Raw genomic sequence first — 57671 nt, 5'->3', positions numbered from 1 at the left:
TCGTGTTAAAGTGAATGCCATCGCACCTGCGATGATTATGTTTAATGATGACGATGATGATGCATATCGCGCCAAAACACTTAAGAAATCACTCATGGAAATAGCACCCGGTACAGATGAGATTCTTGAGGCTGTCGATTACCTTTTAAAAAGTCGCTATGTCACAGGAAGAACACTCCATGTTGATGGAGGCCGCCATCTTAAGTAGTAACCAACACCATTTTTGATGCCTTAACCCTCTGTAATTACTGGATTGAGGCGTCAATTATCCATTCTTTACCGACTGTTTAGATTTACTCATCTATGCCCTCTGACTCTTCAAAATAAATCGTGCATTATTTATACAATGTATATTGCGCACCTACCAAAGCGACACTACAATTCGCTTTAATAATTAACGACCTCACAGCACCTTATCCTAGGTGTCTGACCCTGAAGTTTTTAGACAATTAACGTACGATCCGACTGAAGCTCGGGGAGTCTTTTGTGCCACGCACAATAGAGGTATTCACATGGAACAAACAACACTGATCGGCCTGATTGCAGCTTGCTGCACCACCGCAGCATTCATCCCTCAAGTGATTCAAATCATTCGTACGGGTAATGTCGATGGTATTTCTTTACACATGTATTCAATCTTTACTTTTGGTGTATCGATGTGGCTGGTCTATGGCTTGATTGTTCAGGATCTTCCAATGATCCTAGCTAACTTGATTACGTTAATACTCGCGGCATCCGTTTTAGGCCTAACCATTTACAAACGCCTGAAAAAGCCAACTCAGGTCACCACAATGGATCTTGCACCTAACGCTTAATTCATGTGCACTGCTCCCAACGCTCATAAAAAAAGCCCTGATATCAGGGCTTTTTTTTAGCTGTTATTCGAGCGCTCAACTGGCAGCTTTTTCTTTGTCCGCTTCAATAATCCATTCGTGATCAGGGTCGTTATGAAAGATCCAATTACGAGAAGGTCCTGCCATGACATTTAAGTAATAAGAATCATAACCATGTGGTGCACCAACAGGATGGTAACCTCTAGGTACCATGACTACGCCATGATTTTCCACACTCATTGTTTCATCAATGCTGCGATCATCGGTATACACCCGCTGAAAAACAAAACCACTTTCAGGGTTTATGCGGTGATAATAGGTTTCCTCTAGATGCGTTTCATGCGGCGCATTATCGGTATCATGCTTATGTGGCGGGTAACTCGACCAATTGCCATCCGGCGTAATGACCTCACATACAAGCAAACTATCCGCTGGCAGATTACCAAACAGAATATTGCAGACATGCCGCTGATTTGTACCGATACCACGTGTTTCATAGCTACACATATCAGGTGTAATCAGACGCGTTGGATAATTACCAAAACCCGGAGCCTTGCAGACGGCCAACTCTAGGTCAGTTGTAGCTGTTACACTGAACTGATCGTCGTTAGGCACATAAACGGCGTAAGGCGCTTGTTGCTGAAAGACACTCATACGTTCGCCGATATCTAAAAACTCATCAGTTTTTGTTTTTACGTTCGCCTTTCCTGTTACCAACACTAGACACACTTCTTTATCTAGCGTGGGTAAACTTAGCGTCTCGCCTTTAGATAATTGGTACGCTTCAAAGGTAACATACTGCCATCCAGCTTTTTCCGGTGTAACACGCTGGATACAACCATCGGCATCAGGCTGGGTGGCTTTTGAGAGAAGTCGTGACATAAATACCTCGCTTATAAGATAACCGCTTTGCCGGTTTCTAATGACGCCAGCGCCGCATCCGCAAGCACGATAGATTGAACACCATCATGTGTATTCGCCACTGGTTGAGCCTTGCCGTTAATGCAGTCCACAAAATTATTAAGCTCGATACGATAAGCCGCTTCGTAGCGCTCTAAAAAGAAATGTTGTGGTTTTTGAGCAACCACACCGTTATCCCCTGACAAAATCAAATTTGACTCAAGCTGGTTAGTGATCTGCGCCATACCTTTAGAACCATGTGCCTCGACTCGCTGATCGTATCCATAAGCAGCGCGACGGCTACAACTAATTTGGCACAACTTACCGCTGGCGGTTTTTAAAGTAACCAGCGCACTATCTACATCACCTGCTTTCCCAATTTCGGGATCGACTAAACAACTGGCGGTTGCAAATACTTCTACGGGTTCTTCATCAAGCAACCAACGTGCGACATCCAAATCATGGATCATCATGTCACGGAATAAACCACCCGAAACTTTTATATACTCTACCGGTGGCGGTGATGGATCGCGGCTCGTTAGTGACAGCATTTCAAGCTCACCAATACTGCCATTCTTGATAGCTTCTTTAATGGCTGCAAACTGTGGATCACTACGGCGATTAAAACCAATACAACAAATTACACCGGCTTTCTCCACGGTTTCGAGACACTCACGAACACGCTTAATGTCCAAATCAATGGGCTTTTCACAAAAAATAGCTTTGCCCGCACGTGCCGACGCTTCGATTAAATCGGCATGGGTATTAGTAGAGCTGGCAATGATCACACCGTGCAGCTCAGGGTCAGCTAGCGCCTCTTCTGTACTAACAACCTTAGCACCGTATTTATCCGCTAACTTTTTAGCCGTTTCAGGAAAAGCATCCACAACATAACGAATACTTACATCAGGATTTAATGCCACATTATCGGTATGAATAGAGCCAATTCGGCCTGCACCAAATACACAAAGGTTTATCATTTTTTTATTCTCCTTTACGCAGGCGCTTGGAAAAACCGTTACGCCTGCTGCTTATCAAGCTTATATGCCAACCCTATTGATAAGGTTTGCGCTAAACATAAAGATGACGATAGCGAACGGAATGAATGCACATTGGCTTCTTTCACGACAAAACACACCGACGCCTCTGAGGCTAACGGGCTGATTTCACTATCGGTAATTACAATTAAGGGAACACCTTTCTCGACAGCTGCTTTTGCTACATCCTGAGTTTCAGCCGCATAGGGGTGAAAACTAATAGCGATCAAAGCATCTTCGTGCGACAGCGTTCCCGCTTGTTCCCGATACATGCCACCTACGCCATCGATCAAGTAGGCTTTACGATCAATATGACGCAATGCATACGAGATATAACTGGCCACAACAAAAGCGCGCCTCACACCAACGATATGCGTTGATTGTGCGTTGGCTAATATATCAATGGCGCGATCAAGGTCTTCTGAAGGTGTGATATCCGCTAAATGTTGTAATGCACGTGCATTGGCATCAACAAAATGCCCCAACAATTGAACCGGAGTATCATCTCCCTCGTCCCCCAGCTCCTCACGAGCAATTCTTACCCGCTCTTGATAGCTCGGAGCCTCTTCTATTAATTGTTGCTGAAACAAGCGTTGCATCTCGCTAAAGCCGCTGTAACCAAAGGCATTAGCAAAGCGCACTAATGTTGATGGATGAACACCTGCATTCTTTGAAATAACCGCTACGGTTCCAAATGCAATTTCATTCGGGTGTTCCAGCAAGTACTCTGCAACTTGACGTAAACGCTTGCTCAGTTTCGGATGCTGTTCAGTGATCGCTGTTTTAAGATCAGACAACGATCCTGGGGCCTTATCTAGCATAGTTCGCTCGCTTTTCTACTAATTTTATTTATTACTTATAGTAGACATATCATACTCTAATAGAACAAATTTTCTAAAAATAAGAGCAACAACTGTATAAGCTTATGGGGTAAACAGCCTTGAAGCTCTCTTCCCGACGCTTCACTTATGCCCGAGCAATCTAACTAACATAGCCACAACAGCAACACTTACCTGTTATTTTTTAAACCTAGTCATCACATAAAAAATAAATTCTATTTTTAATTTTTTGGAATATTTTTTCCAGAATCTTATTTTTAAAACCTAATGTCAAGATTAATTTAATCCATAAAAACTAAGCTAATCGTAAGCGATGCCCATGCAGGCTTACCTAACCTATCTACTAGCCCCCAACAAACAAGAGAGAAGACTCTCCAATTAATAAAATTTATTTTCCAAAGATTGCAAACAAAGAATAAAAATTCTAAATTAGACTGGCTTGCCCTCGAGAGCAGCCCCAAAAAAATAACAACAAGCACAATCGGATTTGCTCCATGACTCTCATTAAAAAACTCAATATAGGTTTCCTTAACTCTAGTTACAGAGCAAAAGCTACGTGGGCACAGCTCATGTTAAAGCCTGTAAAAATGCATCTACTGCTTTTCCGCTTGGTACGGAAGGCCCAATGAGCACACTACAACCATTACGTATTGTATGAGACCGTAAAAAACGGAGCCGGGTAACTTTACGCTGAGGAGAACCCGCGCCGTTATTAAAACCAAGGAGAAGAATATGAATAACTGGTTTAAAAAAGGACTCGCTGTAACAGCAATCAGCTTATCCTGCAGCACGATGGCTGACACCCAAATCGGCATTACCATGACATCGTTCGACAATCCGTTTCTTACCATTTTGCTTAATGGGATGAAAAGCAAGGCAGCGCAATTACCTGACATCGATTTGCAGATTGAAGATGCGAATTTAGATATCGGCCGACAGCTGAATCAAGTTCAAAGTTTTATAGCCAGCGGTGTTGATGTCATTATAGTAAATGCCGTCGATGGAGATTCCACCAGCGCGATTACCAATATGGCTGCTGAGTCTAATGTTCCACTGATATATATTAACCATCCACCGGCAGACCTTAACAGCCTCCCAGATGGGATGACATTTGTAGGCTCTAATGAACTGGACTCAGGCACTATGCAAACCGAGGAAGTCTGCCGCTTACTTAACGGCAAAGGCCAAGCGGTTGTCATCATGGGGCCATTGTCCAACCATGCGGCTCACACTCGAACTGAAGATATCATGCAAGTACTTCAAAGACCTGAGTGCAATGGCATTACGATCACCGAAAAACAGGTAGCCAACTGGTCGCGTACTGATGCACACGATTTAATGACTAACTGGCTAACAGCGGGTATCGAATTTGATGCGGTTATTTCCAACAATGATGAAATGGCTATTGGTGCTATTCAAGCTTTAAAAGCAAGCGGCCGTGACATGGATGATATTGTTATTGCCGGCATAGATGCCACGCCGGATGGCCTAGCTGCAATGAAAGCCGGTGACCTAGACATAACCGTGTTTCAGAATGCAACTCGACAAGGTGAAGTCGCTATCGAAAAAGCGGTTAATTTAGCAGCGAGTGAGCCTGTTGAAAAACAAATTTGGATCCCTTTTGAGCTGGTCGTACCCAGCAACCTGGCAAACTATCAACCATAGTTCAACCATAGTTCAACCGCAGCCTACGGTGCGATCGTGCACCTAGGCTGTTACACTTATGGTGGCTACCCAAGCTTATGTGCGTACGAGCTTTCAATATGTTCCGATCAAACCGAGAGGCAATATGCGAGATAACGATCTAATTTTTTTTCGGCCTATGTGGCGTCGTGTTGCAGTTACTCTCTTCTGTGTTGCATGGGCGGCGGTCGAGTGGTTAACAGGGCAACCTTTTTGGGGAATTATAGCCTCAGGAGTCACAGCCTACTGTGTGTGGGTACTTTTCTATAATTACAAAGACCCAGAAGCTGAAAATACTTCTGATTCATAAACATGTCCAAACGCCCAACCATTCATGATTTAGCAAAAGCGGCAGGCGTTAGCGCTGCCACTGTAGACCGTGTACTCAACAGCCGTTCGCGCGTAAGAGAAGCGACCGCGCAACGCGTGTTAATGGCGGCAGAAGACATTGGCTACCACGCCGCCGGTTTGCTAAAACAACGCTATCAAGCTACCCGCCCTCATAAACGACTAGCTATTTTATTGCAGCGAAGCAATGATTTCTTTTATCAAGCGTTCGGACAAGCTTTCAAACAAGCGATCAGCGAAGAACGACTTTTTCACTGGGAAGCTGACATAATCTTTATGGATGAAGTTAGCCCTTCATTTATCAATGAACAGCTCTCATTGGCCAATCAAACCGCTGATGCAATTGCGATTGTCACCATAGACCACTCGATTATTAATCAGAAAATTGATGAGATCAGAGCCTCGGGCAAGCCCGTCATTACACTTTTATCTGAATTATCTAACCACAACTGCACAAGCCACATTGGATTAGATAACCGTAAAGCTGGTCGCAGTGCAGCCTGGGCCTTATCGCGGCTAACCAAACAGCCGGGCGAGATTGGCATATTATTAGGCACTCATCGTTACCATAATCAGGAAATCGCAGAAATTAGCTTTATTAGCTATTTTAGAGAAATAAACCAAGGCTTTACTGTTTTACCCTCTATTATCAATCTAGATGATGAACGCTTAGCCGCAGAAGCCACAGCTCAATTGCTGGCCGATCATCCAAATTTAGTGGGCATATATAGTGCTGGCGGTGGTGTTAAGGGGATGCTGCGAAGCTTGCGCGCGGAGCCTCGCGGAAAAGGCTTAGTGGTGGTCTGTAACGAGCTCATGCCTGAAACACGCCAAGCCCTCACCGATGGCTATGTCGATCTTGTGCTTTCGACGCCAATCGACAAATTAGCACACCAAACAATCCAGATGTTTAGTAAAGCAATGAGCAATCGATCTGAGCCTAGATTTGCACCGGTGCTAGTGCCCGCTGAAATCTACATGCAAGAAAATATCTAGCGCCGGGCACAGCCGTATTTAAAATACATTGTTCTGGTAATTATTGCTTTTGCTCCATAATAGGTGCGACATAAGCGACGCCTCCTAGCTGGCGCATTTGACGCTCGATCCAGCGCACACGCTGCAAAACATAACTGGAAGGGTTGCTTACGCTATAACGCTTAGGGCTAGGCAGAACGGCTGCCAATCGCGCAGCCTGAGCTTGGTTAAGTCGTTTAGCTGGTATTCCAAAATAGTGCTGGCTAGCAGCCTCTACACCATAAATGCCTTTCCCAAACTCAGCTATGTTTAAATACACTTCCATAATCCGCCATTTAGGCCAAACCGCCTCAAGCCCTAAGGTCAGACCAGCCTCAAATACCTTTCTGATGAGCTGGCGCCCATTCCATAAAAACAAGTTTTTAGCCGTTTGCTGCGATATCGTGCTCGCACCGCGTAAGCCATCACCTTGGCGGTAATCACTAATCGCTTCTGCTATGGCATGTGTATCTAAGCCCCAGTGTTGTAGAAACTTCTGATCTTCGCTAGCGATAACAGCTAAAGGCATCCAAGAGGATATGTCATCCAGATCAACCCACGTCTGCTGAGTGTTAACCCCTTCCAGTGTCACTTTTTCACTGAGTATAAATGCACTGGTAGGCGGATCTAGATAACGAAATAAGCCAATCATTAAGGCAAAAAAAAGTAAAACCGCCGCAACAGTGAAGCACACGTAACGAACTAATTTACGTATTATGCGGCCTAAAATCCGTTTAATTCCCTTCACTCATATCACCTGTGTGAAATACTGGCATTAGCGTATTGAATGATCACGCGCCTCTTCCGGTGTTTCTAACTTATGCCCAGCCATTACAAATTTTGGCAAACTCAGATCACCAAAGATTGCCGCTAAACGTAACACAAAGATAATCAACATAGCACTCAAGGCTAATAAGTTATGCTCAAGGTGATCAGCTAGTAACACATAATAACTTGCACCAATAATGGCGCATGTTGCATAAAGCTCTGCATGTAATATGAGTGGAATCTCGCGCGTTAAAATATCGCGAATCAAGCCTCCAGCACAGCCGGTAATACAACCCATCACAACGATAATCAACGGAGACATACCAAGAGAATGCGCTTTCTCGGCTCCAAGCACGACAAACAAGGCCAAGCCAGCGGCATCTAAAATCAGCATTAGACGTCGTGGATAACTCAAATAGCGGCAAGCGATAAAGGCTACGATTGCCGAAACTATCGCGACATATAAAGAGGTATTATTGGCTACCCAAAATACGGGAGAAGCATCCAAAATGACATCCCGCACTGTCCCACCTCCTACAGCGGCCACAATAGCTAAGACAACTACACCAAAAATATCTAAACGTTTACCCTGTGCGGCAATAGCGCCGGTAATGGCAAACACAGCCGTTCCCACTATTTCTGCAATGCCTATCAGTAAATTGTAATCCACAGTATTTATCATAATCATATATTCATATTTAAGCAGGTTGCTTTAGAGGGTAGCGGATAGCAGACGTTAGCGGTAACGCCCTTGGCGGTGACCTTTGGCCCCCGCCATTTTAACAAGGCCAACACGCGTATGAGCATGACATAAAGCGATTGCCAAACCATCAGCCGCATCGGCTTGCGGTAAACCTGGAAGTTTTAAAATTTGCATGACCATGTGCTGGACTTGAGTTTTATCAGCTGAGCCCTTCCCTACCACAGCTTGCTTTACTAACCGAGCCGCATACTCATAAACGGGAAGTTGATTTTGTGTTCCAGCAACAATGGCTACGCCGCGAGCTTGACCAAGCTTTAACGCCGAATCAGCATTCTTTGCCATGAAAACTTGCTCAATTGCCATTTCTTGAGGGCAATACGTTCGTATAATTTCATTTACGCCGTCAAACACTTGATTCAACCTATCTGGCAGCTCGTCACCCGAGATTTTTATACAGCCGCTGGCAACATATTCATTACGCGAACCAACAGAGTTAATCACACCAAAGCCTGTTATGCGGGAGCCAGGATCGATACCTAAAATGATCATACAATAGCCTTGATGATAAACCGTGTTATGAGTGCCGTTAACAAAAAAAGCCGAGAACTACTCGGCTTAAACTATCAGGAAGGAAACAAGCACTATCAACCTATCCCGTGATGGGTAAAGGCTGCTTAGGCCTCATCTTCCATAGAGGCTTCGGGAATCGATGCATTATGATAAACATTTTGCACGTCATCTAAATCTTCGAGCACATCCAGTAAGCGCAAAATCTTACGACCACCTTCCACATCAAGATCAGCTGTTGTCGATGGGATCATCGCTATTTCTGCATGCACAGGTTCTAAGCCCGCTTTACTTAACCCTTCTTTTACATCCATAAAGTCGGCTGTAGACGTAAACACATCAATACTAGTGTCCTCGTTAGTCACAACATCATCTGCACCTAACTCTAAAGCCGCCTCCATGATAGCGTCTTCATCGGCGCCTTCATCAAAACTAATCTGCCCTTTTTTCTCGAAAAGATACGAAACAGATCCGTTCGTCCCCAAGTTACCACCATGCTTGGAAAACGCAGCTCTAACCTGTGAAACCGTGCGGTTCACATTATCGGTCATGGTTTCAACTAGAATAGCGACACCACCAGATCCATAACCTTCATAGGTCAGCTCATCGTAATTTTCACCTTCCGCACCACCAGCACCACGAAGGATAGCTTTATCAATAGTGTCGCGCTTCATGTTAGCGCCGAGAGATTTGTCGATAGCAGCCCTCAAACGAGGATTATCAGCAGGGTTACCGCCGCCCTCTTTAGCTGCAACAACAAGTTCACGGATGAGTTTGGTAAAAATTTTGCCTCGCTTAGCGTCTTGACCAGCTTTGCGATGCTTGATGTTTGCCCACTTAGAATGGCCTGCCATAGGATGACCTCTAACTTAGTTTTATCGAGTAACTGTACGTTTACAATAGATAGTACATAAAGGGAAAGGAACCCACTTCACAGGTTATGCTGCGCACAAGCTATAAAGCGGGTTTAGTCTAAAGCTTAAGGGAAATTTAAACTTCGTCTTTTTTACGTAACTTGATATTCAACTCACGCAACTGAGTATTGCCTACTACTCCCGGAGCATCAGTCAACAAACAAGCCGCTGATTGCGTTTTAGGGAACGCAATTACTTCGCGGATTGACTCTGTGCCTGTCATCAACATAATCAAGCGGTCTAAACCAAATGCTAAACCACCATGTGGAGGCGCACCGTATTTAAGAGCGTTGAGTAAGAAGCCAAACTTCTCTTCCGCTTCTTCGTCAGTAATGCCCAATACACGGAAAACGGTCTTCTGCATCTCTTGATCATGGATACGCACAGAACCACCCCCTAACTCAGTACCGTTGAGCACCATGTCGTATGCTCGTGATAATGCAGTTAGCGGATTAGCTTCTAGCTCTTCTGGTGAACAGCTTGGTGCAGTAAATGGGTGGTGTAATGCTGAAACGGAACCATCTTTGTTAGTTTCAAACATTGGGAAATCAACAACCCACAATGGAGCCCACTCTTTTTCAAGCAAGTTCATATCGATGCCCACTTTGATACGTAGCGCACCTAATGCTTCGCTGACGATCTTCGCAGAATCGGCACCAAAGAAAATGATATCACCATTTTGGGCACCAACGCGCTCAACAACTTGCATTGCAATGTCGTCACCCAAGAACTTAACGATAGGTGATTGCAGGCCATTCGCGCCGTTTTCAAGCTCGTTAACTTTAATCCACGCCAAGCCTTTCGCTCCGTAGATACTCACGTATTTAGTGTATTCATCGATGATTTTACGCGTGAGGGAAGCACCACCGGGTACTTTTAGCGCCGTCACTCGACCGTTTGGATCTTTAGCCGGTCCAGCAAACACTTTAAATTCTATATTCTGTAGCAAGTCTGCTACATCAACTAATTCAAGCGGGATACGCAAATCTGGCTTATCAGAACCGAAGCGGCGCATTGCCTCTTCATAGCTCATCCGTGGAAACTCACCTAGATCGACGCCTTTAAGCTCACTGAACAGTTTACGAATCATTGATTCGGTCATGCCCATGATCTGCTCTTCATCCATGAAGGATGTTTCAATATCGATCTGAGTAAATTCTGGCTGACGGTCAGCACGCAGATCTTCATCACGGAAGCATTTAGCCACTTGATAGTAGCGATCAAACCCTGACACCATCAGCAATTGCTTAAACAATTGAGGCGACTGAGGCAAAGCAAAGAAATGCCCTTCATGCGTACGGCTAGGTACTAAGTAATCGCGAGCACCCTCTGGAGTAGCGCGGGTCAGGATAGGTGTTTCGATATCTAGGAAACCATTATCGTCCAAAAAGCGACGTATTTCAGACGTAACTTTTGAGCGGAAACGCAGTTTGTTTTGCATATCCGGGCGACGCAAATCGATAAAGCGGTTACGCAAGCGAACATCTTCACTGACATTCTGGTGGTCATCCAGTTGGAAAGGCGGAGTTTCTGCTTTATTCAGGATCACTAATTCTTTGCCCAGCACTTCGATCTCGCCTGTTGGCATATCCGAATTAGTTGTACCTTCTGGGCGATTACGCACCAAACCTTTAACTTCGATAACATATTCATTACGAACACTATCAGCCAGAGCAAAGCTTTCTTCACGATCGGGATCAAATACCACCTGAGCAATCCCCTGACGATCGCGTACGTCTAGGAAGATAACTCCACCGTGGTCTCGACGACGGTGAACCCACCCAGATAGGGTAATTTCTTCACCAATGTGTTCTTTTCTCAGGTCGCCGCAATAATGGCTGCGCATAATCAATGGTTCCTATTCTTCTGTACCGGATACTCTGCTAACGACACCAAAAACATGCAATTGCGGTAATAAGCAGAGCATCTATGAAATCGAGGCTCAATAAAGCCGCGAATTATACCTGAATTACACTAACGATACAGCGGCTGCACAACCTAATTTTACGGGGTTGTGAAAGCAACTTCCCCGCTCAGCATAGACTTAACTTTCTCGCCTACCTCTTCAAGCTGCTCCGCTGTATAAGGAATAGCAGGCACCTTGCCCCATACAGGTCCCGGCCAAGCCGGATCAGACTCTTGGCGTACAATATGATGAACGTGCAATTGCGATACAATGTTGCCCAACATACCCATATTAATTTTTCGTGCACCGAAAGCATCCGCCAGTGTTTCCGACACCTCAGAAGATTCAATCATCAGTTGCTGCTGATCTTCTTTTGACAGATGATAGATCTCAGTTGCTCCGGCACGACGTGGCACTAAAATTAACCATGGATACTGGCTATCGTTCATCAGCAATAGACGACATAAAGGGAAATCACCCAACGTAATACAATCATTGTCTAGACGAACATCGAGCGAAAAATCAAGTTCAAGGGAATCCATTTTAGATCTCCATCAGTATATTACTGAGACACAATACTTAGATATACCGTACGGGCAAGCAAACTAAGTAGGCTAAAGAACATATTACATCAGTCACTAATCGTTTATTAGATGCGTTAACTCTCATCAACTTACACGACTAACTATCTGTATTAATTATATTTTACGAGATTATACCACCAAGCCATGAGTTACCGAGTTGAATTATCCCACAACATAGCATCAATCGGAGAGGCACAATGGGATGCGCTTGCCGGTGATGATCACCCGTTTACCCGTTATGCTTTTTTAGCCGCTCTTGAGAGTAGCGGCGTGGTATCAGCCAAAACCGGCTGGCTCCCTATGCATTTAAGCATCTTTGATGGTGATCAACGTATCGCGGTGATGCCCATGTACCAGAAAAGCCACTCTTACGGAGAGTATGTTTTTGACTGGGGCTGGGCTGATGCCTATCATCAAAACGGAATCGATTATTATCCAAAGCTATTAACAGCCATCCCTTTTTCACCGGTAACAGGCCCTCGCATACTAAGCCAACTTGCTACCGAGACACTCATGGCACTGGCGGGGCCTTTGCTTAGCGAGATTATTCCTCACATTTGTAACGAGCAGGGTTTATCGTCGTGGCATGGACTTTTCTTTACGCAAGCAAGCCACACAGCACTGCCCACCGATACCTTTATTAGTCGTTTAGGCACTCAGTATCATTGGTTTAATCGTGATTTTAAGACGTTTGATGACTTTTTAGCGACATTTAGCTCTCGCAAACGAAAAAACGTTAAGCGCGAGCGCCGCAAAGTAACCGAACAGGGGATCCGCCTAAGTACATACGAAGGCGAAGCAATTACCCCTGAGCTTTTACGCACCTTCTTTCACTGCTACCAACTCACTTACCTTAAGCGCGGGCAACAAGGTTATCTCAACCTTGAATTCTTTGAAAAAATCATCAACTCCATGCCCGAGAGCCTCGTATTGTTTATCGCGTCGCTTGACCAACAACACGTGGCGTGCGCCCTGTGTTTTAAAGACAGCCATACGCTGTATGGGCGCTACTGGGGTAGTTTGGACGACTTTGACAGCTTACATTTTGAAACCTGCTATTACACGGGTATCGACTATTGTATTGAACATGGCTTGCAACGGTTTGACCCGGGCGCCCAAGGAGAACATAAAATACAGCGGGGTTTTGAGCCTATCAAAACATGGTCAGCTCATTACATTGCTCACCCAGGCTTTAAAGAAGCAGTACACAGATTTACGACGGAGGAAGCTGAACTCATGGAGGAACGAATGTCTGACTTAGCAACCCTACTTCCTTTTAAAGCCGATGAGCAGCTTGGGTAAAGCTGCTCAGAAGAGTAAAGGGCTTATTACTTAGGACGAGGAATATCGATAACCTCCCCCAAAGTACTGTACTCTCCTCCTCCCATGCGGCCCAGCGGGTCAATGGCTTTTGCGCCAATATTGATGCGCCCTGAATCGCTGACTTCAACAACCTGATCATCAACCCAAACACGCTCTACTTGTCCAAAAATCAAATTCTGATTACCGGGCCCAATTGTGTCGATCTTATAACACGTGCAAGCCATAGCGACGCTAGGACCAAGCACTCGTGGCAAACTAAAGCCTTCAAAGTCAGTGGTTTCAAGGCCACTTTTTGATACTTCCGACTCACCCGCCGGCAAAACAGCCGATGTTTGCGTCATCACACCAGCTAGGTCTGAACTCGCAATATGAACGACAAAATGTCCGCGCTCTTGGATGTTGACACATGTATCCTTCGGCGTACCGTCAGGTTTATACCCTACAGAGATCATAATTAACGGTGGCTCACTGCACACAGGCGCGAAATAAGAAAACGGGGCTAAATTTAATTCTCCATTTTCATGCTCAGACAACACCCAAGCTACAGGCCGAGGAATGACGACCTGTGTTAATGTGTGGTAGACCGCACTTTTACTCAGCGTCGAAAAATCTAATAACATGCACCATTCCCCTATACTTAATCATAAACGTTGTAGTGAAACCGAATAATACCGATAAAAATACACCAACCACACCGCGCAATAGTCATTTTCAATAAAGATGCTTTACCATGGGTTTATAAAATACGTGAGTCTCAGCAGGATGCATCAGTGATGATTGATTTTGATACAGCGGTTTGGACAGCAGTTGGTAGTATTCCTCCCGGAAAAGTAGCGACTTACGGCAGTATTGCAAAACTAGCGGGGCACCCCAAACGAGCCCGCGCGGTCGGGCGTATACTATCTAAACTCCCCGAAGACTCCACACTTCCATGGCATCGGGTTATTAATGCACAAGGAAAGTTATCATTTGAGGTAGCTTCCCCTCGCTACCTAACGCAAAAAGCTCGACTACAAGAAGAAGGTGTATACTTTACTGGCAAACGCATCAACCTAACGACCTATTTAATTGAAACCTAGCCCTGATAAGCTACTGTTCAACCTTTTAGGGAGCCAGGGTGAAACACACTTAAAAATTAAGTCTATATAAAGCGACAGCTTAGCCATATAGCACTTAAGCTATTTATGCGTGAGCCGATAATAAAGTCATCCACATGACCGTAAACGAACGAGTGTAATGGAAAGAAAGACGCTTCAGAAACAAAACGAAGAGCTGCAGCGAACTATTCGCATGACAGTCCGTCGTATCGAGCATAATGAGACTATTCTCAAGCGCTTCTTTGATGTTGAGCTCAAGTTACTTGCTTGTAATAAGTTATCAGACCTCATTGCACTACTACTGACCGATTTTAAACACACATTTAAGCTATCCGCTGTCACACTCTATCTTTTTGACCCCGACGAACTAGCCAAAGATTTACTAATCGGTATTCCCGCCGCTCATTCCAAAGCACTGACTTTATTTAAGCACCAAGACGAACTTAACGAGCTTTACCCCAATAGTGAACTACAAGCTGGCGAATTAAGTACGGGGTTGAGGAAGCTACTCTTCCCTGACAATCCGTTTGTTCTTAGTGCCGCCATGTTACCTTTGATTCGTCAGGATTGTTTAATAGGCAGTTTACATTTAGGCGCACAGGATTCTGACCGCTACAGTATTGACTATCGGTATGACTACTTATCGCACCTGTGCTCGGTTATTTCGGTTTGTATAGAGAACTGCATTAACCAAGAAAGCCTACAGCGCCTGAGCACTATTGATCCTTTGACCGGTGTCCACAACCGCCGCGCTTTTAGTCATGACATAGCACGTGAAATCAATCGTGCGCATCGCACACAAGAACAACTAAGCTGCCTATTCGTCGATATAGATCATTTTAAAACCATCAATGACAACTATGGGCATCAAACAGGTGACAGAGCCTTGCGTACGTTAGGAAACTTGCTGAAAGAGCAATTCCGCAAAACCGACCTAATCTCTCGCTATGGTGGAGAGGAGTTTGCCGTACTCCTGCCATCATGTTCTGAAAAAGAAGCAGTCTGCGTTGCCGAAAACCTAAGACAAGCCGTTGAAGCTCTTATTATAAGAGATATAGAAGGCTCTCCCTTCCGTCTCACGGCGTCAATTGGCACATCCACCTTTGCTCCGGCGCTAGTCATTGAGAAGCGTGATGATAAAGCGCTGCGGTACCAATCTGAGTTATTACTTAAACAAGCAGACTTCGCATTATATGAAGCGAAAAGAAGCGGTCGCAACAGAGTCTATAGCCACGCGTTGAAGGCAGTGCGGCGCGAAAACGAATCAATCGATCAATCAGTGAACGGTTAGCAACTCGCTATTCACTGGCGTAAATAGTCATGTATATCAACCAACGTTTTAGCCCGATAATCTGTCAAGTCAGGCCACTGTAGCTGATCATCCTCATGTACATGTATCGTTAGACATTGCGCACTTTTACCCGCCGCTAAATCAAAGCGATAGTCTCCCACCATTACAACCGGCGTATGAGAGTCAGCGTTAACTCTCCAGTGCTCTTTAATACAATGAATACCTGCTGGGTCTGGTTTTGGAGGAGCTTCATCACGACCTAAAACACACGCCTCATCAAAAAAAGATAGCAGCCCGATTGATTCTAAAGACATCAATGCAAAAGGCCGAGTATTGCGCGTTAAAATAGCCAGGTGACACGATCGTTTGTGCAAATGTCGAATCAACAATTCAACACCTTCTGCAGGCTGTGCTTGTTGAGCATAGAAGTGCTCTAATTCATTCAAACGCTCTGTTTTTTGATGTTTTTCATCGGCAGTTAATCGATGAATATGCGTTAAAATATCTTCTGCTGGTGGGATATCAAGCTCTCGCCTAATATGGTCGAAATCGTGAACCGCTTTAGTGAGCGTGCCATCTAAATCAAACACCCAGTGACGACTAGCCTTAAACAACTCAATCACGCAACGGTACCTCTAATCGATCCAACAAGACATCTAGCTTACTTTCTAGGCTCGCCAAACGCTTCTGTTGGTCTCTTTGGTAATTTTCGGCCACTAAATGACGTTCTGCTAATAAATGCTGCTCCAGCTTTTCTATTGAATCGTGACTATCTTTAAGCGTCTGCAATAAATTGCGCGAGCGTTTTTTGGAGCTGTCAGTCAGCCGTCCAACATGACCTAACGTCTTTTGTAGCTGACTATCAAGGTCGTGGATATGCTGGGCAACGGTGCCCATATCGTGACTCAACGATTGGTTGATATGGCCGACCTTATCCTCTAATTGGGACACCGCGGTTTTAAAGCGTGTCAAAAATTTATCGCCTTCTCTATCCATAAAGATAAGCAATAACTCTTCCGGATAGAGTGCACGATTGCGCCCCTCGGTTCGCACGGTGTACTCGCCACGAGATGAACAATAAGGCCGCATATGACCACTAGGCACCTCGACACGCATAAGCGGAGGGCCATTTAAGTTTTCAATAAATATTTGAATCTCAACATTTGGGTAACAATCAGTTGCCTTGTTGATCATCATTAACCTGGCATTATCATCTACGTCACAACCAACGATTTTGCCACGTTGCAATCCATCTTCTGATGTATATTCGTCGACCCCAATTAGCAAAGTCCCACCTGTAGGGGAATTTGCAAAGGCCACCAGATCACTACTTTTAATACCTGTAGCTTCACGTTTGAAATCTACATTGGTATTTTCGGGAGCGTCCAGCATCATACGTGTCCGCTTTGTCAGCGTTTGATACTCTCGCTTAACGGGCATGATTTAGTTAGTTACCCACATACATCAGAAGAGATCGGCTTATTGATATAATGCGTCATCAAATGGATCTAACGGTGTATCTAACATTTGGTCATCGCGAAAGTACAATACACGACCTTCAAAACGTAGACCTTTAGAAGCAAACCAACGCTCGGTGTCTTCACGCCCTTCTTGTGCACTACCAACCTTCATGGATGCACTCATCACACGATAAAAGTAAAGACCAAACAATGCGGCCGAGGCACCCATGAAAAAATCTGACGCCAATGCAAATAGCAGAGCTATGAGAGCCGCGATCCAAACACGGCTGGCACGCGCGGTTTTTGCCGCCTCGTTTGCTTCCTCGTATTGATCTTGAAATTTCAAATAACGACGAAAGTTTTGCTGTAGGTTAAATTTATCGTTAGACGATAATTTGCGATCCATTACTACACCTTTAGTATTTAACGATTAATCCCAAGTATGAGAGTAGCACAAGCTAGCGCTCATCAAACCAAACTTTTACTAACAACTTCATAGACATCAGTCGACAAGCTACCGCTGTCCATGATGCGTTGCAACTCATTCTTCATTAGCGCCTGACGCTGCTCACTGTATCGCTTCCAGCGTGTTAACGGTGTTACAAGCCGCGAAGCTATTTGCGGGTTAAGTGCATTAAGCTCAATAATACGGTCAGCCAAGAAGGCATACCCCGATCCATCCAGCTGGTGGAAGTTAACTGGGTTTTGCATAGCGAAAGCCGAAATAAGCGCCCTAACTTTATTAGGATTGCGCATGGTAAATGCTGGGTGATCCATTAACGCAAGCACTTTATTGAGCGTCCCCAGTTTTGGGTCACTCGCTTGCACAGACAACCACTGATTAACGACTAACGACTCTTCTGACCAGCGTTCATAAAATATCGCAAGCACTTCGCTAGCGGCCACTTCATCATTTGAATGTACTAACAACCCTAGAGCTGCCTGGCTGTCAGTCATGTTATCGGCATTATCAAACTGCGTACGCACTAACGATAAGTGCTGCGGCTTCTCAGTTTCTACCAGGTAAGCAAGGCTCAAATTACGCAACGCTCGCTTTGCAATACTATCAGCGTCTGGTGAATAGGGCTCGCTGGAGCTGCAACGCTCGTAAGCAGCGATAAACTCAGCTTCAAGCGCATTGGCAATATGTTGGCGCGCGAAAGTTCTTGCGGCATGAATCGCATCGACATCAATTTCATCCACTAATTCGGACAAATATGCTTCGCTAGGCAACGTCAAAATTTTAGCCACCATAGCAGGATCAAGCGTTTCATCCAGCAGCACGCTTCTGTAGGCCTCGCTCAATCGTGCATCAAATGCCAGTGGCTCGCCCTGTTGATAAGCCGCGGTAAGCGACTGCAGCACATCAACACCCAGCTTTTGAGATGCTTCCCAGCGGTTGAAGCCATCACTATCGTGCTGCATTAAGAAAACTAGTTCATCCCTAGAATAAGGGTAACGCAGCTTCACCGGCGCCGAAAAACCGCGCAACAAGGAAGGCACCGGCTTATCGCCATGAATACCTGTAAACTCAAAACGCTGCTCCGCTTCTGTTAACTCTAAAACCTGAGTTGTCTGACCATTCGTTAAGGGCAGATCTGCACCTTGATCATCAATCAGGCCGACAGCAACCGGCAAGTGGAAGGGTAGCTTTTCATTCTGCCCCGGTGTAGCCGGACATGATTGCTGGATGATCAGCGTATAAACACCAGCGGCGGGATCGTACTCATCACTAACGGTTAGCTCTGGTGTTCCTGCCTGCTCATACCAGCGCTTGAACTGTGTAAAGTCACGGCCTGATGCATCAGACATGGCGGCAACAAAATCATCGGTTGTTACGGCTTGTCCATCATGACGATCAAAATACAGATCACTCCCCTTGCGGAATAAATCCGGCCCGAGCAATGTATGAATCATACGCACAACTTCGGCGCCTTTCTCATAGATCGTCATCGTGTAGAAGTTTGAAATTTCAATAAAGGAGGATGGGCGAATAGGATGCGCCATCGGGCCAGCATCTTCTGCAAACTGGGCCGTTCTTAATACAGAAACGTCTTCGATACGCTTTACGGTGCGGGAGTTAAAGTCGGCACTAAACTCAGAGTCTCGAAAGACGGTAAAGCCTTCCTTTAGGCTCAGTTGGAACCAGTCTCGGCATGTTACTCGATTACCCGACCAGTTATGAAAATACTCATGTGCTACAACCCCTTCAACTCGCTGAAAGCCAAGATCTGTAGTCGTCTGCGGGCTGGCTAATACACAGGAGGTGTTAAAGATGTTTAACCCTTTATTCTCCATAGCCCCCATATTGAAGAAGTCGACAGCCACGATCATAAAAATATCAAGATCATATTCCCGACCATACACCTCTTCATCCCAACGCATGGAATTTTTCAACGATGTCATGGCATGATCGAGCTTATTTAAATCTTTTTTATCCGCAAAAATCTGTAAAGCTACTTTACGGCCACTCATGGTCGTATAGCTATCTTCAACATGCGATAAATCTCCAGCCACCAGCGCAAACAAATAGGCAGGCTTACGGAATGGATCTTCCCACGTTACCCAGTGACGACCACCCTCAGAGTCCCCGCTATCGATAGCGTTACCATTCGAAAGCAAGACTGGGCACGTTGTTTTATCTGCTTCAATGGTGGTGGTGAATACCGACATAACATCAGGGCGATCAAGGTAGAAGGTAATGCGGCGAAAGCCTTCAGCCTCACATTGAGTGCAATAGAAACCATCCGAACGATACAAGCCTTCTAACGCCGTATTTTCCTGCGGATTAATTTCTGTAACTGTTTCTAAAACAAAACTGTCGGGGACATCATGTATGGTTAAACCATCATCAGTGCGGCTGTAATCTTTATCACTCAACACCTGGTCATTAATTGCAACTCGATGCAAAACCAATGATTTATCGCCATCCAAAAACAACGCACGCTGTTGCGAGTGGCTCTCGGGGTTTTTTCTCATGGTCAAGCGAGCTTTAACTAATGTTTTAGTTGCTTCAAGCTCAAATCGTAAATCAGTTTGGTCAATTAAAAACGCTGGTACCTGATAATCCTTTAAATAGATGACTTGCGGTTGAGACATTGACTTTAACCCCTACTCTGAACTCAGCTCAATTTGATAAGCCGTGTATTTACGCATATTAATAACACCGGTATCTAAAATGAGATACTGCCCTTTGATACCTAGCAGCACCCCTTCAACTTCCGGTGTTTTATCTAAATTATGTGTGACTACCTTAGTCGGATATTCAATAACGGGATAGTTAATATTAATCGCCTCACCGTTATCGATGGCTTGTAACGCCTGTACGCCATGCTGCTCAAGCAAACCTTCAATACCTTGAGCACATTTCGCCATTAGTTCATCCCGGACCACCGCTAGATCAAGCTTATCTACTTGCCCTTTGAGCATTGCACGCCAATTGGTTTTATCTGCTACGTACTCACCTAACAAGCGTTCGATTAAACCCGATTGTAAGCGAGTTTGTACCCGAAAAATCGGCAAAGCCTGTACGGCTCCTTGATCAATCCAGCGGGTAGGTACTTGAGTACCACGCGTTATACCAACTTTCACTCCTGAAGAGTTTGCTAAATAAACAATGTGGGGTGTAAAGCAGTTCGCCTCACCCCATGCAGCATCACGACATGTTCCTTCCTGAAAGTGGCACTTTTCAGGACTCATAATACAGGTGTCGCATTGCGGTAATTTTTTAAAACAAGGGTAACAGTACCCCTGACTAAAGCTTTTATTAGTTTTTCGACCGCAATGCGTGCAATTGATGGCACCCAAATAGCGGATATGAATTTTTTTAGACAGCAACGGGTTCATTGCAACTTCGCTATCACCCAGGGGCAAACGGTATTCGACCGGCTCCGCTAGGGTTGTTTTCATTTTACTAACAGAACCTGAACCTAATAACTGCATTAAAACTCGCTTAGTGGGTAAGAATTTTTAAAATTTCTGGCTCGAGCGGATCCGAACCGTGTTGTTTTCCGTCTTGTCGTGTACGGTCGATAAAGCCAATATGCTCTTCTTTTGGCAAATTTGTCTGGTCATATGCGATAACCGCACGCATACAAATAGCTTGCTGCTCATCTGTTAAACGCTGACCATTTGGCCATTTACCCAGCTCAATCGCTTGCTTTAAAGACGCATGCATCTGAGGCGTCATTTTTGAAATCAGCTCTTCGTAAGTCATTTTATACTCCTCAACATACGCCTATCTTAACAGATAATAAGCGAGGTTCTGCTTTCGAAATACGGACTATTATTCCTTAAAGCCCCGCCTGTGAACGAGTTTACTTGGCAACACGAAACAATGCTTTAACCAAAGGAACAGCAAGCAGACCTGCTACAAGTCCTGCCAAATGCGCTGTATTAGCAATAGACCCGAATCCAAGCGACTCTAAAAGTCCGGTATAACCTAGCGCCAACCATACCACCATAAAAACCATCAATGCAGGTGGAAAACCAAACAGCGGGCGATCAGACATCTTATCCCAGAACCATGTGTAAGCAAGAACCGCATATACAACCCCTGACAGCCCCCCAAACATAGGCCCTGAAATTAAAAATTGACCTATGTTAGAGGTAATCGCAGCCCAAACGACAACCCACAGATAAACCTTTGCACCTTGAATTTGCTCTATTTTTCGACCTACAACCCAAATCCAAAGCGAGTTAAAAACAATATGCTGTAAACTAAAATGCATAAAAATAGGAGTAATAAAACGCCACCATTCAAAGGATGTAACCGTCTCAAGCAAATGCGTGTAAATTAAACTACGACCTGTGAGCTGAAAATCAGTGATTGTCAGCCAATGCATAACCGAATAGTTTTCACCAAAACCAAACAAAAAGGTGACAATCCCACTCATTATCAACAAAACAAAAGTCATTGGAGACTGTGATGGACTCAACCTTTTATGAACAGGCTTCCTCACCCGAATAGTAGTCAAATCCTCGCCCTGCTCCCATTGTTCATAAATATATTGAATTTGATCAGTGGGAATATGAGCCGGCACCCAAAGAGACTGACTAGTCTCATCTTCAGTAATCCGGTGCGGTATCTCTTTTTGCCACAGAAACTCAGCAAAACCAGAGAGATCTTTAGACAAAGGCACATCAAAAACTTTAATCATTTAGCTCTTCTTGAATAAAATGCTATTTGGTCTTGGTTAACACTTCGGTGCGAACATCTACCCATACAAACTTATCGGCACTGAGTGTTTTTTCATAATCGTATCGGTACGCAACAAGCTTGCCATATTTAACAGCACTGTAATCAATACAGGCGATATTGTTAGTGAGCGGAAGAGGGTCGCCTTCACACCAATAATGACCAATAAATAAAGGTTTCTCGGTTGATGCATAATGATATAAATCTTGGCGATTACGATCGGTAAGAGGCATTCGCGCTACATGCTCAGGTAACGGATCAGGCTGAAATACCACATCACTGTAGCGTTGAGGATTATTTGCCCAGAACTTCGTCCTAAAATAGCGCCGCTTAAATCCATCCCGACTCACCATGACCTCGCCATTGGGCAACTTAAGGTGAGTTCCGCGTAACAAGCGATCCATTAAGACCCACTCAAAAGTGTCTGGTTCCGCAGATCGGTATAGGAAGGCGTCATCGATTTGATTCCCTCCCATCATTCCTTTGAACTCATCAATCAACTCTTGATGCCAGCAGGCATGGATAACCCTAAAGGTTTCCATCTCTAAAAAAAGCGGCATAGCCTTTATCCAGGCCATAAAATCCGCTTTGTCCGCTGGATAAGGGTCAAGTTGCTGCAGCGATTCCTGCAAAATACGTCGATGCCGAGGATTATGTTCGCGCAGAAAAGTGCCTGAACCATCAGGCTTAGGCGTACAGTAGCACAGCAAATTATATTCATGATTGCCCATAACAATTTGGGCATGACCCGCATCAACCATATCCTTCACGATATAAAGCGCTTCTCGGATATGAGGTCCACGGTCGACAATATCGCCGATAAAGATTACTTGGCGCTTAGGATGACAATACACGCCATCCTTTTTACTGTAGCCCAAACGAGCCAACAGCATGCGAAGGCTCAAACCACAGCCATGCACATCACCTATTAGATCGTATCCTTCATATCGGCGTGCTGTCATGCTAATTACCCCACTTAGTACCCCAACCTAACTTTTCACGGCAGGTTCGGTAAAAGTCATAATCCAGCGGGTGCAACAGTTTCAGTTTATGCGGTTTTTTGTGGATAGTAATAACATCGCCCGGCGCAAGGCTTATACTAATTTGGCCATCACACGATACGGTAGGGTAAGTTTCGTTCTCTTCACTAATGACCAGCTTCAGCTCACTGTTACCGTCAACAACAATAGGCCTACTTGATAAGGTATGTGGAAACATAGGAACAAGTACGAGCGCATCCAGCTTAGGATGCATGATTGGGCCACCACCCGATAACGCATAGGCCGTGGAGCCTGTCGGCGTTGATACAATCAGACCATCTGATTTTTGCGTATAAACAAATTGACCTTCAATGTATAGCTCAAACTGGATCATACGCGTTGCTTTACCCGGGTGAAGCACGCAGTCATTTAACGCAGTTCCCTCGCCTATAGGCTCGCCGGCGCGCTTAACAATCATATCTAATAAAAAGCGAGTCTCTACCGTGTACTTACCTTCTAGCACCTCGGCTACTTTTTCTTCAATTTCATTAGGTGATATATCGGTTAGGAACCCTAAGTTTCCTCGGTTAACCCCTAAAACAGGGACATGGCATTGCGCTAACGAACGCGCAGCGCCCAACAAGCTGCCATCTCCTCCCACCACAATAACAAGATCACATATTTCACCCATCATTTTTTGCTTGCATACTTGCTGACCATGGCCGGGCATTAAATCAGCGATGCGCTCATCAAGAATGACATGCAAGTCACGATCTTGAAGAAACCGTATAAGATGTCTCATGGTGTCGATGACGGGCTTACTGCCTAAGCGGCCAATCAAGCCGATATTTCGAAAGTGATCCATTTATGCGCCTATTCTCTTGATATACCTACCTACTCACATGATCCTAGTGTTCACAAAAGATTTCAAGCACTTACGTGATTGATCTGCGCCCCTGCAAACCACCCGTATGTACAAGCGCAATACGAGAACCCTCGGGGTAGTCATCATTTTCAACCTTTTCCATAAAGCGCCTAAACAGCTTGGCGGTATAAACCGGATCGAGGGACAACGAAAAATCGTCCTCCAACTGCTTCATAACCGCTATATGGTCTGCATTCATTTTTCCGTAACCACCATAGTGGCCAAACAGATCCAACTCCCACTTCGATGCCGTTCGCTCATGACCTGAGGCTAATAGCAACGCGCTAACATCATCATGCAAAAAACCAGCCCCTTTTAACACAGGAATGCCCTGCACAACCGTTTTGGCCGGCGTACTAACCAAGCCAGCTAAAGTACCTCCGGTACCACACGCGCACACTACATAATCCAAAGCGGGTTCAACGTTATTAATTTGCTGCATTAACTCGCCTACCCCCTTTACCGCTAACGCACTACTCCCACCTTCAGGCAATATAAAACCATCACCTACTAATGATGGAAGCGCATTGAGCCAAGCGGGTTCTGCACGCAGCCGGTAAGTTTCTCTATTGACAAAATGCAAGCGCATACCCCACGCCTTCGCGTCAATTAGCATGGGATTATCAACGGGCTCCCCCCTCACTACTCCAACTGAATGCAAACCTAAACAATGGCAAGCATAAGCCAGTGCATGTAAATGATTAGAATACGCACCGCCAAAACTGATAATACAGCTAGCCCCCTGCTCGATAGCAGCTTTTAAGTTGTACTTTAACTTAAACCACTTGTTACCACTGATTTGTGGATGCACCTGATCAACACGCACAACACAAACGCTAAGCCGCTTTTTTAAAAACAAAGCATGCTCCAATCTTTCCACATTCAATGGTAGATCAGTTTCTTCATATAAACGGCGGTAAGCATCGAGCGGCTCGCTCGGCAAAACATTAAAAGTAGAATTTGTCATAGCACGCAACTGAAAAACAAATAAAACACCTGAACATAGGCATTAATTGACAATAAGGGAAGCTATTTAACAATACAGGGAAAATAATAGATAAGATTTGGTAACGCATTATGGTGGGCGTGGAGAGGTTCGAACTCCCGACATTCGCCTTGTAAGGGCGACGCTCTCCCAGCTGAGCTACACGCCCATAATGCTGAAGCAGAAACAGTACATTTATCGCAAAAACAAAAAGATTTGTAAATGCTAATAATCATCTGTTAAGAGCTTTCCTTCAAGAAAAAAGGAAAGTGGCGGAATGGACGGGACTCGAACCCGCGACCCCCTGCGTGACAGGCAGGTATTCTAACCAACTGAACTACCACTCCGCATCTGTGTTTATACTCGCTTTCGAGTGCCAGCTTATTGTTAGTGGTGGGCGTGGAGAGGTTCGAACTCCCGACATTCGCCTTGTAAGGGCGACGCTCTCCCAGCTGAGCTACACGCCCGCTAACAAGTGCCTTTTGTTTAGACTGAACCAACAAGCATTTAGTTGACTCAGTTGCCGCTTACCAGAACATTGCTGTTTTAGTAAGTGGCGGAATGGACGGGACTCGAACCCGCGACCCCCTGCGTGACAGGCAGGTATTCTAACCAACTGAACTACCACTCCGTTTTTCGTTTTGGGACACGTCCCTGAACGAGGTGCGCATTTTAAATACTTTCGTAACGATGTCAAACATTTGCGCTAAATATTTTGCATTTTTTAACTATCGATTAACAACTTCCTATTTAATAACCAAAGCTGCTGAAACTTTGATCAGATAGCGACTAAAAATAAAAATAGAGCTAAATCAAACAGCTGTTCTCTGCGCATTCCAAAACCCTTAACCTCGCTTACAGCCAAACCCTGCTAATCGTACAAACTTTAATATTTGTAGTATGTGCGTTGGCTCGTTAGAGTGGCCTAGCATCACGAACAACGATAATTTCAAGATTTAGGATATGGTAGGCATGACGGTTTCCAATACCCAACAGCAACTGGATCGCATAATGACGCTTTGGCTTGCACACCACAAAGACAACCTCCCAACAGTTCGTTACGACACTGCATGGCCATCACCTTGCTACGTAAACCAAAGCGCTACACAAGACAGTGAAACCCGCTGGCAGCCCGTACGACAGACAGAGCCAACCGATATGTTTGAACGTTTATCCGCTGCTTTGGAAGTGGACATACACCCAACCATCGTTGATCTATATACGCGCTACTGGTCAGATCCTCTTGCTTTGAAGGCTCCAGACGGAAGCCTTTCCCTCTTGCAAGTGTGGAACACGGACGACTTAGAACGGTTACGCGCCAATCTTATAGGTCATGCCATGGCTAAGGCTCAACAAAAACGCACACTATCTCTATTTTTTGCGCTAACCGAACCCGATGACGGCATGTTAACCGTCAATAATGATAACGGCACGGTATGGCTTGAATACCCGGGCAAAAAACCAGTCAGACAAATCGCCGAAAGTCTTCCTGAGTTTTTAGGGACATTAACACCAGCTACCTAAAGCACTTGATCACAGCAATCAGCATAGCCGCACTGCTATCCCACAGTGAAAGAAAGCATGCGGCTAATATGGCACATAGGCCGGCCTGATTCCTGATGCCATTGATTAAACGCTTGCTGCACAATCAGCAAATCGCGTTTGGCTGTCGGTTTACGATCCACGATACCTTGCGCTTTTAATGCTCCAACAACATCATCTGTTAGTACAAATGTGTCTTTACCTGCCATTCGCAAAAAATACGGGCCCGAATTACCACCTAATTGCTTGCCCTCTTTTTTGAGCACATCCCACAGGCCGACAATGTTTTCGACCGGCCAGTTCGCTAACCACTGAGCAAAGCTGCCGTGTTTTTCAGCCATTTCACAGATAAAAAAAGCATTAGCACGAGCGGCTTTTATTTTTCCCCAATGACGAATGATTTGATCATTCTGCATAAGCCCTTCTAATTGTTCATCACTCATCAACGCCACTTTTTCGGGATCAAAGCCCCAAAATGCTTTTTCAAAGGCCGGCCATTTCGCATCTACAACAGAGTGCTTCAAGCCCGCTCTGAAAATGCGCCTAGACATTAATGAAAAAAGTAGACTATCCGGTACTTGCGCTAATTCGGCATCCGGCAGAAAATCAGGCATCAATGAGTCGAGCGCCTTTCCTTTTTGATTCAACGCATGCTCGTAAAGCCAAAGGTAAGATTTCAAAATGACTCCTTAATTAGAAAAAAGTCATTAAGGCGACTTTATTCGGATAATCTATAGACCCCTTTTGCACTTATTTAGTGCCAAGAAATCACACATAAGTCTATGATCCTAGCGTTTTTATGGTGTTCTTTTCAAATACGAAAAAGCGTATGATGTTTAACCTTTTTACAATTTCTACTTCGCCCGCCTGTATAAAGATGGAAATAGTGGGCTCAGGGAACTAACACAATGTCTGTTATCCGCAAATCAAACAAACTAATCAATGTCTGTTATGACATCCGAGGTCCAGTACTTCAGGAATCCAAGCGACTCGAAGAGGAAGGTAATCGCATCCTCAAACTTAACATTGGCAACCCTGCCCCATGGGGATTTGAAGCGCCAGAAGAGATCGTTCAGGATGTGATTCGCAACCTTCCCGCCTCACAAGGCTATTGCGACTCTAAAGGTTTGTTTGCCGCGCGCAAAGCCATAATGCAAGAGACACAGCGTTGCAACATCCCTAATGTAACCGTTGAAGACATCTACATTGGGAACGGTGTATCTGAGCTTATTGTGATGGCCATGCAAGGCCTCTTAAACGATACCGACGAAATGCTAATCCCTGCTCCAGACTATCCGTTATGGACGGCTGCCGTCAGTTTGGCGGGCGGCACACCTGTTCACTATGTTTGTGATGAATCAGCCGATTGGGCGCCGGACATAGAAGACATGCGCCGCAAAATCACACCCCATACAAAAGGTATTGTGGTTATTAACCCTAATAACCCAACTGGTGCGGTGTACCCAAAAGCAGTATTAGAGCAGATTGTTGAGTTAGCCCGCGAACACAACTTAATTATATTTGCTGATGAAATTTACGATAAAATTCTGTACGACGAAGCACAACATATCTCGCTTGCCTCGCTAGCTGACGATGTATTATTTTTAACCTTCAACGGCCTATCTAAAACTTATCGTGCTGCCGGTTTCCGAGCAGGCTGGGTGATTGTTAGCGGACCAAAGCATCGCGCCAAAGATTACATCGAGGGGCTCGACATGCTGAGCAACATGCGCCTATGCGCCAATGTACCAGCTCAACACGCTATACAAACAGCACTAGGTGGTTACCAGAGCATCAAAGAGCTGATCGTTCCTGAAGGTCGCTTATATGAGCAGCGCACCAAGGCGTGGGAAATGCTAAATGCTATACCTGGCGTATCTTGCGTAAAACCCAAAGGCGCTCTTTATTTGTTCCCTCGTCTCGACCCGGATGTCTACCCTATTAAAAATGACGAGAAGTTTGCGCTTGACTTGCTTCTTCAGCAAAAAGTACTCGTAGTGCAAGGCAGCGGCTTTAACATGCCTGATACTCAGCACTTTCGAATTGTTTTCCTTCCACGACAAGACGACTTGGAAGACGCTGTTAATAGGATTGCCACCTTCTTAAAGACCTATGAACAATAAATAGCAATATTGCTGTGCTACACATATTAAGCGGCGTGAATAATGTCGCTTTTATATTGCCTGCTCGCAAGACTTTTCGTTATTGTTAAGGGAGATGTTAGTTAGCCACATCAACCAACATATAATAAGTCCAGAGGCGCTCCACACACTATAAGGATGGGATCAGTATGTTTATTAAAATTAAAAAAAATTGCGGTATTTATATGGAACACAACGGTTTAGATAGGCAGCACCTAGTTCCGGTGACCTCAAATTTTTTGCTCAACTTAAACCATGCTGCCGAAGTTTCTTTTTACACCATTAAAGAAACTAAAAAGCGCTACGACCTAGAAGATCACGAATTTACCCTTCCGCCTTTCACTCGCGTTATTCACCTTCAGATGTCTTACGCCTACGCCAACTTAAAAGAAAATATCAAAGGCAACAAAGGCCAGCTAAAAGAACGTTGCTACTATAAGCTCTTCTTCTTGCCTGAAGAAATGGGCCAATATGGTGAGCTACGCGAAAAAATTGAATCATACGTGCTAAACCTGTAAATAACGCCGCTATACCCAGAAAGATACCGTTCCTAAAATTAGGCTCTTCGGAGCCTTTTTTACATAATGCCAAGCTCATATCCTTGCTCGTAGTTCTTGCCGCACGCACTCTGAACGGCTATTAAATAACGGCAACATTATTGCTAAATCTCAATCCTGCTCTACGCTTGATATAGTCATTCCTCGGCGGAGAGAGAGCATGGAAATTAAAGAGCTACTAAACCAAACCAATAAACTGCCTAACGTACCCGAAGTGGTTCGTGAACTGATTCAAGCACTGAACAATCCAAACGTTGACTACGACCAGATTGCTCAAAAAGTCAGTGAAGACCAAACCTTATCTTTAAAAATTCTCCGCTTAGTTAATTCTGCTCATTTTGGTCTATCCAGAAAAGTGTCTTCCATTGATGAAGCAACCGTTATGCTTGGCATGGGACAACTTAAAACCCTTGTCATTGCATCCGGCTTCGCAGGCTCTGTTAAAGACGTCGATGGCATTGATATTAAAACTTTCTGGGCAGAGTCGTTCCGTGTTGCGACTTTAGCGCGATGGTTTGCCGACCACACAAAACAAGTGGAGTCTGACATCGCCTTTACCACAGGTATTATCCATAATATTGGGCGATTATTATTGCACTTGGCCCAGCCCAACCGTGCTAAAGCCATCCAAACACTGATTGATGAGCAAAAAGTCAGCCGCACAAAAGCTGAACTCGAACGTCTAGGCTTTACATCACAGGATGCCGGGCAAGCATTACTTGATATGTGGAAATTTCCACCCGATTTAGGCATCGCTGTAAAAAACTACAAAGCTCCTCTTGTGAGTGAATCCCCTCAGCCTCTTAGCGCAGTTCTACACTTGGCAAGCTACATGAACGACTGCATCAGAGAATCCAGAAACCTAGCAGACGTCCAAGAGCATTTTCCACGCGACATAGCGGCTCTGGCTGGCATAAACTCCGACATTATTGACTCATTAGCTGACGCCATGAAACTTGAGTCAGGTTTAGATGGTTTAGCCGCTTAGCTGCGTCATACATAACGCGTAAAAAGCAACGGACACAAAAAAGGAGCGTAAGGCTCCTTTAGGTAAATTAATGCAGATCTACATTAGCGCTCTTAGAGCAAACAGCTTTTAAGACCTAACAGTAGATCATCAACATCGGACATAGCCCGGTGCTCACGAGATGACTCTTTAGATGCTCGCTGATACTTGTCTAATTGCTCAATCGACAACAACGACTCAATACCATCTAGCTGAAACTTCGGCTTAACCATCGCGGCGTCAAAGAGACGACGCATCCAAAAGTAATCAAACTCAAATGCATCACTATAGACTGTGCAGCCGGCTAATTGCGAATTTAAACGCGCACAAGCCACTCTCACATCAATGCCTTGGTTTAATAGATCCTGATAGGCTATGCCATGAACCTGAGCTGCTGACTCATCCCAATCATTCCAGTTATAACCCGTTTCTGGATTAATCAGAAAGCAATCAAAGGATGTTTCATCAAAACGTTTCCATGCAATTTCTATTGGATATGAACGACTTCCTAAGCCACTTGCCTCAATATCCAAGCAAATAATAGACTCCGGCGGGACTACTTTTTTGTGTCTCACTAATTCTGTACCTAACCTAATGCAGCCTCACAAAACGGTTATTATGTGGCTTACTCGTACTTCTACAAGCAGTAAACTTACTACTTCACCTTTACTGATTGATGACCGATTCAGCAGCACAAGGTACAACTGAGCAATGACTTCAACGGGGAAAATTATAGCATAATATTTGCCACCGAATTAAAAACCTAGCCTTAAGCCGTTGCGGTTAACGTAAGATTAATTAACGCAATGCATTCTTGTTTAATAACTGACCAATAACTTGAAACTATTACTCTGAGCCCACATCTAAGGCACATAACTCACAGTTAGGAAGCACAACCTATGCGCATTATCCTTTTTCTTTTAACCAACCTAGCCGTAATAGCGGTTGCTAGTGTTACCCTCAGCCTATTAGGCGTTGGTAGCTACCTTGATCAGAATGGACTCAACTTAAGCAGTCTGCTTATATTCTGTGCTGTGTTTGGCTTTGTCGGATCATTTATATCCCTGTTCTTGTCTAAAACCATGGCCAAAATGTCCACGGGCACCCAAATCATTAAAAAAGCCTCAACCCCACAAGAGCAATGGTTACTGGATACCGTGGCTGAATTGGCTGACAAAGCGGGCATCGGCATGCCCGATGTCGGTATTTTTAATGCACAACAAGCTAACGCTTTTGCTACTGGATGGAACAAAAACAGTGCCCTAGTAGCCGTCAGTACTGGGTTACTCCAACGTTTCCGCCCAGAAGAAGCCAGAGCCGTTATGGCTCATGAAATCGGTCACGTTGCTAATGGTGACATGGTTACGCTGACATTAATTCAAGGCGTGGTAAACACTTTTGTCATGTTCTTTGCACGTATTGTAGGCTACTTTTTTGACTCATTACTTCGCCGCGGTGATAACCAAGGTGGGGTAGGATTCGGTTTCTACATAGCAACCTTTGTGGCAGAAATTGTGTTTGGTCTGGTTGCATCCATGATTGTTGCTTGGTTTTCACGCCGTCGCGAGTTTAGGGCAGACGAAGCCGGCGCAGACTTCGCCAGCAAACAAGGGATGATAGGCGCTTTACAACGCCTGAAAGCTGAATATGAGATTCCTGACCAACTTCCATCACAGCTTAACGCCTTTGGTATCAATGGTCATTTTAAAACAGGCCTAGCTGAACTGATGTCCAGCCACCCTCCCCTAGATGATCGAATCGCCGCCCTGCAAGCCAGATAGCAACCCGCGCTAGAGCAAGTAGCCCCACACAAAGGCTACTTGCTCAAACTGATCCATACATCCCCCTCTCCCCAGTAGTCACTTCACAAATCGAACAACCAACAACCAACAACCAACAACATGAATTAAAATCAACTTTAATTAAATTTAAAACATTTTTATTCATGTTTATTAGCCTGTATAAATAAACCCTCTGTTATAGCACTTTACTCACTTCGTAGCGGTGTGTTGCTAACCATGAGCAATGGCTAACACGAAATTGGGGCTACCAAGCCAATCAGCACATAACAGAGACTGTCTCGAAAGAGCAAGGAATGAACACAAGCTATACAGCAAATTTAGGGGGCAGATATCATGTACACAGACTTTACTTTCACAATTAAAAGCATCGCTTTCGATGAGAATTACCGTCCGTCCAACAACACACGGATCACGACCAACTTTGCAAACTTGGCGAGAGGCGAGCGTCGCCAAGAAAATTTGTGCAACACCCTAAGAATGATCAACAACCGCTTTAATGCTTTAGCCCATTGGGACAACCCCAACGCGAATCGCTATTCCGTTCGTTTAGAAATAGTTTCTGTGAACATGGATATTGAAGGTAACGGCCAAACCTTCCCCACTATAGAAATTTTGAAAACAAACATAATTGACCATAAAACAAATGAATATATTGAAGGCATTGTAGGAAACAATTTTTCTTCATATGTCCGAGATTATGATTTTAGCGTCTTACTTCAAGATCATAATCGAGATCAACCTAAATTTAGCATTCCAGAGAACTTTGGTGATTTGCACGGAAAAATCTTCAAATATTTCGTAAATTCAGAAACTTACCAACAAAACTTTAAAAAACCACCTGTCATTTGTCTTAGCGTATCTGATAGCAAAATTTATTACCGAAAAGAGAACCAACACCCCGTATTGGGTTTTGAGTATCAACCTAACGAATCATCGTTAACCGAGCAGTATTTTAAAAAAATGGGTTTGCAGGTGCGCTACTTCATGCCTCCAAACAGCGTTGCTCCATTGGCCTTCTATTTTGTTGGCGACCTACTTAACAATTACACGAATCTAGAGCTCATTAGCACTATTAGCACGATGGAAACATTCCAAAAAATTTACCGTCCCGAAATTTACAATGCGAATGCCATAGCGGGTCAATGCTACCAACCTAAGCTGAAAAACCAGGACCATTCAGTTACACAAATAATTTATGACCGCAGTGAGCGCAGCCTACTAGCCAATGAACAAGGGAAATTTGCTGAAGAGCACTTTATTAAGCCGTATAAGGCCGTGCTTGAACAATGGTCGGCCGCTTTCACTTAATTATGAATTCACCTACAAGACTCACTCGACAACAAGTCTTGGTATACCCAATAACGAATTGAAATATAAGATATTAATAACCATGAAAACATTATTACCTACATCAACAGCAGGCAGCTTACCGAAACCGTCTTGGTTAGCAGAACCTGAAACATTATGGTCACCTTGGAAATTAGAAAACGACGAACTCATTACAGGCAAACAAGATGCCTTGCGCCTCTCAGTACAAGATCAACATAAAGCCGGCATCGACATCATCAGTGACGGTGAGCAAACACGCCAGCATTTTGTCACTACTTTTATAGAACACCTCAGTGGTGTTGATTTTGAAAATCGTAAGACCGTCAAGATCCGCAACCGTTATGAGGCCAGCGTACCCACAGTTGTAGGAGCGGTAACCCGAGAACAAGCGGTTTTTGTTGAGGACGCAAAATTCCTGCGCCAACAAACTAAGCAACCCATTAAATGGGCTTTACCAGGCCCGATGACCATGATTGATACGCTGTATGACAGCCACTACAAAAGCCGAGAAAAGTTAGCTTGGGAGTTCGCTAAAATTCTTAATCAAGAAGCTAAAGAGTTAGAAGCCGCTGGTGTTGACATTATCCAGTTTGATGAACCGGCATTTAATGTGTTTTTTGACGAAGTGAATGATTGGGGCGTAGCCGCTTTAGAGAGAGCAATTGAAGGCCTAAAGTGCCAGACTGCTGTGCATATCTGCTATGGCTACGGCATCAAAGCGAACACTGATTGGAAAAAAACATTAGGATCAGAATGGCGTCAATACGAAGAAATATTCCCTAAACTTCAAACATCAAATATCGACCTTATCTCATTAGAATGCCAAAATTCTCATGTTCCAATGGATCTAATTGAACTCATTCGGGGTAAAAAAGTAATGGTGGGGGCTATTGATGTAGCCACTCATACTATCGAGACACCCGAAGAGGTCGCAGCTACCCTTCGAAAAGCGCTTAAATTTGTTGATGCTGACAAGCTTTACCCATCCACCAATTGCGGTATGGCTCCACTGCCCCATCAAGTAGCAAGAGGCAAAATGAATGCCTTAGCCGCAGGCGCAGACATACTTCGTAAAGAGCTTTTGCGCTGAAAACAGCTACATTTAACGCCGCATCTTACCTATTAAAACGAGTTATATCACTCAGGCTTAATTAAGGTACTGACTCAGCTATTTTACGGGTGACACCTATCCAAACGCAGCCAACGAAAAAGAGATGAAGCTGCGCATCCTAGGTGTCATTCGTTGGTCCCGATAATACAATAGCGATACGTGGCGCTCGCCTAATTGCCAATCAGGGAACAGCTCTACCAAAGCCCCCTCTTTTATAGCAGCAGCCAGTAAAATCTTAGGCTGTACAACAACCCCTAAACCAGCCAAGGCCGATGTTAGCAAAGCATGTCCACTGTTTACTTTGATTGGGCAGTTAGGCATGACCTTTACCAGCTCTTCTCCTTTAGATAGCGTCAAAACCGAACCCGCCGCAGGAGTAAAAGAAACCATGTCATGGGCCGATAAATCGACAGGGTGAGCCGGCTGACCTTTAACCGACAAATAGCAAGGTGCCGCACAAATAGCCATTGTGTAAGGCATGAGCTTGCGCGCAATAAGGCGACTATCTGGCGGGACACCGATACGAAATGCAAAATCAAACCCTTCATCCACCAGATCAACATTACGATCTGTCAGCACAATATCCAAATCCACCAGCGGAGATTCCTCTCGGTAGCGTGCCAATGCAGGCATTAATACCGTTGCCCCAAACGTTGATGGCGCCGTGACTCTTAATTTACCTAACGCCTCACTCTGCTGCGCTTCCGCTTCTAGGTCTGTTATCGCTATGCGGTCCAAAATATCTTTACACTGCTCAAAATAATTCGCACCGAAATCAGTCAAACTTTGCCGACGGGTTGTTCTGTTCAGTAGACGCGTTTTCATGCGCACTTCCAAAGCGGCTATATGCTGACCGACCATCGCTGAAGAAATGCCTAACTGCGCGGCTGCCGCACTCATCGAGCCCTTTTCTACCGTCGCAACAAACACCTGCATTGAACGAAAAAGATCCATTATAAACTACCGATTTATAATCAATGAAGTTATAGAGGTATTATCAACAAATAATCATCAATTTACAATCATCATTGCTATAACGAATCGAGGAAAACATCATGATGGCGTCACGCTTTGATCACAAAACAATTCTTATAACAGGTGCAGGAACGGGCATGGGGCGAGCCACTGCCTTACGCTTAGCCAGGGAAGGAGCACAACTTGTTCTCGTCGGTCGACGATTGAAACCTCTGACAGAACTGGTAACAGATATAGAGCAATTAGGGGGTACGGCCATAGCATTAGCTTGTGATATAACGCAAGAAACCGAAGTACAGGAAGCAGTGAGCCAAGCAGTGAATCGCTTTGGAAAGCTTGACGGCGTTTTTGCCAATGCAGGTATATTAGGCGAGTTCAAACCCTTACAAGAAACTGACGTAGCTGATATCAGCGCGCTCGTCGCTACCAACCTCAAGGGCACATTTCTTACGATAAAGCATTGTTTGAGCGCTTTAGACCAAGGCGGCTCTATTCTTATCAATGCATCATGGACCGCTAACGCCGTAATGCCAGGTACGGGGGCTTATGCAGGTACCAAAGGAGCATTACTTTCGATGATGCGAACCTTAGCCGTTGAGCAAGGAAAGCACGGTATTAGGGTGAATGCGATTAACCCCGGAATCATCCTGACGCCTATGGCGGACGAAGTACTCAATACCGACCTTTCAGCCAAACTCAAAGCTCAAACGCCATTAGGGAGAAATGGCACTCCCGATGACGTGTCAGGTACTGTTGCTTGGATTTTATCTGAAGATGCCCCATTCATAACCGGACAGGAAATCACTATTGACGGAGGCTATACCATTGGCGGCATTAGACTGTAACGCCGTTTAGATGACAAATGCTTAGCTAGTATCACAAAAAACGACCCGAATAGGGTCGTTTTTAAGAGCCTTACACCGCTACGATTTAACCGGCTCACGCATGGTTACAAACTCTTCAGCGGACGTTGGGTGTATACCTATGGTTGAATCAAACACCGCTTTGGTTGCACCCGCTTTAAGTGCGACAGCCATGCCTTGAATTATCTCCCCTGCATCCGCACCCGCCATATGAATTCCCAATACTTTGTCTGTCTTTTTATCAACAATCATTTTCATTAAGGTACGTTCGGGATTATCAGCTAAAGTATTTTTCATCGCCCGGAAATCGCTGCGGTAGATATCAACATCAAAACCACGTTCTCGTGCTTGCTCTTCGGTAATACCAACAGTGCCGATATTCGGTTGGCAAAATACGGCCGTCGGGATTAAGTCGTAGTCCACCGCGGGATTACCTGCTTCGTAAAGATGACGGACTAAAGCCATACCTTCAGCTAAGGCTACCGGTGTTAATTGCACTTTATCCGTTACGTCACCTAACGCGTAAATTGAAGGAACGCTCGTTTGAAAGCTGTCATTAACAATGATGGCACCGTTGTTTTGCTGCTTAACCTCTACGTTTTCTAAACCTAAATCCACAACATGAGGTACTCGGCCAGTAGCATATAATACGCAATCAGCGATTTGCTCGGAGCCATCGGAGTAGTTCAGTTTGAGCTCTCCACTATCGAGTTTAGTAATTTCCTTTACGGTAATACCATAGCGGAACTCGATACCTTTTTTAGCCATTTCTTCAGCGGCAAATCGGCGTATGTCATCGTCAAAGCCACGTAAAATCATATCACCGCGGTTAACTACCGTAGCACTCGCTCCTAACCCTTGGAAAATACCTGCAAACTCAACAGCAATATAACCGCCACCCACTACCACCGCACGCTTAGGGAACGTTTCAAGATAAAACACTTCGTTAGAACTAATAACATGTTCTTTACCCGGAAACTCGGGAATGAAAGGCCAGCCCCCTGTGGCTAATAAAATGCGTTCAGCCGTATACTGTTTACCGCCCACCTCTACCGTATGTTCATCAACTAAACGACCCCTACCATCAATAAGATCGCAGCCAGAATTAACCAACATGTTTCTATATATACCGTTTAAGCGCTCTATCTCACTGTTTTTGCGATCACGTAAGGTAGCCCAATCAAAATTAGGCGTACCAACTGACCAACCGTAGCCAGCGGCATCGTGAAAGTCTTCGGCATATTTGGAGGCATAGACAAACAGTTTTTTGGGAACACAACCCACGTTAACGCAGGTACCGCCGAGATAGCGGTCTTCAGTGATTGCTACTTTGACCCCTTTTGCGGCGGCCATACGAGCGGTTCTAACGCCACCAGACCCAGCGCCAATAACAAACAGGTCATAATCATATGCAGACACGCGCTACTCCTTCACTTATTGATCGATAAATACATATAAAGGTACTCTAGCTCGCTTCCAGCTACCAATCAAAGATAACTAACAACCTGATAGTTAAATCAAATCGCCAAGAGCGGCCAACTTCCCGTCGCCATGTTATGATGAACAAAATTTGACTAACAGTAAGACACTCATCCCATGAAAGTAATCTCGTTTAACGTTAATGGCATCCGCGCCAGACCCCACCAAATAGAACAACTCATCGCTACTCATCAGCCCGATATTATTGGTTTACAAGAGACCAAGGTAGACGACCCTCAATTCCCTGTAAGCAGCATTACCGATTTGGGGTATCACGTTGAGTTCTTTGGCCAAAAAAGCCACTACGGTGTGTGCCTCATCACCAAAAAGCCACTAATCAGTGTACAAAAGGGCTTTTTGACAGATACCGAGGATGATCAGAAACGCATGATTATCGGCCAATATGAAAGTGATCAAGGCAATCTGGTTACTGTGCTAAACGGCTATTTTCCGCAAGGTGAAAATATAAACCACGAAATCAAATTCCCTGCAAAGAAGCGCTTCTACGAGGATTTACAAGACCACCTCACCACTCATTTATCCAATGATGAACATGTGATTGTCATGGGAGACTTCAATATATCTCCAACCGATTTAGATATCGGCATTGGCGAGGTTAATCGTAAGCGGTGGTTGAAAACCGGCAAGTCGAGCTTCCAGCCTATTGAGCGTGAGTGGTTTGCCCGCTTGTTAAGCTGGGGATTGAAAGATAGCTACCGTAAAATTCACCCAGACCGCGCTGACCGCTTTAGCTGGTTTGATTACCGATCTCGTATGTTTGAGCTAGAACCTAAACGTGGACTACGTATCGATACGCTATTGGTTACGCCTTCGTTACTAGCGGCATGTACAGATGCCGACATAGACTATGATATACGAGCAATGGAAAAACCGTCCGATCATGCACCCGTGTGGGCAGAGTTCGATATTTAATGTAAAAAGCAGAGGCCCACATTAAACAGACTTAACGGGCCTCTGTGTAGACCTACCCGTTACTTATCATTAATTAATAATAAATCGGCATCCACCGAATCCATAATTCGTTCTACAGAGCTACCAATTAGCAGTCGATCCGTTATTCCCCGTGACACAGACCCCATCACAATCACATCAATTAACGCTGATTGACAAAGATCTTCAATCTCTTCATGAAACTCTCCTTGCTCCAAATGGGGAATGGCATCATGCAATGCTTGAGCTTCGAATAACTCGGCTAGAGCCTCTTTGTGCTGCTGGGTAATACCTTCTTGTAACTTTTGAAAATTCAGGGTCACGTGTTCATTAAAAATAGTGGCTTGAGGAATTGTCGTAAACGCATGCAGCACGTGTTGCTCAGCAACGAGCGCTTGGCTAATTTTTTTAAAAACCTCGATAATTTTTAACTCAAGTAACTCTGAACGGCTACCTGGATGGAACGGGTCGATCGCCGCAAGAATACGCGGATGACTGCCCCAAGCTGACTCTTTAATCACTAACAAGGGTTGCTCTACTTCCGCCACCAATTTCCACTGACCTTGATTGAGTACGTAACTTCCTTTGTGCAAATTAAAAGGTGCCACAATCAAATCAGGCGAGAAGTGATTAGCTTTAGCTGTGATCGTTGCCGCGTAATCTTTGTGCCAATCTACATCATATCCAACAGATACACCTCGGGATTGCAGCACTTGTGATAATTCAACTAGTTGTTTCTCAAGCCCCTTTACATAGCCTTGAATCGCTTGTTTTTCTGCTTCACGATCAAAGCGATAAGCATTATGAAGCGCCCCACTATAGCCAACCGCGTACAACTCAACTAAGGCATCTAGCTGAAGTGATAACGTGGTAACTTTATTGAGGTAGTAATCGGGAAATACACCATCAATCCATTGTGTTGGATCGATCAAAACTAGTAATTTTCTCATGAGTTATCTCCCTAGCATTCGCCATTCTCTGAATGCGCTTTACCGCATTCACCGTGTTAGTCGTCTGGCTGGTAAATTATCTTTTTATAATAATTAGATTATCCGCGTCGCGAATGAGTTCATTGCGTCTTCATGACCTAGATCTATATTTGTACAGTCTAAATTCAGCTATTTGTTATAGGCTTAAATGTTAGGAATAATTGAGTACATATTGGCGTTTTTGTACAATCAACGTCATACTTTTGGTCAAGTCCTATGAGCGCTGATTTGCTCTTACTAATAACAATATTCACTAATTATGGAGTCTACATTGGCTACAACTGAACTTGACTCAACCCCAGAAGCTCTCTCATCAATGAAAAGCAACGCGGCACAAGCGGCCAAACTCATGAAAGCCCTTGGCAACGAAAGCCGGTTATTGATCTTATGCCATCTCGATAATAAAGAACTATCGGTTACCGAACTTAACAACCAAGTCGACTTAAGCCAATCAGCCCTATCTCAACATTTAGCCATTCTTCGCAATGATGGCCTAGTACAGACACGGCGAGAGTCGCAAACCATTTACTATTCGCTAGCAGGTGACAAGGCAAAGCGTATTATCCATACACTGCACGAAATGTTTTGTCCTAACTTGTAACCTTTATTATTCACGAGAACAATAAACAAATGAGTGTTTAGAGCGACTCACCATCCGCGAACACTCGTGAATTCTTATTAGCTATTGATGTAAACGCGTTATCTGCCACTCTTCTGTTGGTTCATTTAGCATCATCCTCATTTCTACGACTTCATCTTCGGCATTAAAAACATTGGTAAAACCAAGCTTGGCAGCTAAACCTTGCATTCCTTTATTGGCTGGCAATGTAGAGCCTTCAAGCAAAAGCGTGCCTCGCTCTTTGCAGTACTTGATGACTTTAGACATTAAGATTCTCCCTAACCCCTCCCCTTGCAGGTCATCACGTATAACCACTGAAAACTCACTTCGGATATTATCGGCATCGGTCACCGCCCTAACAACTCCCAAGGTTTCGGGGCCTTTTCCATCTAAACGAGGAGCCGAAACAATAAATGCCATTTCACGGTCGTAATCTATTTGAGTCCAAGTAGCTAATTCTTGGTGTGTAGGTATACCGCGGCTATAAAAATAGCGCATGCGGATAGATTCGGGGCTGAGCTGGTTGTAAAAAAGGAGATGCTCAGGCTCGTCTTCTGCCCGTATAGGTCTAACAACAGCAGGTCGCCCTGAGCGTTTAAGGGTAATTGGTTCTTCTAAATTGCCGGGGTAAGGCGATATAGATAAGCGTGAAGGCTCTCCCAGCGACACGGATGCATCAACCGCCAATATTCCGAGCTTATTGAGTAGCAGTGGGTTAATTTCTAAGCATTTTAATTCGGGAAGATCGACGACCATTTCTGACAGTTTGATAATCAATTCACATAACTGCTCTACATCACGCTCAGGTTGATAACTGCGCTCATTGATAATGCGGTAAACGCGTGAGCTTTTAACGAGCTCCAGCGCTAGAGACATATTCATTGGAGGCAACATAACATGTCGATCAGCTAGCACATCGACCGCATAACCGCCTGCACCAAATACAATCAACGGCCCATAGGTTGGGTCTCGTGTGATGCCCACATTGATTTGTAAAGATTGAAAACCTCGTTTCATCTGTTGCACACAAAAGCCAAACAGCTCACTTTCGCTAAAGCGCTCACTCATACGGTACGCAAGCTTAGTGGTGGCATGCCTTACCTCACTGATGGAGTAAATATCTTGCGCGAGGTCATGCCATCGCTGTCGGCTGTTTTCGTCGTAATTAAATGGATAAACATTTTCAACGTGCAGTGCTTTAACCGCGACAGAGCCTCCTAATTCACGCGCCAGCGCTATAACGCCATTGATGTCATCAGCGTAGTAGCTATTCTGTACCGGTATATCGTACAGCTCTAATAAAGCGCACACTTCGGAGTGGGTTAAGAAATCTCTATTTTGCGCCTTAGCATTCTCCAATAAACCAACGGCTTTTTGATGATTTTGAGAGTTTTGCTCAACATAAGTAGGCGGTGTTTGGCGCATAGTAACTTGGTTACGGTGGTAATCAACCATGTGCATAAAAGCATCAATGGCTTCTTCAGGCGTAATAAATGTCGCTACATTAACCGAATTACAATGGTTACGAGCTGCAATAGCAGTAGCTCTCCCCATCCAGCAAGTTAAAATATTACGCATGGATTTACGAGCGACCTTTACCACTTCCTGTGCTGTTTCCAAACTAGGTGCTAGACGTGTGGGTGCATGAATACATAGCACCGAATCGACTGAAGCATCTTTTACTAAAATAGCGATTACTGCAGCAAAGCGCTCAGGGGTTGCATCCGTGTTTATGTCGAGAGGGTTTTTGCCATTCCATTCATAAGGGAGCAATGCATTTAATTTAGTGACCGTGTCCTCAGATAATGGCGCAAGCAACCCTCCCCGCTTTAATAAACGGTCTGTGGCTAATGCATTTGGCCCCATGCCGTTGCAGACAATCGCTAACCGCTCCCCTCGTAATGGTTTCATACGCGTTAGGGTTTCAAGCGCGTGAAATAACTCATCCGAAGTTTCTACTCTTACAGCGCCCGCTCGGCGCAAGGCCGCATCATAAATTCGATCTTCATCGGGAATACCTGGGGCTAAAGGGGGTTTATTAGCCTCTTCAAAAATAATATCGGACTTCAAAACGAGCACGAGTTTATTTCTTGAAGCCGCACGTAAAGCCGACAAAAAGCGACGAGCCGAACCAGAAATACGATCTAACTGCAAAAGAATGGCATGGGTATATGGGTCTTTAGAGACATAATCAATGACAGCAGGAAGATCTACATCCACCCCATGTCCCAATGTCATAAAGTGTGAAAAGCCAATTTCTTGCCCATTAGCCCAATCTATCATTGCCGTACCTAGCAACCCCGACTGACCTATGTAAGCGACCTTACCTTTTTGGATATTAACGTGAGAGTAGCTGGCGTTCATTTTTGAACCAGGAACCAAAAGCCCCATACACTCGGGCCCCAAGATACGTATTCCATAAGGTTTTGCGGCTTCTTTAACGTCTTCACCCAAATTCGATACGCGCGGATTACCCGATATTGATAACCCCCCGGTAAGTACCATAGCCGCTTTAACACGATGACTACCCAATTGGCGGACGATATCGGCCACAGATTCTGGCGGAGCACAAATAATAGCCAGATCTGGCATTTCAGGAAGATCAGTTAAGGCGCGATAGCAACGCACACCAAATACAGACTGATACTCCTCAGGGTTAATAGCGAACAACCCTCCGGGAAAACCACTGTCGAGAAGATTCTGCAAGACTATACCACCCATACTTCCTTTACGTTCTGAAGCGCCAAAAACAGCGATTGAACGGGGTTGGAAAAAGCGCTTTAGGTACTTAGTACTCACATTTAATCTCCCGAGGGTGAGCTAACAGTATAAATGATGGGTCGATTTTTTACGTAATAGAAGCATAAGCGGATGGTAGATTTATCACCACGCTTTTTATACAAAATAACGGACAGCTTGGCATAAACAGGCTAAAGACTGCTAACCAGCACCCACATCAATAGTTACGAATCCCATTGTTTAATACAACATCAGCCTGAACATAAAACACCACTTACTTGATTTACATTCAAAAAAAATCACCTAATAAAGGATTTTTTTTCAATTTACAGCAACTGTTCACATCGCTAAAAATTGACACATATTTGCTACGTTACTACCTAACTTCCATTGACTAAACGGGGGACTATTATGGCTGGAAAACAACACAATGATGACTACCTAGACGATGCGGACATCCTAGACGGTGATGATGACATCGATCTTGGCTTTATTAGCTCTCAAAAAAACACTCGGCGCGGTGTGAGAAAAAACATAGAGGAAATGCTAGAAGCACGCGAGCTTCGAAGAAGTATGCAAGACATATTTGATGATGATTTTTAATCTATTGTTTTTAATATATAAATTTGAAATTTCAGTCACAAATCTGTCATGCGATACCTGACCAACAAACACGCTCGTTACCGATTACGAATATCGCAGAAAACGAGATTCTTAATAAAAAAATTTAATTTTTCATAAACAAAAGAAACACACTATATTCGCCAACAAGCACTACAAAGTAATGCTTACCAACGTATTTATTGAGCCGAGCCTACTAAACCGATTAGGCCGGATTAAAGCATGTATTAATATTGAGAAGTGTTTTAAATGACTACTAAGATTCGTGTTGAAAAGCTATCCAGCGACGATATTGATGACTGGAGCGACTTCTACTCCGATGATGAAGAATCAAGCAAGGGTAGAAAAAGGATAGGGTTCAACGGTAAGAAGCGCCGCCTAATTGAAGACACTCTCGAAGAGCGACGCCTGATGAGCCAAATTAGTGACGATCTTGAACAACTGGATTATTAAAAACCTAAACGCTTTCCTTATACGCTAATTAGACTATCATTAATAAGGTATCGTACTGTATGTAGTAGGCGATACACTTAAAACGGCCGCTTTGGTTAGTGTTCTCTCCAACGAGGCTCCAGAGCGGCCGTTCATCCTATACCTGTTATGTCTTAGACCTATGCTCAACGCTACGGCTGCCCAGCTAGAAAACCTCATCGACCTGTTATCCATCAAACCGCCTTATGTTATAGTGCCTCAATTACATACATGATAGGTACACACTGATGGCTATTTCCCTGCAAGATCAACTACTAAAGGCAGGACTGGCGTCTAAAAAACAAGCCAACAAAGTTAAGGCTGAGAAGCGTAAGTCCAAAAAGCAAACATCAACACCAGAAACACCTGCGCTCACTCAAGCCGAGCTACAGGCTGCACGCGAAGCTAAAAAATTACGAGATCAACAACTTAATTTAGGTCGAGAAGCCGAACGAGCAAAAAGGGCTGCCGAAGCCGAAGCAACCCAAATCATTCAACAATTCGAGATTAAGCGTAACCCTGATGCGGAGATCCGCTACAACTATACGTATGGGTCTAAAATCAAAAGCATTTACGTTACACAAGAACAACAAACAATGCTCTCTAAAGGTACTTTAGCGCTTGCCGTACCCGAAGAAGACAACGTTTTTATCATCCCTCCTGACGCCGCCAAAAAAATAGCAGCGCGCAAACCTGAGTGGATTATTCAAGCTAAAAAAGAAGAAGTAGACGAAGACGACCCGTACGCGGCCTACCAAATACCTGATGACCTAATGTGGTAACGTCACGGTTAATAACATTATTTAAGACTCACATAGTGGTGAGTCTTAAATAGCCCAATCAGGCTTCTCTTTGAGAGAACGTAAGTGAGACTGCATTTGCTCACAATTTAATGGCTTAGTGAAAAAATATCCTTGGCCGATGTCACAATCGTATACCCTTAGCAATGCTAGTTGGTCTTCATCTTCTATACCCTCCGCCACCACTTTTAGGCCCAATTTGTGCGCCATCGTAATAACCGTATGGGTTAAGGTCGCATCACTTTTGTTCTCGACCATGTCCATGACAAAGCATCGATCAATTTTCAACGTAGAGACAGGGAATCGGGTTAAATAACTAAGCGAACTATACCCTGTGCCAAAATCATCGATTGATAAAGAGACACCTAACTCTAACAATCCATTAAGAACCGGCTGCACTTCGTCTAAGCGTTGTGCAAGCATTGACTCTGTAATCTCCAGTTCAAGACATTTGGGATTAACGCCCGTTTCTTCCAATACATTTTGAACAGTTTGGATTAAATCCGAATGTGTTAATTGCTTCATTGACACATTAACCGCCATTGTTAACGGGTGATCAGCGTCTTCTTGAAACTTTTTCAGGTCTTCACACGCTTGGTACAGCGCGAATTCACCTAGGCTATCAATGACACCTATTTCTTCTGCTGCTGTAATAAATTCCTCGGGAGAAACAAACCCAAGTTTTGGGCTATTCCAACGCATTAAGGCCTCAAAACCATAGACTTCTCTATTGCTTATGCGATTTTTCGTTTGATAAGCCATGAAGAGCTCTTCATTAACCAACGCCTGACGAACTTCACTTTCCAGTTCAACTTTACGCTTATTACGCTCATCAAGCTCGGTATTGAAAAAGCTGTAACAGCGACGCCCTAAATTTTTAGATTCATATAGAGCGATATCCGCATATTTAAGCAACCCTCCCACATCACCGCTGTCTTCTGGATAACGCGAAATCCCAATACTCACGGACACGAACAAACGCTTACCTTCTAATTTTACCGGTTCTTTTAAGATTTCCATGATGCGTTCGGCTTGCTCTTTGACATCACTTTCATCGGTAAATCGAATGTAAATAAGAAACTCATCCCCACTCATGTGACAGGCTGTCGCGCGCGACATAACGGCTTTTTGTAAACGCATGGCAACCATTTGCAACATTTGATCACCCAGCATGTGACCAAAGGTATCATTCACCTGCTTAAAGTTATCAACGTCCATATAGAGTACGGCTACTTTTTCTTCGTTCTTCCAGGCTTCTTTTAGCTGATCTTCTAATAAATCATTAGTTCTACGCCGATTGGGCAGACCCGTTAAGGCATCGAAATTTGCCTGTTTATATAAGCGCACTTCTGTTCGTTTTCGTTCGGATATATCTTGAGCAACAATGGCATAGTTGGTCAGTAAGCCATCATTATCAGTAATTCCGCTTACCGAAAACGAGAACCATTGTTTTGGCTCTTTAGCTAAACGCTCGCCATACCAACTATCGCCATGATCTAAACTGTGCTTTATGGATTCAAGATCTCGGTTTAATAACCGGTACGGATATACATCCAACAATGCCTTGCCTACCTCTAAGCGACTCCCGACGCCCTGCTTATCGGTCTGGCGTTTGTTATCATATTCAACCATCCAATTCGCATCGGTTACCACCACACTACTGGGGCTTTGCTCCATCGCCTGCGAGAGCTTAAGAACGTTTCGCTCAGCCGTGTCTTTTTCTGTTTCTGATAAAGCGGCACGCTTTAGCACTACACGAAAAATAAAAAAGCCAGCCACAATAAAGATAAGCACAGCCATGGCTACATACTGCATTCGCTCAAACCAGCGGGCTTTTATCTCCGACATATCAACACCACTCACAATATAGAGCTGATATTCAGGCAGATAGCGCGAAGCAATATCTACTTCCTCATTTTGAAACGTTACCGAGGTCGGATTAAGAATGGTTTCTTGTGATAATGTGTCTGTGGATTTTAAGGCGCTAACAAATTCGGGATCGACATAAGTATCTATATAGCCTTCCCAGAAATTGGCCGACTCGGGGTAAGCCGCATATACACGCCCATCGGGTCCAACTATCAGCGAACGCCGTTGCAGGCCATCTTCATCTGATACTTGCCACATTTCACTGTTATCTAAAAGACGATAGGCAGCAACAACATACCCAGTCACTTTCCCTTGAGAATCATAGACCGTTGACTTTATTGGCAGTACGCTTTCGCCAATAAAAGAGGGGCGAAAAGGCAGCCCTATCATTTTGTCATTAACAAATAAGGGCTTCCATTCATCAGCTTTTAGGTCGCCTGTTGTTACTTTGGGTTGATAATTTTCATCCAGTACTGCCATGACTCGCATCTGAGGAGTGGCTTTCAAAATATCCTCTAAGCGTTGCTGTCCAGCATCATAGCTTAAAGAGCTGGCAACAGAATCTAATACACTTTTCTGACGGCTTAAAAATTCACTAATTGCGGATGAAAGACCAATGTTATGAGGGATTAATGAATTATTAGCCTGACTTTTAACCGTATTCCAGGTCACTATGCCAAAAATAACCAGAGCCAATAACATTAAAAAAACCAACAGCCCGTATACGAGCTTGTACCATTTCACGGTATTAGTTTGCACGTTTGGCATGTCATCCCTTAAAAAATAAAAGTCCAGAGCCGTATTCTAACACTTGTTTAAATAGCCTCACATAGGACAAGTGTTCAGTCTGCTCTAGTTTATGCTGCAATCATTTACTGAGATAAGTATAGTGCGTTTTTTATTGAGAGGTATGAAGTGAATACGCGAAATACAAAAGCTGATTTAATACTACTATTGGTCGCGGCTATATGGGGGTTTGCCTTTGTTGCTCAACGAGTAGGCATGGATTATTTGGGGCCATTTGGCTTTAATGCTGCTCGTTTCTTATTAGGCGCGCTATCTCTAGCTCCCCTGTTGTGGCTTATAAAAAACTCAAACGCTTCGGCAAATACTGGCTTTTTGTTAAAAGCGGGAGTGGTGACAGGTCTACTTCTATTCAGTGGTGCATCATTACAACAAGTAGGGCTGATCCACACAACTGCAGGTAATGCAGGATTCATTACAGGGCTTTACATTATATTCGTCCCTATCATTGGTTTGTTTTTTATGCAGAAAAACGGGGCCAACACTTGGTTAGGCGCTGTGCTTGCGGTTATAGGGTTATATTTTTTAAGTGTTAATGAAGGATTCTCCATTAACCAAGGGGATATTTACGAACTCGTAGGCGCTGTATTTTGGGCCTTACACGTCATTGCTATTGGCTATGTAGCCCCAAAGGTCGACAACCTTCGCCTAGCAATCATCCAATTTGTTATCTGTGGTTTACTGTGTTTATTGGTCGCCATTTCTATCGAACGAGCCTCTTTGACCCTCGATAATTTAACCTTAAGCTGGCTACCTATAGCCTATGCAGGCGTTATGTCAGTTGGGGTTGCCTACACCTTACAGATTGTCGCACAAAAAAACGCGTCACCTTCTCATGCGGCTATTATCATGAGTTTAGAGGCTTTATTTGCAGCTATTGGCGGATGGCTGCTTTTAGATGAGCAACTTGATTCAAGAGCGACCCTCGGCTGCTCTTTGATGCTGGCAGGCATGATCATCGCGCAAGTTCGCTTTAAACGACGCGCCAAAACTCAGACTGGATGCCCTACACAGCGGTAGTCGACCACTGTCACACTACTGACTGGCTGCTTAGCAGACGGAAAGATAACGAGCTGCATGCGTGCAGCTCCTTCCCCATGTTTTAATGGCGTACGAATATTACCAGACTCTTGTACTGGCAATGCCTCTCCGTCTTTAACGTTATATAACATTTCTGATTCGCACAAAACGGACACAGCTTCTGCATCTTGTGGCCCTGCAATTGAAATATCAATATCAAGTAGACAAGTAGCAATCACTTCCTTCTCTGCATCTTCCTGACACTCCATGTGCGCATAAGAGGCATGCGCCGTCACTGGTGTATTTTCCTGCCTAACTGCAGCATCCGGCTTAATAAAATCAGCATGCATCCACCCTTCAATCTTTCTGCCATCAGGGTGCACAAAAAAGATATTAGCCCAATCCCCTTCCTTTTTGATCAGTAGAACCTGCTCATTTTTGTGGGCTTGAGCAATCGCTTTATTTTGGGTACCTGGTCCTGCTCTCACATTGATGGGTTCATCAATAACCGTATAGTATTCCAAAGCATGAACGCAGCTCCCTGCTAACAACAAGCTAGCGCATATAAGTCTAATTATTAAGCGCATAAAATCCCCGATAAAAAAGTAAGACAACATCATTTTTTCTTTTATAAACGAATAATAACCATACTATACAGCCAGAGCCACTATACCCCCGTATTAATGTAGAAAAACAAAGGGTATAAGTGCGACAATTAACCGCATTGTCATACCAACGGAACGGTATAAAATAAAAAAGGAGTTAAAGATGCCAAACAAATCACCAGAGATGCATAGTCGAAGGGGAAGAAGAGTCAGCCGCCGTTATAAAAAGCGCCAACGCATACGCATAATCGTTATTACTCTCCTAATTCTATTTATTGGGGGGTTAGTGTCTTTAATAAGCGTATTGAAGAAAACCGAATCATCTTCTGTATTTCACTTGGACCACGAGTGTGTTTTAGGTGAAGACACATGTGTAGCAATATCAGGCGAACAAAAAGTAACGCTTTCTGCCGATGAGAAACCCGAATCGTTAAAAGTAATTACCTTTACAACAACGTTAACTAACATCCACGCTGATCATATTGTTTTGGACTTGCAAGGCAAAAAAATGTTTATGGGCATTAACCAAATTGATATGAAAAAAGTAAATGACAATACTTGGAGCGGCTCAATCGAAATGGCCGTTTGCACAACAGGATCAATGACATGGTTGGCGTCATTATTAATCCATGACGAAAGCCTCGCTTACCCAACCCGAGCAGAATTTGAATTTGTAGCCCAATAACTAATGAAAAACAAAGCGCTAACCCCTTTAAGGGGACTCATCATTTTTACTTTTTTGATACTCATTGGTTTAGGAGTGTTTCTTTTCTTAAAGCCAACAAGCTTACCGAAAGCCATTCAACTAGGAGGGGACTTTACGTTGCAATCGGCAGACGGCCCCGTTTCATTGAGTGATTACCGAGGTAAGGTCGTGGCCATGTACATTGGCTACTCAGCTTGCCCAGATGTATGCCCAACAGCATTAGCGATTATGCGCCAAGCCTTTGTTTCTTTACCACCCGAACAACAACCGTTTGTAGCTGGATTATTTGTTAGCGTTGACCCCGAACGTGATACCCCAGAAAAGCTAAAAACCTACACACAATTTTTTCATCCTGCGCTTACGGGAGTCACAGGCACCAAAAGTGAAATCGATGAGGTAGTTGCATTATATGGTGCATTTTACCGCCGCATTGAAATGGAAGACTCGGCGATGGGTTACGCGGTTGATCATTCATCACGGATTTACTTAATAGGCCCGCAAGGTAAATTACGTAATACCATTTCGCATAACGCCTCACCAAGTGAGCTCATAGAAGCCTTACAAGCTCTACTGCCTTCATCATAATAAAGAGATTGATCCGCATGAGAAAATTACTTATCGCTGCTTTACTATGCCAAAGCACTTTCGCTCTAGCAGATATCGTTGTTAGTGAGCCATACGCACGAGCCGTGCCTCATGGCCAGCTCAATAGCGCAGCATTCATGACCCTTAAAAACTCAGGTAACAAAGCTGTTGATCTCATTTCAGCCAGCAGCCCGGCCGCCGAGCACGTAGAGCTACATACCCACTCTAATGTAGACGGTGTTATGCAAATGCGACAGATAGATAAAGTAACGATTGAGGCTAATCACACAACAATATTAAAACCTGGTGGGCACCACGTCATGTTGATAGGCCTACAACAAGAACTGAATGAAGGGGATAGCATCCCTATGACGTTTACGTTTTCAGATGGCACCACTCAAGAAAAACAACTACCCATTAAATTCGTAATGCCCATGAACATGGATCATTCGAAGCATACTGAGCAATCAACAGAGCATAAACACACGCATTAAGACGCTCTCACGCTCTGCCTCAAATAGCCCCTATGTGAAAAGCATCTAAAAGTATAGGGGCTTTCGGATCTCCGGTACCATAAAACGCCACTAACGCTTCACGAAATGACTGTGCCCTCTTCGACAGGCCATGCTCAGCATAATCAACAACTTGATGATAAACTGCTTCCTTAAATGAGCTATTATCCGTTGCCTCACCATTAAGGTTATCTGCACTAATATAAAACCGATAACCCGCAGCCTGTGACAATATCCACTCGATTGCTTGTGGTTTAACCTCTACTTGCTCAAATGCTTTCTGTTCATCCTCGTTACGACCATCAGGGCGATACCAGTACCCAAAATCTTCCTTTAAGCGACGCTGCGGGCCAGCAATAAGCCAATGAGAAATCTCGTGTAAAGCGCTACTAAAATAGCCATGCGCAAAAATGATTTGGTGGTAACTACACAACTCTGATGCCGGTAGGTAAACCGGCTCATCAGCGCCCTTTACTAGCCGCGTGTTGTAATCAGCAAAACAATCATTAAACAACATTATCAAGTCTTGATAAGCGTGGCGTTTTTGACTCATAAATAAATAGTATTCATTGCTTGCAGTGACTGTTATTTGTTTACTTTATTGAAAATTTTGCCATGTATTCTCGCGCAACCACCAAGTCTGACCGGTTTTTTGATCAATGCGAGCTGCCACATACCCCTTAATATCTTTATCAGCCCGATGAACTTGAACCTCATATAACGAAGGCAAAATATCTGTTGATTCTTCTAACAAGTTCCAACGATTTTGATCCGCTAACCAGGTTTCACCGGAAAATCGATCATACCGTATGAGCACCCACTGCCCTTTGGCAGTATAGCCTGACACTAGCTCATAACTGGACTGTGTTTGTGCTAGTAAATTATTTAGCTGCGCTGTTAATTGTTCAACATTTTGAGGCGAAAGCGATGGCCCAACATTGGCAGAAGCAGCATTAGAAGCCCCATTAGAGGGAACTGTTTGGTTATTCAACATTTCTAACCGAGCTAACAGTATTTGCGCGTTACGCCTAAGTTCAGCCGTATCTGCTCTTATTTGAATCACTTGCTCCTGCAGCGTTAGCAATTGGCCTGATAAATAATTAATTTGATCACCGCCACTTACAGCTGGTTCTCTTTGGGGTGGATCTGAGCGCTTATCTGCAGAAGTTGCTGGAGAATTGGTTTGGGCATCCTCTGATGCTGGCTCAACAGACGGTTGGCCATCTTGCATAGGAACAGTTTCACATCCTGCTAGTAACATTAAGAAGAATACCGCAGAAACTGCTTTGATTTGTGCGTTCAACTTATAACACCTCAGCCAAAAAAAATAGATACGCTAAAATAATGGCTAGAGTATATCAAACATAATGATCAGCAAGGCAACTGAATCAAATAGGCAATCAGCTTAGGCGCTAGACTCACCTTCAATGAGCATTTCATGGACACGCCAAGCTGAAAGCAGCATAGAACACAAACTACCGTACAAACTCACTAGCACCTTAGCTGAGGATAAGTCTCTATCTGCCGAATCGATCTTCCCGCTAATTAAATGTGTTCTATCTGCACGAAAGTTTTCAATCGCACTCAGCGTTTCTTCGCAACCGGCTACAAGCTCTTTAATAACGTGAAAATACTTTTTACCGGGAGACAACATTAAAGAACGTTCCGTAAGCCCAACCAAAGCTTTTAAATTATGCTGCATTGGATCCGGCACAACTTTTACGTTGCGGAGTAACTGATAGCAAAGCTGTTCAACCATTAACCGCATTTGTTCTACGGCCACTTCTGGCTTTTGCTCTAATGAAACAATAGCCTTATTCCAGGTGTCGTGTAACAAGGCTTCTGTTAATACTTGATGAGAACGGGCCACTTGCTCGCTGGTTTGAGTGTCTTTTTCGAGGCTTTCTAAAAAGTCACTAAACTGGTCAATAATGAAGGTCTTTCTGTCTTCGAGTGAGCCACAACTATACTTCAAGCTTTGCCACAAACTCGCAAGATCAGCATGCTCAATTACAAGTGCGGGCACTTTTTCAGACACATCGGCAAGCCCCATAAAAAAGTGACGCAATTTATGGTAATCCGATTCATTAACCTGACGGCCTGTTACATGAGCAATCAATAGATTTCTCATGTAAGTCGCCCTATGTAACAACTTGTTGTCGACTTCGCTCATATTCCCTCATGAGTCTGTGTAAACGAACTTGTAAACTAAGAAGCTACTTATCTTGTAGTACTAACAGTGACTATAACGAATAGTTGTCAGCAATACGAGTCAGTTACTATTTAGCTACACTTTTTCTGCTTACCTTATGTAATCAACTATAGGTGATTATTCCAAGTATACAAATCACGAACCTAACTAATGTAAGATTCGTATTTTTACATAGACAAGATATCTATACGATCAGACATCAACCCATCACTGATAGGATTAATTGACGCTATATCAGGTGTATTAGACTCTTTACTTAACCCTTTGAAATCAAACAAATTGGTATCTGCTAAATGAGAGGGAACCACATTTTGTAGAGACCTAAACATTGTCTCGATTCTGCCCGGATGAGTCTTATCCCATGACTGAAGCATTTCTTTAATAATTTGGCGTTGAAGATTGTCCTGAGAACCACATAAGTTACAAGGGATAATAGGAAACTCTTTTAGTTCCGCATAGACCTCAAGGTCTTTTTCTCGGGCATAAGCCAAGGGACGAATAACCATATTTTTACCGTCATCCGAAACCAACTTAGGCGGCATCGTTTTAAGCTTGCCTCCATAGAACATATTCAAAAATAGCGTTTCTAAAATGTCATCTCTATGGTGTCCCAACGCAATTTTCGTAGCACCTATCTCTTCGGCAAAGCCATAAAGCGTTCCACGCCGAAGGCGTGAGCATAAACCACACGTTGTTTTACCTTCTGGAACAACACTTTTGACTATCGAATAGGTATCGCGTTCAACTATATGGAAAGGCACACCCAGTGATTCTAGATAAGCAGGCAAAATATGCTCAGGGAAGCCTGGCTGCTTTTGATCAAGGTTAACAGCAACAAGCTCAAAGGAAATTGGCGCACTTTTTTGAAGGTTCATTAATATGTCTAACATAGCGTAAGAATCCTTACCGCCAGAAAGGCACACCATAACCTTATCGCCTTCTTCAATCATATTGAAGTCAGCTATCGCCTGTCCCATTTCGCGGCGCAGCCGCTTTTGTAGCTTATTAAGCCGCGTCTTGATCTTTTTCTCAGCCAAAACACTTTCGTCTTCTATATCTATCATCACACTACTATCAGTTATCAGTAAAAACTAAAAACGCATTATAACGAAGGCTTGAACGCTATCCTAATACTTTGCAATAAACAAAGCCCCATCAAAATGGGGCCTTGTGTAGCTCAACTTATAAGAGCATTAGTCAACGATTAACTGATTATTGCTCAACAATTGTTGAATAATATCAGCATCTGTTTGCACGCCTGCTCCTAAATCAGTTGTGCTTTGTAAAGTAATGATTTGGTCGGCATTTGACCCATCTGCGTTAATCCCGCCGTCTGATTTAATATATACAACGGTATCTGCACCTGACTCAGCGAAGTGCAAATATTGATCCAAGGTATCTGTTGTTTCACCCTGTAACAAATCACTCAAATCAAGAACATCTCGTTCATCGCCTGGATTTTGGTATACCGCGAAATCGGTGATCGTATCGGAAGAGCCAGGAGCCCCCCAAATAAAGATATCATCACCTGCATCACCGGATAATAGATCAGATCCTGGGCCTCCAGTGATACGATCATCACCGTCTCCACCGTGAATTTCGTCGTTCCCGTTACCCCCTTTCAATCGATCATTACCGCTATTACCAAAGATAATATCGTTTCCATCGCGACCAATGATTAAATCAGGTCCATCATTAGAGCCGTTTAATGTCTCAGAACCCGTTGTGCCGATAAGCACATTCATTCGTTCTACATCAACCTCAACGTATGATGAGCTTGTATCACCATCCATATCAGAAAGAACAAAGTCCATACGCTCAACGATCGACTCGGAAACACTATCCGGAGCAGTGTAGTTATAGTCACCGTCATCCATATCTACGGTAAAGATACCACCTGCAGAAGTGTTAATAGTGATTACATTCTCAGTTGCATCAAACGAGCTGTTGTTAGCCCCTCCCGATACACTAATTGTACTCGTAGCGATATCAAGGGTGTAAGTCACGCCTTCAACCGTTACAGACCTCACATAGCCTCCATCGGCACCTAGACTTTCTGAAAGCAGAGCCCCTTCAACCAACTTACCGCTAATTGGACTAATAACTGTACCAGCCAACACGTCATCGAGTTCATCAAACGAAGATACAATCGTACCACCAAGGTTTACAGAAGCTTGGCCATCGTAGGCAATAGGGTCGAGATAAGAAACATCATTGATCCCCTCACCCATACCAATTGCAAACGACTTAACTTGGTTAGTATTTAAGAAGTTTGTCCAAGTAGCCTCCTCATTAGCTGAAATACCCGTATCATTACCGTTCTGGTTGTAACCAGTACCGTTTCGGTTACCCGTCAGTGACGAGTTATTACCTGCACCAAACGTAGGTAAACCATCCGAGAAGAAATACGAAATATTCTGCGCTTCCGTTATTTTACCGTTACTGTCGAACGCATTAATTGCATCACCCAACGCCTCATCATAGTTTGTACCACCAGTAGCGCCAGCAGCACGTATAGCCTCAAGCTGAGCGATAGCCGTATCGATATCTTCCCACGAATTACCGTAAGCACTTGCGTTAGAAGAGAAAGTAACGAGTCGGACAGAAACGTCACCAAACTCATCGTAGCGTTGCAACAAAGTAATAATAGAGTCAATTGCGCTCTCAAGACGCGTTTGACCATCAATACCACTATCAAAATCCATGGACCCTGAAGTATCCAAGATAATCATCAAGTTGGTATCAATCATAGCCAGCTCATCTGTTTGGGCCACAACTTGTTCAGGACCATCATCTTCAACAGTAATACGTAACGTACCATTACCTGTTAATGAACCGTCTGAGGCAGAAACACCAAAATCGATCCCAAAGCTATCTTCACCACTGGTATCAGGATGATCTAGCGCTTTAAGAAGATTGAACTGGTAGTTTCCAGAGTCATCGATAGAGATAGTCGCTACTGTCTCTCCGTTTGCGGTGGCTGTCAGGTTTTGAGTACCTGAACCTGACCAAGTAACTGTTTCACCACCGGAAGTTAAAGTAGACGTAGGAGCCGTTAACGTGACTCCAGAGATATTGTCGCCTTCTATATCAACAATATTGACAGTACCATTTACAGACGCGCTATCAGTTGTATCCACTGAGCCGGAAGCCGCATCGCTATCTGGCGAACCATCAATTAAGCCTTCTTCACTAACGTTACCTTCTGTAAAGTCTATGATTGGTGCGTCATTTATAGCGAGTACAGACACCACTACAGTCGCTGTATCACGATTACCGTCTTGATCAACGATGGTGTAGGTGAAGGTATCCGAACCGTTATAATTCGCATCTGGCGTATAGGTAATAGTTCCGTCAGGATTAACAACAATCGAGCCATTATCTGGGTTAGTTGTTGATTCAATCGTGAATGTTTGCCCCTCAGGGTCTACATCATTGCCAAGTACAGAGATAGTGACAGGCGTGTCTTCATTTGTGCTAGCCGTATCATCGGTCGCATCAACAGAACCGTCGGTAATTACTGTATTCGCTACGGATTGAGGCCCAACTTCTGCACGTTCAAACACACCTGCAGAGTCTACAACATCAGTAATGGTTGCGATTAGAGGCTCATCGGCTTCAACAATATCATCAAATGAAGCATCAACAGCAAACTCGGTTTGGCTACCTCCTGTAATAGAAACAGAAGCAGGCAAATTACTCGTATCAGCCCCAGAAGCCGCTGCACCAGACCAATCCAGGTCAACAGAAACCGTGTCACCAGCAGGTACAATTACAGGGTTGCCTTCACTATCAACCAACATCACAGTATAGGTAAGTTGAGCACCTTCAGACACTGAGCTTTGATCTACAGCTATATTAGCGTAAACAGTATCTTCAGCAGTTGCTGTAGTGTCGTCCAGAATCATACCGACACCTACCCCATCAGCGATCGTCGCATTGCTTGGGTTGCTCAACACCATGTCCAGTGTCTCGCTGCCTTCGGCTAAGTAGTCGTCCGCCACCGGTA

At 44.2% G+C, this 57671-nt stretch carries 58 protein-coding genes and 4 tRNA genes (1 of these 62 running past the window's edge); 25 read left to right on the top strand and 37 right to left on the bottom strand.

The window, feature by feature from the left end; all coding sequences use genetic code 11:
* Both folM and OW491_RS11065 read left to right on the top strand, forming a co-directional pair.
* Positions 1–208 carry the end of a dihydromonapterin reductase gene (gene folM / locus OW491_RS11070; RefSeq protein ID WP_290036006.1) on the top strand. The gene continues 518 nt to the left of window position 1, outside the view, so only the last 208 of its 726 coding nucleotides appear in the window; its start codon lies off the left edge, out of view; it ends in the stop codon at positions 206–208.
* Positions 209–512: 304 nt separating this feature from the next.
* On the top strand, positions 513–815 hold the full coding sequence (locus OW491_RS11065) for a SemiSWEET transporter (RefSeq protein WP_075180018.1): 303 nt from the start codon (positions 513–515) through the stop codon (positions 813–815).
* 75 nt (positions 816–890) lie between these two features.
* On the opposite strand, the gene iolB is transcribed toward OW491_RS11065, so the two are convergent.
* From iolB to OW491_RS11050, 3 genes are read right to left on the bottom strand one after another with little or no spacing between them, the layout of a single operon-like run.
* Positions 891–1715: a 5-deoxy-glucuronate isomerase gene (iolB, locus tag OW491_RS11060; RefSeq protein ID WP_075180019.1), complete on the bottom strand. Its 825-nt coding sequence runs from the start codon at positions 1713–1715 to the stop codon at positions 891–893.
* Between the two features lie 11 nt (positions 1716–1726).
* Entirely contained in the window at positions 1727–2713 is a 987-nt protein-coding gene (iolG, locus tag OW491_RS11055; protein ID WP_341217955.1) for an inositol 2-dehydrogenase, read from the bottom strand.
* Positions 2714–2751: 38 nt separating this feature from the next.
* The gene (locus OW491_RS11050) at positions 2752–3591 is read right to left on the bottom strand and encodes a MurR/RpiR family transcriptional regulator (RefSeq protein ID WP_075171930.1); all 840 of its coding nucleotides are present in this window, start codon (positions 3589–3591) and stop codon (positions 2752–2754) included.
* Between the two features lie 750 nt (positions 3592–4341).
* Between OW491_RS11050 and OW491_RS11045 the strand changes: the two genes are divergently transcribed.
* From OW491_RS11045 to OW491_RS11035, 3 genes are all read left to right on the top strand, one after another.
* Positions 4342–5274 carry a sugar ABC transporter substrate-binding protein gene (locus OW491_RS11045; RefSeq protein ID WP_290036004.1) on the top strand — a complete coding sequence of 311 codons (933 nt, stop codon included), beginning with the start codon at positions 4342–4344 and terminating at the stop codon, positions 5272–5274.
* A gap of 124 nt (positions 5275–5398) precedes the next feature.
* Positions 5399–5602, top strand: a complete 204-nt coding sequence (locus OW491_RS11040) for a hypothetical protein (RefSeq protein WP_075173451.1) — start codon at positions 5399–5401, stop codon at positions 5600–5602.
* 2 nt (positions 5603–5604) lie between these two features.
* The gene (locus OW491_RS11035; RefSeq protein WP_290036002.1) at positions 5605–6636 is read left to right on the top strand and encodes a LacI family DNA-binding transcriptional regulator; all 1032 of its coding nucleotides are present in this window, start codon (positions 5605–5607) and stop codon (positions 6634–6636) included.
* 40 nt (positions 6637–6676) lie between these two features.
* Here OW491_RS11035 and mtgA read toward each other — a convergent pair whose 3' ends face one another.
* The 6 genes from mtgA to OW491_RS11005 form a co-directional block, all read right to left on the bottom strand.
* Positions 6677–7402, bottom strand: a complete 726-nt coding sequence (gene mtgA, locus OW491_RS11030; RefSeq protein WP_290036001.1) for a monofunctional biosynthetic peptidoglycan transglycosylase — start codon at positions 7400–7402, stop codon at positions 6677–6679.
* Positions 7403–7429: 27 nt separating this feature from the next.
* On the bottom strand, positions 7430–8104 hold the full coding sequence (locus OW491_RS11025) for a trimeric intracellular cation channel family protein (RefSeq protein ID WP_075173449.1): 675 nt from the start codon (positions 8102–8104) through the stop codon (positions 7430–7432).
* A 54-nt stretch (positions 8105–8158) separates the two neighbouring features.
* Positions 8159–8674 (bottom strand): crossover junction endodeoxyribonuclease RuvC, encoded by a 516-nt coding sequence (ruvC, locus tag OW491_RS11020; RefSeq protein ID WP_290035999.1) that lies wholly within the window; start codon positions 8672–8674, stop codon positions 8159–8161.
* Between the two features lie 125 nt (positions 8675–8799).
* On the bottom strand, positions 8800–9546 hold the full coding sequence (locus OW491_RS11015; RefSeq protein WP_075171926.1) for a YebC/PmpR family DNA-binding transcriptional regulator: 747 nt from the start codon (positions 9544–9546) through the stop codon (positions 8800–8802).
* A 136-nt stretch (positions 9547–9682) separates the two neighbouring features.
* Positions 9683–11452, bottom strand: a complete 1770-nt coding sequence (aspS, locus tag OW491_RS11010; protein ID WP_178968574.1) for an aspartate--tRNA ligase — start codon at positions 11450–11452, stop codon at positions 9683–9685.
* A 158-nt stretch (positions 11453–11610) separates the two neighbouring features.
* Positions 11611–12054: an HIT domain-containing protein gene (locus tag OW491_RS11005; RefSeq protein WP_290035996.1), complete on the bottom strand. Its 444-nt coding sequence runs from the start codon at positions 12052–12054 to the stop codon at positions 11611–11613.
* Between the two features lie 186 nt (positions 12055–12240).
* On the opposite strand from OW491_RS11005, the gene OW491_RS11000 reads away from it, so the two are divergent.
* Positions 12241–13398 (top strand): GNAT family N-acetyltransferase, encoded by a 1158-nt coding sequence (locus OW491_RS11000; RefSeq protein WP_290035995.1) that lies wholly within the window; start codon positions 12241–12243, stop codon positions 13396–13398.
* 26 nt (positions 13399–13424) lie between these two features.
* On the opposite strand, the gene OW491_RS10995 is transcribed toward OW491_RS11000, so the two are convergent.
* Positions 13425–14039, bottom strand: coding sequence for a flavin reductase family protein (locus OW491_RS10995; protein ID WP_075171922.1), 615 nt, complete (start codon positions 14037–14039; stop codon positions 13425–13427).
* A gap of 153 nt (positions 14040–14192) precedes the next feature.
* On the opposite strand from OW491_RS10995, the gene OW491_RS10990 reads away from it, so the two are divergent.
* Both OW491_RS10990 and OW491_RS10985 read left to right on the top strand, forming a co-directional pair.
* Positions 14193–14498 (top strand): MGMT family protein, encoded by a 306-nt coding sequence (locus OW491_RS10990; RefSeq protein WP_290036145.1) that lies wholly within the window; start codon positions 14193–14195, stop codon positions 14496–14498.
* Positions 14499–14655: 157 nt separating this feature from the next.
* Complete coding sequence (locus OW491_RS10985) at positions 14656–15807, top strand: GGDEF domain-containing protein (RefSeq protein WP_290035993.1); 1152 nt, start codon at positions 14656–14658, stop codon at positions 15805–15807.
* A gap of 11 nt (positions 15808–15818) precedes the next feature.
* On the opposite strand, the gene OW491_RS10980 is transcribed toward OW491_RS10985, so the two are convergent.
* The 14 genes from OW491_RS10980 to OW491_RS10915 all read right to left on the bottom strand — a co-directional run bounded on the left by OW491_RS10980 (position 15819) and on the right by OW491_RS10915 (position 25985).
* Positions 15819–16430 carry an HAD family hydrolase gene (locus OW491_RS10980; protein WP_290035991.1) on the bottom strand — a complete coding sequence of 204 codons (612 nt, stop codon included), beginning with the start codon at positions 16428–16430 and terminating at the stop codon, positions 15819–15821.
* On the bottom strand, positions 16423–17247 hold the full coding sequence (locus OW491_RS10975) for an ATP-binding protein (protein ID WP_075180029.1): 825 nt from the start codon (positions 17245–17247) through the stop codon (positions 16423–16425). Before OW491_RS10975 ends, OW491_RS10980 begins: the two co-directional genes overlap by 8 nt.
* Positions 17248–17286: 39 nt before the next feature.
* Positions 17287–17673 (bottom strand): hypothetical protein, encoded by a 387-nt coding sequence (locus tag OW491_RS10970; protein WP_075171918.1) that lies wholly within the window; start codon positions 17671–17673, stop codon positions 17287–17289.
* Positions 17674–17735: 62 nt separating this feature from the next.
* The gene (pepN, locus tag OW491_RS10965; protein ID WP_290035988.1) at positions 17736–20366 is read right to left on the bottom strand and encodes an aminopeptidase N; all 2631 of its coding nucleotides are present in this window, start codon (positions 20364–20366) and stop codon (positions 17736–17738) included.
* A 12-nt stretch (positions 20367–20378) separates the two neighbouring features.
* A complete protein-coding gene (locus OW491_RS10960; RefSeq protein ID WP_075180031.1) occupies positions 20379–21209 on the bottom strand; it encodes a DUF2797 domain-containing protein in 831 nt (276 codons plus the stop codon).
* Positions 21210–21219: 10 nt separating this feature from the next.
* On the bottom strand, positions 21220–21483 hold the full coding sequence (locus OW491_RS10955; RefSeq protein ID WP_075171915.1) for a DUF1315 family protein: 264 nt from the start codon (positions 21481–21483) through the stop codon (positions 21220–21222).
* Between the two features lie 100 nt (positions 21484–21583).
* Positions 21584–22426, bottom strand: coding sequence for a rhomboid family intramembrane serine protease (locus OW491_RS10950; RefSeq protein ID WP_075171914.1), 843 nt, complete (start codon positions 22424–22426; stop codon positions 21584–21586).
* A 22-nt stretch (positions 22427–22448) separates the two neighbouring features.
* The gene (locus OW491_RS10945; protein ID WP_075171913.1) at positions 22449–23426 is read right to left on the bottom strand and encodes a metallophosphoesterase; all 978 of its coding nucleotides are present in this window, start codon (positions 23424–23426) and stop codon (positions 22449–22451) included.
* A 1-nt stretch (position 23427) separates the two neighbouring features.
* Positions 23428–24309, bottom strand: a complete 882-nt coding sequence (locus OW491_RS10940; protein WP_075171912.1) for an NAD(+) kinase — start codon at positions 24307–24309, stop codon at positions 23428–23430.
* A 70-nt stretch (positions 24310–24379) separates the two neighbouring features.
* Positions 24380–25336, bottom strand: a complete 957-nt coding sequence (locus OW491_RS10935; RefSeq protein WP_290035986.1) for a pyridoxal-phosphate dependent enzyme — start codon at positions 25334–25336, stop codon at positions 24380–24382.
* A 111-nt stretch (positions 25337–25447) separates the two neighbouring features.
* Positions 25448–25523: transfer RNA gene (locus OW491_RS10930), tRNA-Val, on the bottom strand.
* Positions 25524–25624: 101 nt separating this feature from the next.
* Positions 25625–25701: transfer RNA gene (locus OW491_RS10925), tRNA-Asp, on the bottom strand.
* Between the two features lie 44 nt (positions 25702–25745).
* Positions 25746–25821 (bottom strand) — tRNA-Val (locus OW491_RS10920).
* An 87-nt stretch (positions 25822–25908) separates the two neighbouring features.
* Positions 25909–25985, bottom strand: a tRNA-Asp gene (locus OW491_RS10915).
* 341 nt (positions 25986–26326) lie between these two features.
* On the opposite strand from OW491_RS10915, the gene syd reads away from it, so the two are divergent.
* Positions 26327–26878: a SecY-interacting protein gene (gene syd / locus OW491_RS10910; protein ID WP_290035984.1), complete on the top strand. Its 552-nt coding sequence runs from the start codon at positions 26327–26329 to the stop codon at positions 26876–26878.
* Positions 26879–26913: 35 nt separating this feature from the next.
* Here the strand turns inward: syd and OW491_RS10905 are convergent, their stop codons facing one another.
* Positions 26914–27576 (bottom strand): DNA-3-methyladenine glycosylase I, encoded by a 663-nt coding sequence (locus OW491_RS10905; protein ID WP_178968565.1) that lies wholly within the window; start codon positions 27574–27576, stop codon positions 26914–26916.
* A gap of 228 nt (positions 27577–27804) precedes the next feature.
* Here OW491_RS10905 and OW491_RS10900 point away from each other — a divergent pair, with 228 nt between their 5' ends.
* The 3 genes from OW491_RS10900 to OW491_RS10890 all read left to right on the top strand — a co-directional run bounded on the left by OW491_RS10900 (position 27805) and on the right by OW491_RS10890 (position 30582).
* On the top strand, positions 27805–29019 hold the full coding sequence (locus tag OW491_RS10900) for a pyridoxal phosphate-dependent aminotransferase (protein ID WP_215152537.1): 1215 nt from the start codon (positions 27805–27807) through the stop codon (positions 29017–29019).
* Positions 29020–29186: 167 nt separating this feature from the next.
* The gene (locus OW491_RS10895) at positions 29187–29555 is read left to right on the top strand and encodes a hypothetical protein (RefSeq protein ID WP_075171908.1); all 369 of its coding nucleotides are present in this window, start codon (positions 29187–29189) and stop codon (positions 29553–29555) included.
* Positions 29556–29754: 199 nt separating this feature from the next.
* Positions 29755–30582, top strand: coding sequence for an HDOD domain-containing protein (locus OW491_RS10890; protein WP_290035981.1), 828 nt, complete (start codon positions 29755–29757; stop codon positions 30580–30582).
* Positions 30583–30674: 92 nt separating this feature from the next.
* Here OW491_RS10890 and OW491_RS10885 read toward each other — a convergent pair whose 3' ends face one another.
* Positions 30675–31175: a hypothetical protein gene (locus OW491_RS10885; RefSeq protein ID WP_277252939.1), complete on the bottom strand. Its 501-nt coding sequence runs from the start codon at positions 31173–31175 to the stop codon at positions 30675–30677.
* Positions 31176–31499: 324 nt separating this feature from the next.
* Here OW491_RS10885 and htpX point away from each other — a divergent pair, with 324 nt between their 5' ends.
* The 3 genes from htpX (at position 31500) to OW491_RS10870 (ending at position 34821) form a co-directional block, all read left to right on the top strand.
* A complete protein-coding gene (gene htpX, locus OW491_RS10880; protein WP_290035979.1) occupies positions 31500–32381 on the top strand; it encodes a protease HtpX in 882 nt (293 codons plus the stop codon).
* Between the two features lie 354 nt (positions 32382–32735).
* Positions 32736–33710 carry a DUF1852 domain-containing protein gene (locus OW491_RS10875; RefSeq protein ID WP_290035978.1) on the top strand — a complete coding sequence of 325 codons (975 nt, stop codon included), beginning with the start codon at positions 32736–32738 and terminating at the stop codon, positions 33708–33710.
* Between the two features lie 82 nt (positions 33711–33792).
* On the top strand, positions 33793–34821 hold the full coding sequence (locus OW491_RS10870; RefSeq protein ID WP_075171904.1) for a methionine synthase: 1029 nt from the start codon (positions 33793–33795) through the stop codon (positions 34819–34821).
* A 96-nt stretch (positions 34822–34917) separates the two neighbouring features.
* Here the strand turns inward: OW491_RS10870 and OW491_RS10865 are convergent, their stop codons facing one another.
* Positions 34918–35796, bottom strand: coding sequence for a LysR family transcriptional regulator (locus tag OW491_RS10865; protein WP_290035976.1), 879 nt, complete (start codon positions 35794–35796; stop codon positions 34918–34920).
* Between the two features lie 101 nt (positions 35797–35897).
* Between OW491_RS10865 and OW491_RS10860 the strand changes: the two genes are divergently transcribed.
* Positions 35898–36662, top strand: coding sequence for an SDR family oxidoreductase (locus OW491_RS10860; RefSeq protein ID WP_290035975.1), 765 nt, complete (start codon positions 35898–35900; stop codon positions 36660–36662).
* Between the two features lie 78 nt (positions 36663–36740).
* Here the strand turns inward: OW491_RS10860 and gorA are convergent, their stop codons facing one another.
* Positions 36741–38099: a glutathione-disulfide reductase gene (gene gorA, locus OW491_RS10855; RefSeq protein WP_075171901.1), complete on the bottom strand. Its 1359-nt coding sequence runs from the start codon at positions 38097–38099 to the stop codon at positions 36741–36743.
* A gap of 177 nt (positions 38100–38276) precedes the next feature.
* Here gorA and xthA point away from each other — a divergent pair, with 177 nt between their 5' ends.
* Positions 38277–39092, top strand: a complete 816-nt coding sequence (gene xthA / locus OW491_RS10850; protein WP_290035972.1) for an exodeoxyribonuclease III — start codon at positions 38277–38279, stop codon at positions 39090–39092.
* 59 nt (positions 39093–39151) lie between these two features.
* Here xthA and OW491_RS10845 read toward each other — a convergent pair whose 3' ends face one another.
* Entirely contained in the window at positions 39152–40060 is a 909-nt protein-coding gene (locus tag OW491_RS10845; protein ID WP_290035970.1) for a universal stress protein, read from the bottom strand.
* A 355-nt stretch (positions 40061–40415) separates the two neighbouring features.
* Here OW491_RS10845 and OW491_RS10840 point away from each other — a divergent pair, with 355 nt between their 5' ends.
* The gene (locus tag OW491_RS10840; RefSeq protein WP_075173445.1) at positions 40416–40700 is read left to right on the top strand and encodes a metalloregulator ArsR/SmtB family transcription factor; all 285 of its coding nucleotides are present in this window, start codon (positions 40416–40418) and stop codon (positions 40698–40700) included.
* Between the two features lie 81 nt (positions 40701–40781).
* Here OW491_RS10840 and OW491_RS10835 read toward each other — a convergent pair whose 3' ends face one another.
* On the bottom strand, positions 40782–43517 hold the full coding sequence (locus OW491_RS10835) for a GNAT family N-acetyltransferase (RefSeq protein WP_075171898.1): 2736 nt from the start codon (positions 43515–43517) through the stop codon (positions 40782–40784).
* Positions 43518–43868: 351 nt separating this feature from the next.
* On the opposite strand from OW491_RS10835, the gene OW491_RS10830 reads away from it, so the two are divergent.
* From OW491_RS10830 to OW491_RS10820, 3 genes are all read left to right on the top strand, one after another.
* Positions 43869–44060 (top strand): PA3496 family putative envelope integrity protein, encoded by a 192-nt coding sequence (locus tag OW491_RS10830; RefSeq protein ID WP_075171897.1) that lies wholly within the window; start codon positions 43869–43871, stop codon positions 44058–44060.
* A 267-nt stretch (positions 44061–44327) separates the two neighbouring features.
* The gene (locus OW491_RS10825; protein WP_075171896.1) at positions 44328–44531 is read left to right on the top strand and encodes a PA3496 family putative envelope integrity protein; all 204 of its coding nucleotides are present in this window, start codon (positions 44328–44330) and stop codon (positions 44529–44531) included.
* A gap of 266 nt (positions 44532–44797) precedes the next feature.
* A complete protein-coding gene (locus OW491_RS10820) occupies positions 44798–45331 on the top strand; it encodes a DUF2058 domain-containing protein (RefSeq protein ID WP_290035966.1) in 534 nt (177 codons plus the stop codon).
* 45 nt (positions 45332–45376) lie between these two features.
* Here the strand turns inward: OW491_RS10820 and OW491_RS10815 are convergent, their stop codons facing one another.
* Entirely contained in the window at positions 45377–47986 is a 2610-nt protein-coding gene (locus OW491_RS10815) for an EAL domain-containing protein (RefSeq protein WP_290035964.1), read from the bottom strand.
* A 147-nt stretch (positions 47987–48133) separates the two neighbouring features.
* Between OW491_RS10815 and OW491_RS10810 the strand changes: the two genes are divergently transcribed.
* A complete protein-coding gene (locus OW491_RS10810; protein ID WP_075180040.1) occupies positions 48134–49042 on the top strand; it encodes a DMT family transporter in 909 nt (302 codons plus the stop codon).
* Here OW491_RS10810 and OW491_RS10805 read toward each other — a convergent pair.
* Positions 49015–49629 (bottom strand): SH3 domain-containing protein, encoded by a 615-nt coding sequence (locus OW491_RS10805; protein WP_290035963.1) that lies wholly within the window; start codon positions 49627–49629, stop codon positions 49015–49017. The genes OW491_RS10810 and OW491_RS10805 overlap by 28 nt on opposite strands.
* Before the next feature lie 181 nt (positions 49630–49810).
* Here OW491_RS10805 and OW491_RS10800 point away from each other — a divergent pair, with 181 nt between their 5' ends.
* From OW491_RS10800 to OW491_RS10790, 3 genes are read left to right on the top strand one after another with little or no spacing between them, the layout of a single operon-like run.
* Complete coding sequence (locus OW491_RS10800; RefSeq protein WP_290035962.1) at positions 49811–50332, top strand: hypothetical protein; 522 nt, start codon at positions 49811–49813, stop codon at positions 50330–50332.
* Positions 50333–50335: 3 nt separating this feature from the next.
* The gene (locus OW491_RS10795; RefSeq protein WP_215152546.1) at positions 50336–50938 is read left to right on the top strand and encodes an SCO family protein; all 603 of its coding nucleotides are present in this window, start codon (positions 50336–50338) and stop codon (positions 50936–50938) included.
* Positions 50939–50955: 17 nt separating this feature from the next.
* Entirely contained in the window at positions 50956–51432 is a 477-nt protein-coding gene (locus OW491_RS10790; protein WP_075171889.1) for a copper chaperone PCu(A)C, read from the top strand.
* Positions 51433–51451: 19 nt separating this feature from the next.
* Here OW491_RS10790 and OW491_RS10785 read toward each other — a convergent pair whose 3' ends face one another.
* From OW491_RS10785 to OW491_RS10765, 5 genes are all read right to left on the bottom strand, one after another.
* Complete coding sequence (locus tag OW491_RS10785; protein WP_215152547.1) at positions 51452–52003, bottom strand: elongation factor P hydroxylase; 552 nt, start codon at positions 52001–52003, stop codon at positions 51452–51454.
* Between the two features lie 45 nt (positions 52004–52048).
* Entirely contained in the window at positions 52049–52753 is a 705-nt protein-coding gene (locus OW491_RS10780; RefSeq protein WP_290035959.1) for a hypothetical protein, read from the bottom strand.
* A gap of 102 nt (positions 52754–52855) precedes the next feature.
* Positions 52856–53581: a hypothetical protein gene (locus OW491_RS10775; protein ID WP_075171886.1), complete on the bottom strand. Its 726-nt coding sequence runs from the start codon at positions 53579–53581 to the stop codon at positions 52856–52858.
* Positions 53582–53829: 248 nt separating this feature from the next.
* Positions 53830–54726 carry a tRNA 2-thiocytidine(32) synthetase TtcA gene (gene ttcA / locus OW491_RS10770; RefSeq protein ID WP_075180043.1) on the bottom strand — a complete coding sequence of 299 codons (897 nt, stop codon included), beginning with the start codon at positions 54724–54726 and terminating at the stop codon, positions 53830–53832.
* Between the two features lie 129 nt (positions 54727–54855).
* Positions 54856–57671: cadherin-like domain-containing protein (locus tag OW491_RS10765; RefSeq protein ID WP_290035956.1), on the bottom strand; the 2816-nt coding region annotated here is incomplete at its 5' end.

The organism is Neptunomonas sp. CHC150 (assembly GCF_030397555.1).
Lineage (GTDB): Bacteria > Pseudomonadota > Gammaproteobacteria > Pseudomonadales > Balneatricaceae > Neptunomonas > Neptunomonas phycophila.
The sequence above is the reverse complement of the archived record's forward strand: the minus strand, read 5'-3'. Positions and strand labels throughout refer to the sequence as shown.

Bases quoted from the DNA above. Each gene is read 5' to 3' on its own strand.
- OW491_RS11065 (WP_075180018.1), top strand. From the start codon at position 513: ATGGAACAAACAACACTGATCGGCCTGATTGCAGCTTGCTGCACCACC.
- iolB (WP_075180019.1), bottom strand. From the start codon at position 1,715: ATGTCACGACTTCTCTCAAAAGCCACCCAGCCTGATGCCGATGGTTGT.
- iolG (WP_341217955.1), bottom strand. From the start codon at position 2,713: ATGATAAACCTTTGTGTATTTGGTGCAGGCCGAATTGGCTCTATTCAT.
- OW491_RS11050 (WP_075171930.1), bottom strand. From the start codon at position 3,591: ATGCTAGATAAGGCCCCAGGATCGTTGTCTGATCTTAAAACAGCGATC.
- OW491_RS11045 (WP_290036004.1), top strand. From the start codon at position 4,342: ATGAATAACTGGTTTAAAAAAGGACTCGCTGTAACAGCAATCAGCTTA.
- OW491_RS11040 (WP_075173451.1), top strand. From the start codon at position 5,399: ATGCGAGATAACGATCTAATTTTTTTTCGGCCTATGTGGCGTCGTGTT.
- OW491_RS11035 (WP_290036002.1), top strand. From the start codon at position 5,605: ATGTCCAAACGCCCAACCATTCATGATTTAGCAAAAGCGGCAGGCGTT.
- OW491_RS11025 (WP_075173449.1), bottom strand. From the start codon at position 8,104: ATGATAAATACTGTGGATTACAATTTACTGATAGGCATTGCAGAAATA.
- ruvC (WP_290035999.1), bottom strand. From the start codon at position 8,674: ATGATCATTTTAGGTATCGATCCTGGCTCCCGCATAACAGGCTTTGGT.
- OW491_RS11015 (WP_075171926.1), bottom strand. From the start codon at position 9,546: ATGGCAGGCCATTCTAAGTGGGCAAACATCAAGCATCGCAAAGCTGGT.
- aspS (WP_178968574.1), bottom strand. From the start codon at position 11,452: ATGCGCAGCCATTATTGCGGCGACCTGAGAAAAGAACACATTGGTGAA.
- OW491_RS11005 (WP_290035996.1), bottom strand. From the start codon at position 12,054: ATGGATTCCCTTGAACTTGATTTTTCGCTCGATGTTCGTCTAGACAAT.
- OW491_RS11000 (WP_290035995.1), top strand. From the start codon at position 12,241: ATGAGTTACCGAGTTGAATTATCCCACAACATAGCATCAATCGGAGAG.
- OW491_RS10995 (WP_075171922.1), bottom strand. From the start codon at position 14,039: ATGTTATTAGATTTTTCGACGCTGAGTAAAAGTGCGGTCTACCACACA.
- OW491_RS10990 (WP_290036145.1), top strand. From the start codon at position 14,193: ATGATTGATTTTGATACAGCGGTTTGGACAGCAGTTGGTAGTATTCCT.
- OW491_RS10985 (WP_290035993.1), top strand. From the start codon at position 14,656: ATGGAAAGAAAGACGCTTCAGAAACAAAACGAAGAGCTGCAGCGAACT.
- OW491_RS10975 (WP_075180029.1), bottom strand. From the start codon at position 17,247: ATGCCCGTTAAGCGAGAGTATCAAACGCTGACAAAGCGGACACGTATG.
- OW491_RS10970 (WP_075171918.1), bottom strand. From the start codon at position 17,673: ATGGATCGCAAATTATCGTCTAACGATAAATTTAACCTACAGCAAAAC.
- pepN (WP_290035988.1), bottom strand. From the start codon at position 20,366: ATGTCTCAACCGCAAGTCATCTATTTAAAGGATTATCAGGTACCAGCG.
- OW491_RS10960 (WP_075180031.1), bottom strand. From the start codon at position 21,209: ATGCAGTTATTAGGTTCAGGTTCTGTTAGTAAAATGAAAACAACCCTA.
- OW491_RS10955 (WP_075171915.1), bottom strand. From the start codon at position 21,483: ATGACTTACGAAGAGCTGATTTCAAAAATGACGCCTCAGATGCATGCG.
- OW491_RS10950 (WP_075171914.1), bottom strand. From the start codon at position 22,426: ATGATTAAAGTTTTTGATGTGCCTTTGTCTAAAGATCTCTCTGGTTTT.
- OW491_RS10945 (WP_075171913.1), bottom strand. From the start codon at position 23,426: ATGACAGCACGCCGATATGAAGGATACGATCTAATAGGTGATGTGCAT.
- OW491_RS10940 (WP_075171912.1), bottom strand. From the start codon at position 24,309: ATGGATCACTTTCGAAATATCGGCTTGATTGGCCGCTTAGGCAGTAAG.
- OW491_RS10935 (WP_290035986.1), bottom strand. From the start codon at position 25,336: ATGACAAATTCTACTTTTAATGTTTTGCCGAGCGAGCCGCTCGATGCT.
- syd (WP_290035984.1), top strand. From the start codon at position 26,327: ATGACGGTTTCCAATACCCAACAGCAACTGGATCGCATAATGACGCTT.
- OW491_RS10900 (WP_215152537.1), top strand. From the start codon at position 27,805: ATGTCTGTTATCCGCAAATCAAACAAACTAATCAATGTCTGTTATGAC.
- OW491_RS10895 (WP_075171908.1), top strand. From the start codon at position 29,187: ATGTTTATTAAAATTAAAAAAAATTGCGGTATTTATATGGAACACAAC.
- OW491_RS10890 (WP_290035981.1), top strand. From the start codon at position 29,755: ATGGAAATTAAAGAGCTACTAAACCAAACCAATAAACTGCCTAACGTA.
- htpX (WP_290035979.1), top strand. From the start codon at position 31,500: ATGCGCATTATCCTTTTTCTTTTAACCAACCTAGCCGTAATAGCGGTT.
- OW491_RS10875 (WP_290035978.1), top strand. From the start codon at position 32,736: ATGTACACAGACTTTACTTTCACAATTAAAAGCATCGCTTTCGATGAG.
- OW491_RS10870 (WP_075171904.1), top strand. From the start codon at position 33,793: ATGAAAACATTATTACCTACATCAACAGCAGGCAGCTTACCGAAACCG.
- OW491_RS10865 (WP_290035976.1), bottom strand. From the start codon at position 35,796: ATGGATCTTTTTCGTTCAATGCAGGTGTTTGTTGCGACGGTAGAAAAG.
- OW491_RS10860 (WP_290035975.1), top strand. From the start codon at position 35,898: ATGATGGCGTCACGCTTTGATCACAAAACAATTCTTATAACAGGTGCA.
- xthA (WP_290035972.1), top strand. From the start codon at position 38,277: ATGAAAGTAATCTCGTTTAACGTTAATGGCATCCGCGCCAGACCCCAC.
- OW491_RS10845 (WP_290035970.1), bottom strand. From the start codon at position 40,060: ATGAGAAAATTACTAGTTTTGATCGATCCAACACAATGGATTGATGGT.
- OW491_RS10840 (WP_075173445.1), top strand. From the start codon at position 40,416: ATGAAAAGCAACGCGGCACAAGCGGCCAAACTCATGAAAGCCCTTGGC.
- OW491_RS10830 (WP_075171897.1), top strand. From the start codon at position 43,869: ATGGCTGGAAAACAACACAATGATGACTACCTAGACGATGCGGACATC.
- OW491_RS10825 (WP_075171896.1), top strand. From the start codon at position 44,328: ATGACTACTAAGATTCGTGTTGAAAAGCTATCCAGCGACGATATTGAT.
- OW491_RS10820 (WP_290035966.1), top strand. From the start codon at position 44,798: ATGGCTATTTCCCTGCAAGATCAACTACTAAAGGCAGGACTGGCGTCT.
- OW491_RS10815 (WP_290035964.1), bottom strand. From the start codon at position 47,986: ATGCCAAACGTGCAAACTAATACCGTGAAATGGTACAAGCTCGTATAC.
- OW491_RS10805 (WP_290035963.1), bottom strand. From the start codon at position 49,629: ATGCGCTTAATAATTAGACTTATATGCGCTAGCTTGTTGTTAGCAGGG.
- OW491_RS10800 (WP_290035962.1), top strand. From the start codon at position 49,811: ATGCCAAACAAATCACCAGAGATGCATAGTCGAAGGGGAAGAAGAGTC.
- OW491_RS10795 (WP_215152546.1), top strand. From the start codon at position 50,336: ATGAAAAACAAAGCGCTAACCCCTTTAAGGGGACTCATCATTTTTACT.
- OW491_RS10790 (WP_075171889.1), top strand. From the start codon at position 50,956: ATGAGAAAATTACTTATCGCTGCTTTACTATGCCAAAGCACTTTCGCT.
- OW491_RS10785 (WP_215152547.1), bottom strand. From the start codon at position 52,003: ATGAGTCAAAAACGCCACGCTTATCAAGACTTGATAATGTTGTTTAAT.
- OW491_RS10775 (WP_075171886.1), bottom strand. From the start codon at position 53,581: ATGAGAAATCTATTGATTGCTCATGTAACAGGCCGTCAGGTTAATGAA.
- ttcA (WP_075180043.1), bottom strand. From the start codon at position 54,726: ATGATAGATATAGAAGACGAAAGTGTTTTGGCTGAGAAAAAGATCAAG.